Annotated in this window: 43 protein-coding genes and 3 pseudogenes; 14 read left to right on the forward strand and 32 right to left on the reverse strand. The window is 65.5% G+C overall.

Going from position 1 to position 47957, the window contains the following annotated elements:
• The 18 genes and pseudogenes from QOH60_RS25145 to QOH60_RS25230 form a co-directional block, all read right to left on the reverse strand.
• The coding region (locus QOH60_RS25145; protein ID WP_526424603.1) for a glycoside hydrolase family 27 protein at positions 1-1013 on the reverse strand (1013 nt) is incomplete at its 3' end.
• A 120-nt stretch (positions 1014-1133) separates the two neighbouring features.
• Positions 1134-1949: an SDR family NAD(P)-dependent oxidoreductase gene (locus QOH60_RS25150; protein WP_526424604.1), complete on the reverse strand. Its 816-nt coding sequence runs from the start codon at positions 1947-1949 to the stop codon at positions 1134-1136.
• Entirely contained in the window at positions 1946-2761 is an 816-nt protein-coding gene (locus QOH60_RS25155) for an SDR family NAD(P)-dependent oxidoreductase (RefSeq protein WP_526424605.1), read from the reverse strand. Before QOH60_RS25155 ends, QOH60_RS25150 begins: the two co-directional genes overlap by 4 nt.
• Positions 2758-3597: an alpha/beta fold hydrolase gene (locus QOH60_RS25160; RefSeq protein ID WP_526424606.1), complete on the reverse strand. Its 840-nt coding sequence runs from the start codon at positions 3595-3597 to the stop codon at positions 2758-2760. The genes QOH60_RS25155 and QOH60_RS25160 overlap by 4 nt, the downstream gene beginning before the upstream one ends.
• Before the next feature lie 83 nt (positions 3598-3680).
• Positions 3681-4763 (reverse strand): HsdM family class I SAM-dependent methyltransferase, encoded by a 1083-nt coding sequence (locus QOH60_RS25165; RefSeq protein ID WP_526424643.1) that lies wholly within the window; start codon positions 4761-4763, stop codon positions 3681-3683.
• Between the two features lie 125 nt (positions 4764-4888).
• Positions 4889-5296 (reverse strand): annotated as a pseudogene (locus QOH60_RS25170) (type I restriction-modification system subunit M N-terminal domain-containing protein); the annotation flags it as partial.
• A complete protein-coding gene (locus QOH60_RS25175; RefSeq protein ID WP_526424607.1) occupies positions 5178-5600 on the reverse strand; it encodes a PIN domain-containing protein in 423 nt (140 codons plus the stop codon). The pseudogene QOH60_RS25170 and the gene QOH60_RS25175, both read right to left, overlap by 119 nt.
• Positions 5597-5686: pseudogene (locus QOH60_RS25180) on the reverse strand (hypothetical protein); the annotation flags it as partial. The pseudogene QOH60_RS25180 and the gene QOH60_RS25175, both read right to left, overlap by 4 nt.
• A gap of 1009 nt (positions 5687-6695) precedes the next feature.
• The gene (locus QOH60_RS25185) at positions 6696-7940 is read right to left on the reverse strand and encodes a restriction endonuclease subunit S (RefSeq protein ID WP_526424608.1); all 1245 of its coding nucleotides are present in this window, start codon (positions 7938-7940) and stop codon (positions 6696-6698) included.
• On the reverse strand, positions 7937-10660 hold the full coding sequence (locus QOH60_RS25190; RefSeq protein WP_526424609.1) for a type I restriction endonuclease subunit R: 2724 nt from the start codon (positions 10658-10660) through the stop codon (positions 7937-7939). Before QOH60_RS25190 ends, QOH60_RS25185 begins: the two co-directional genes overlap by 4 nt.
• Positions 10661-10742: 82 nt before the next feature.
• The gene (locus QOH60_RS25195; protein WP_526424610.1) at positions 10743-11345 is read right to left on the reverse strand and encodes an NADPH-dependent FMN reductase; all 603 of its coding nucleotides are present in this window, start codon (positions 11343-11345) and stop codon (positions 10743-10745) included.
• Between the two features lie 9 nt (positions 11346-11354).
• Positions 11355-12344, reverse strand: a complete 990-nt coding sequence (locus QOH60_RS25200; RefSeq protein ID WP_526424611.1) for a cyclase family protein — start codon at positions 12342-12344, stop codon at positions 11355-11357.
• Positions 12344-13159: a coniferyl-alcohol dehydrogenase gene (locus QOH60_RS25205; RefSeq protein ID WP_526424612.1), complete on the reverse strand. Its 816-nt coding sequence runs from the start codon at positions 13157-13159 to the stop codon at positions 12344-12346. The genes QOH60_RS25200 and QOH60_RS25205 overlap by 1 nt, the downstream gene beginning before the upstream one ends.
• A gap of 3 nt (positions 13160-13162) precedes the next feature.
• Entirely contained in the window at positions 13163-14494 is a 1332-nt protein-coding gene (locus tag QOH60_RS25210) for an LLM class flavin-dependent oxidoreductase (protein ID WP_526424613.1), read from the reverse strand.
• Entirely contained in the window at positions 14491-16257 is a 1767-nt protein-coding gene (locus tag QOH60_RS25215; protein WP_526424614.1) for an FAD-dependent oxidoreductase, read from the reverse strand. Before QOH60_RS25215 ends, QOH60_RS25210 begins: the two co-directional genes overlap by 4 nt.
• Positions 16257-17180, reverse strand: a complete 924-nt coding sequence (locus QOH60_RS25220; RefSeq protein ID WP_526424644.1) for a 3-carboxyethylcatechol 2,3-dioxygenase — start codon at positions 17178-17180, stop codon at positions 16257-16259. The genes QOH60_RS25215 and QOH60_RS25220 overlap by 1 nt, the downstream gene beginning before the upstream one ends.
• Positions 17128-18813: a bifunctional 3-(3-hydroxy-phenyl)propionate/3-hydroxycinnamic acid hydroxylase gene (locus tag QOH60_RS25225; RefSeq protein WP_526424615.1), complete on the reverse strand. Its 1686-nt coding sequence runs from the start codon at positions 18811-18813 to the stop codon at positions 17128-17130. Before QOH60_RS25225 ends, QOH60_RS25220 begins: the two co-directional genes overlap by 53 nt.
• Before the next feature lie 3 nt (positions 18814-18816).
• Positions 18817-19680 (reverse strand): alpha/beta fold hydrolase, encoded by an 864-nt coding sequence (locus tag QOH60_RS25230; protein ID WP_526424616.1) that lies wholly within the window; start codon positions 19678-19680, stop codon positions 18817-18819.
• Between the two features lie 84 nt (positions 19681-19764).
• Between QOH60_RS25230 and QOH60_RS25235 the strand changes: the two genes are divergently transcribed.
• The 4 genes from QOH60_RS25235 to QOH60_RS25250 all read left to right on the forward strand — a co-directional run bounded on the left by QOH60_RS25235 (position 19765) and on the right by QOH60_RS25250 (position 23265).
• Complete coding sequence (locus QOH60_RS25235; RefSeq protein ID WP_526424617.1) at positions 19765-20469, forward strand: IclR family transcriptional regulator; 705 nt, start codon at positions 19765-19767, stop codon at positions 20467-20469.
• Between the two features lie 9 nt (positions 20470-20478).
• Positions 20479-22101, forward strand: coding sequence for an FAD-dependent oxidoreductase (locus QOH60_RS25240; RefSeq protein WP_526424618.1), 1623 nt, complete (start codon positions 20479-20481; stop codon positions 22099-22101).
• A complete protein-coding gene (locus tag QOH60_RS25245; protein ID WP_526424619.1) occupies positions 22098-22883 on the forward strand; it encodes a DUF2127 domain-containing protein in 786 nt (261 codons plus the stop codon). Before QOH60_RS25240 ends, QOH60_RS25245 begins: the two co-directional genes overlap by 4 nt.
• Positions 22884-22953: 70 nt before the next feature.
• On the forward strand, positions 22954-23265 hold the full coding sequence (locus QOH60_RS25250) for a hypothetical protein (protein ID WP_526424620.1): 312 nt from the start codon (positions 22954-22956) through the stop codon (positions 23263-23265).
• A gap of 525 nt (positions 23266-23790) precedes the next feature.
• On the opposite strand, the gene QOH60_RS25255 is transcribed toward QOH60_RS25250, so the two are convergent.
• From QOH60_RS25255 to meaB, 4 genes and pseudogenes are all read right to left on the reverse strand, one after another.
• On the reverse strand, positions 23791-24102 hold the full coding sequence (locus QOH60_RS25255; protein ID WP_526424621.1) for a hypothetical protein: 312 nt from the start codon (positions 24100-24102) through the stop codon (positions 23791-23793).
• 76 nt (positions 24103-24178) lie between these two features.
• Entirely contained in the window at positions 24179-25264 is a 1086-nt protein-coding gene (locus QOH60_RS25260) for an alpha/beta hydrolase (RefSeq protein WP_526424622.1), read from the reverse strand.
• Positions 25265-25328: 64 nt separating this feature from the next.
• Positions 25329-26855: an AMP-binding protein gene (locus QOH60_RS25265; protein WP_526424645.1), complete on the reverse strand. Its 1527-nt coding sequence runs from the start codon at positions 26853-26855 to the stop codon at positions 25329-25331.
• 168 nt (positions 26856-27023) lie between these two features.
• Positions 27024-27770 (reverse strand): annotated as a pseudogene (meaB, locus tag QOH60_RS25270) (methylmalonyl Co-A mutase-associated GTPase MeaB); the annotation flags it as partial.
• A 108-nt stretch (positions 27771-27878) separates the two neighbouring features.
• On the opposite strand from meaB, the gene QOH60_RS25275 reads away from it, so the two are divergent.
• Positions 27879-28646 (forward strand): SDR family NAD(P)-dependent oxidoreductase, encoded by a 768-nt coding sequence (locus QOH60_RS25275; protein ID WP_526424623.1) that lies wholly within the window; start codon positions 27879-27881, stop codon positions 28644-28646.
• Between the two features lie 7 nt (positions 28647-28653).
• Positions 28654-29397, forward strand: coding sequence for an SDR family NAD(P)-dependent oxidoreductase (locus QOH60_RS25280; RefSeq protein ID WP_526424624.1), 744 nt, complete (start codon positions 28654-28656; stop codon positions 29395-29397).
• Here QOH60_RS25280 and QOH60_RS25285 read toward each other — a convergent pair.
• Genes QOH60_RS25285 through QOH60_RS25300 form a run of 4 tightly spaced genes read right to left on the reverse strand, consistent with a single transcriptional unit; the run spans position 29378 to position 33484 of the window.
• Complete coding sequence (locus tag QOH60_RS25285) at positions 29378-30145, reverse strand: enoyl-CoA hydratase/isomerase family protein (RefSeq protein WP_526424625.1); 768 nt, start codon at positions 30143-30145, stop codon at positions 29378-29380. The genes QOH60_RS25280 and QOH60_RS25285 overlap by 20 nt on opposite strands.
• Position 30146: 1 nt before the next feature.
• A complete protein-coding gene (locus QOH60_RS25290; protein ID WP_526424626.1) occupies positions 30147-31235 on the reverse strand; it encodes an acyl-CoA dehydrogenase family protein in 1089 nt (362 codons plus the stop codon).
• Complete coding sequence (locus QOH60_RS25295) at positions 31222-32124, reverse strand: acyl-CoA dehydrogenase family protein (protein WP_526424627.1); 903 nt, start codon at positions 32122-32124, stop codon at positions 31222-31224. The genes QOH60_RS25290 and QOH60_RS25295 overlap by 14 nt, the downstream gene beginning before the upstream one ends.
• Positions 32102-33484 carry a class I adenylate-forming enzyme family protein gene (locus tag QOH60_RS25300; protein WP_526424628.1) on the reverse strand — a complete coding sequence of 461 codons (1383 nt, stop codon included), beginning with the start codon at positions 33482-33484 and terminating at the stop codon, positions 32102-32104. Before QOH60_RS25300 ends, QOH60_RS25295 begins: the two co-directional genes overlap by 23 nt.
• Positions 33485-33547: 63 nt before the next feature.
• Here QOH60_RS25300 and QOH60_RS25305 point away from each other — a divergent pair, with 63 nt between their 5' ends.
• Positions 33548-33832 (forward strand): 2Fe-2S iron-sulfur cluster-binding protein, encoded by a 285-nt coding sequence (locus QOH60_RS25305; RefSeq protein WP_526424629.1) that lies wholly within the window; start codon positions 33548-33550, stop codon positions 33830-33832.
• Positions 33833-33846: 14 nt separating this feature from the next.
• On the opposite strand, the gene QOH60_RS25310 is transcribed toward QOH60_RS25305, so the two are convergent.
• Genes QOH60_RS25310 through QOH60_RS25325 form a run of 4 tightly spaced genes read right to left on the reverse strand, consistent with a single transcriptional unit; the run spans position 33847 to position 37879 of the window.
• Entirely contained in the window at positions 33847-34893 is a 1047-nt protein-coding gene (locus tag QOH60_RS25310; RefSeq protein ID WP_526424630.1) for a CaiB/BaiF CoA transferase family protein, read from the reverse strand.
• Complete coding sequence (locus QOH60_RS25315) at positions 34890-35846, reverse strand: LLM class F420-dependent oxidoreductase (RefSeq protein WP_526424631.1); 957 nt, start codon at positions 35844-35846, stop codon at positions 34890-34892. The genes QOH60_RS25310 and QOH60_RS25315 overlap by 4 nt, the downstream gene beginning before the upstream one ends.
• Before the next feature lie 28 nt (positions 35847-35874).
• Positions 35875-36276 carry a cobalamin B12-binding domain-containing protein gene (locus tag QOH60_RS25320; protein WP_526424632.1) on the reverse strand — a complete coding sequence of 134 codons (402 nt, stop codon included), beginning with the start codon at positions 36274-36276 and terminating at the stop codon, positions 35875-35877.
• Positions 36277-36301: 25 nt separating this feature from the next.
• On the reverse strand, positions 36302-37879 hold the full coding sequence (locus QOH60_RS25325) for a methylmalonyl-CoA mutase family protein (protein ID WP_526424633.1): 1578 nt from the start codon (positions 37877-37879) through the stop codon (positions 36302-36304).
• An 86-nt stretch (positions 37880-37965) separates the two neighbouring features.
• On the opposite strand from QOH60_RS25325, the gene QOH60_RS25330 reads away from it, so the two are divergent.
• From QOH60_RS25330 to QOH60_RS25345, 4 genes are read left to right on the forward strand one after another with little or no spacing between them, the layout of a single operon-like run.
• Positions 37966-38796, forward strand: coding sequence for an SDR family oxidoreductase (locus tag QOH60_RS25330; protein ID WP_526424634.1), 831 nt, complete (start codon positions 37966-37968; stop codon positions 38794-38796).
• A gap of 9 nt (positions 38797-38805) precedes the next feature.
• Positions 38806-39294, forward strand: coding sequence for a MaoC family dehydratase (locus QOH60_RS25335; RefSeq protein WP_526424635.1), 489 nt, complete (start codon positions 38806-38808; stop codon positions 39292-39294).
• Positions 39291-40097, forward strand: a complete 807-nt coding sequence (locus QOH60_RS25340; protein ID WP_526424636.1) for an HpcH/HpaI aldolase/citrate lyase family protein — start codon at positions 39291-39293, stop codon at positions 40095-40097. The genes QOH60_RS25335 and QOH60_RS25340 overlap by 4 nt, the downstream gene beginning before the upstream one ends.
• Positions 40094-42022 carry an acetoacetate--CoA ligase gene (locus tag QOH60_RS25345; RefSeq protein WP_526424637.1) on the forward strand — a complete coding sequence of 643 codons (1929 nt, stop codon included), beginning with the start codon at positions 40094-40096 and terminating at the stop codon, positions 42020-42022. Before QOH60_RS25340 ends, QOH60_RS25345 begins: the two co-directional genes overlap by 4 nt.
• A 7-nt stretch (positions 42023-42029) precedes the next feature.
• Here the strand turns inward: QOH60_RS25345 and QOH60_RS25350 are convergent, their stop codons facing one another.
• Positions 42030-42734, reverse strand: a complete 705-nt coding sequence (locus QOH60_RS25350; RefSeq protein ID WP_526424638.1) for a dienelactone hydrolase family protein — start codon at positions 42732-42734, stop codon at positions 42030-42032.
• A 29-nt stretch (positions 42735-42763) separates the two neighbouring features.
• Between QOH60_RS25350 and QOH60_RS25355 the strand changes: the two genes are divergently transcribed.
• Both QOH60_RS25355 and QOH60_RS25360 read left to right on the forward strand, forming a co-directional pair.
• Positions 42764-44092 carry a serine/threonine-protein kinase gene (locus tag QOH60_RS25355; RefSeq protein ID WP_526424639.1) on the forward strand — a complete coding sequence of 443 codons (1329 nt, stop codon included), beginning with the start codon at positions 42764-42766 and terminating at the stop codon, positions 44090-44092.
• Positions 44089-44601, forward strand: coding sequence for a hypothetical protein (locus QOH60_RS25360; protein WP_526424640.1), 513 nt, complete (start codon positions 44089-44091; stop codon positions 44599-44601). The genes QOH60_RS25355 and QOH60_RS25360 overlap by 4 nt, the downstream gene beginning before the upstream one ends.
• 111 nt (positions 44602-44712) lie before the next feature.
• On the opposite strand, the gene QOH60_RS25365 is transcribed toward QOH60_RS25360, so the two are convergent.
• The gene (locus QOH60_RS25365) at positions 44713-45531 is read right to left on the reverse strand and encodes a hypothetical protein (RefSeq protein ID WP_526424641.1); all 819 of its coding nucleotides are present in this window, start codon (positions 45529-45531) and stop codon (positions 44713-44715) included.
• Between QOH60_RS25365 and QOH60_RS25370 the strand changes: the two genes are divergently transcribed.
• On the forward strand, positions 45479-47957 hold a 2479-nt coding region (locus QOH60_RS25370; RefSeq protein WP_526424642.1), incomplete at its 3' end, for a VCBS domain-containing protein. The genes QOH60_RS25365 and QOH60_RS25370 overlap by 53 nt on opposite strands.

Here is a 47957-nt window from a genome sequence, read left to right on the forward strand (position 1 = left end):
TCCCCGCCTGTTAGCGGTTTGACGAGCACACGCGGCTCGCCGCCTGTCCGCGTGGCGGGCGCCACCAGAGGGTCCTGATCGACGGCGATGACATCGGCATTGGTCAGGATGGCCCGCGTCGTTTCCGACATCGACCGCACGTCGTTCCCCGCGATCAGTGGTGCCGAGAGCATCGCCCACAGCGAAAAGTGTGTGCGCTCTTCGGTTTCGGTCATCCCTGGCTGCGCTGTTGCGCTCCATTGGAGTTCGGCGTCGGGCAATGCGCCCTTCTCGTGATTGGTCCAGAATTCGCTCCAAGGCAGGCCGACGACGAGCATGTCCGGGTCAGCGAAATAGCCTGGGCGGCTGCCCTTCGTCGCGACCGAGGCCGCGAATGCGTCGGGCACGCCCAGATACGCCCCGGTGACAAACGCGTCCGTGAAGTCGCGTGGCAGTGTGCCTCGCCACACGGGAACCAGATCCGTTGAGGTCCTGGCCATGTCGGCAATGCCCGACCAGTCGTAGGTGACTCCGGCCCGGTAATCGTCGGAGCTGTTCGGGTTGATGCTGTAGAAAATCCGACGCCCGCTGGCGCGCAACGCATCTCGCATTGCGGTGAACAGGCGCACCTGCTCGGCGTGGTCGGCATCGCTGCGACACCAGTCGTACTTCAGATAGTCCACGCCCCAATCCGCGAAGGTGCGCGCGTCGGTGCTTTCGTGACCCTTGCTGCCGACCCGCGGGTCCTGTCCGCAGATCTCGTTGAACGGGCTGGCGTAGATACCGAGCAGCATGCCGCGGTCGTGCGCGTAGGAGGCCAGCGCGGGGATGCCGTCCGGGAACGCCGACGGATCGGCACGCAGCTCGTCGTCCGCACCGCGGGTCGGGGCCGCCCAGCCGGCATCGAGGTTGACGTACCGGTAGCCGGCATCCCGCATTCCGGACGACACCATGGCATCGATGGTCTGCTTGATCATCTGCTCGGTCGGCGGGATGCCCGCGTTCCACGAATTCCATCCCATCGGTGGAGTCATGCGCGTTGGCGGTCCGGAATCCGTTGTCCGGCTTGAGCATCCGACTGTCACGGCACACAGCAAACCCACACAGAGTGCGACGCTCCAGAACCGGGCTGATCCCACTCGCTACTCCTGGACTCAACCTGCTCTGATCGATGCGACGACACCACCGTCCACCAGCAGGTCCGTTCCGGTGATGAACGACGCTTCCGGGCTGAGCAGGAATGCGACGGCATTCGCGATGTCGAACGGCGTGCCTAGTCGCCCGGTTCCGGAGGCCGCGACCATCGATCGCATGACTTTGCCGTTCTCCGAGGCGAGCTCTTCCTGGCCCATCGGTGTGGCGATGATGCCGGGGCTGATGGAGTTCAGTCGCGCTCCTCGCCTACCCCACCGGAGGCTTTCTGCCATCACACGTAATCTGTTGGCGTACTTGGCAATCGAGTACGCATGTCCGCTGTAGGAGACCTGGTCTGGCGCGAGGAACGGCAGGTCGAGGAGTGCGTCGGCCGGTGCTTTGGCGAGCCCGGTCTGCTGGTCCGGCGGCAGTTCGCCCATCATGTGTCCTGCCATGCTCGCGATCACCACCCCGGCCCCGTCGGCAGCGATGACATCACCGAACGCGTCCAGCACCAGCGCCGTTCCATACAGGTCGACCCGCAGCACTGCTTCCGCGCTGGCTTGGACCGGCGACAGTCCCGCAGTGTGCACGACTTGAGTGACGGGTCCGGCCGCGGCGGCAGATTCCGCAAGCGACGCGACCGATTCCGGCGACCCGACGTCGACCCGTTGTGCCACAACGTCGTAACCGTCACCCTCGAGCGTCGCGGCCAGCGAGTCCAGCGTCTGTTCGTTGAAGTCGGCGACGATCAGCTTGCGTCCCGAGCCCTGCCGCCGCGCGACCGCCTCCCCCATGCCACCGACACCGATGACCACGACTACAGGCACTGTCACGATGAGCCTCCCTTGGAGCGCCGGCGAACGGGCTGGCCCACCGACGTGCCGCCGTCGACCGGGAGCACGGTACCAGTGAGGTAGCGCGACCGGTCGGTGGCGAAATAGAGCGCCGCCTCCGCGACGTCCTCAGGCGTGCCGTCGCGGTCGAGTGGCCTGTTGTTCCGCATCGTCTCGCGCGACGATGCCACGAACTTGTCGCGAACCTCAGGTGGGAACTCTTTCGCCGACGATTCGAGGATCGGTGTCGGGATGCTGCCCGGAGCGATGCAGTTGACACGAATGTCGTAGGGCGCCAACTCGATTGCCGCGCACTTGCTGAAGAACAGCACGGCCGCCTTGGACGCGCGGTACGTCAACACACCACCGCCGGGCTGGATCCCGCCGATCGAGGACACGTTGATGATCGATCCCCCGCGGTTGGCCGACATGTGCTTGGCGGCCTCACGCGTGCCGAGCATGACGCCGAGCACGTTGACCGACATCACCTTCTCGAAATCGGCGAAGTCGTCGCGGAGGATGCCCATCGACATCTTGCTGGAGATCCCCGCGTTGTTGACCATCACGTGCAGCCCGCCGAACTCGCTGACCGTCGTCGCGATCAGATCACTCACCTGCCCGGCGTCGGCCACGTCGACACGCTTGAACACGGCGGCTTCACCGCATGTCGCCGCGAGTTCCTCGCCGCGCTCCTCGTCACGGTCGGCGATCACCACCCGCGCGCCCTCGGCGACGAACTTCTCCACGGTGCCGTAGCCGAGCCCTGACGCTCCGCCGGTGACGATGGCAACCTTGCCGTCCAGCTCGTTCATGACGCCGGCACCTCCTTGTGGCTAGCCAAGAAATCCAGCAGCAATTCGTTGACCGCATCGGGTTGCTCGATCTGCGGACAGTGCCCCGACGACTCGACGACGGCCGACCGGGCACCCGCGATCTGACCCGCCATCTGCGCGGCCCAGCCGGGCGGCAGCAGCTTGTCGCATGCACCTTCGACAACAAGCGTGGGCACAGTGATGCGGTCATAGGGCCGCTTGCTTGACGGTGTCGGCGGCGGCTCCAAACCCGGGCGCCGAAACCTCGCTGCCGCCAACGCTTCCCACGCCCCTGGTGCAATGCTCGACTCATAGCGACGCCGCACATAGTCGTCGTCGGCCGGATACGAGGGATCGTGAAAGAGCGCCAGCACGATCTTGCGCATTCCCTCGAAAGTGGCGTCGTAGTCGTAGAGCGCAGCGGTGTGCTCGTTGCGCTGGATGTCGCCGCCGCCGCAGAACGCCACCAGGCTCCGGACGGGCAGCACCGACGCGCCCGACGTCTGGTCGACCAGGAGGTTGATCGCGCCCATCGAGTTGCCGACGAAATGCGCTGACGTGACTCCCAATACAGCGCAGAACCGTGCGATGTGCCGGATCCGCATGCCGCGGCCGTCGTTGAAGTCGACCACTTTCGCGGTCTGCCCGAACCCCAGCATGTCCGGTGCCAGCACGCGGTGGTGCGCAGCAAGCGCGGCGATGTTGTGCTCCCACCCCGCCTCCGCGTCTACACCGAACTCGCCGCCGTGAAGCAGCACGACGGGATCGCCCTCGCCGGCTTCCAGGTAACTGGTGGCGAGGCCGTCGACGTCTATGGTCTTCCTCTCAAACGGCACGCGCCCACGATACTGGCACTTGCGCAATTGGAGAACAGCATTCTCCACATGGCGAATTGACCAGACTGCTTAATCGCTCCGGATCAGAGCTTGGGATTCGCTGCCGCTTCCAGTGCTGTGGCCACTGCCTCGAACTCGGCGAGTGCGGCGCTGAGATCCTCGACGATCTCGCGGGCGATGATCTCCGGAGCGGGAAGGTTGTCGGGATCTTCGAGGGACTCGTCGCGCAGCCAGGTGATGTCGAGGTTCACTTTGTCGCGCGCGATGAGATCGTCGTAAGCAAAAGACTTCCATCGCTCCGACTCGACGCGCTCGTCGCGCGGCTTGGCGGTGAGGTAGGAGTCGACGAACTCGTCGAGGTGATGACGGCGCAGGGGGTTCTGTTTGAGGGTGAAGTGCTGGTTGGTGCGCAGGTCGTACACCCAGAGCTTGGTGGTCCATGGCTGTTCGGATGCAGGCTTCTTGTCAAAGAACAGCACGTTGGCCTTTACGCCCTGGGCGTAGAAGATGCCCGTGGGAAGCCGTAGCATCGTATGAAGGTCGAAGTCGGCCAAGAGTTTTCGCCGCAGTGTTTCACCGGCACCCCCCTCGAAAAGCACGTTGTCCGGAAGAACGACGGCGGCTCGGCCGTTGATGTCGAGAATCGTCATGATGTGCTGCAGGAAGTTCAGCTGCTTGTTGCTGGTCGTGACGACGAAGTCTTGGCGCTCGATCTCGACGTCCTCGCGCGCCTCGCGGCCATCGGCACCGACCATCGTCAGCGACGACTTGCGGCCGAACGGCGGGTTCGAGAGCACAACCGACCATCGCGGCCCAGGGTCGGCGATCAGGGCGTCGCGAACTTCGATGAGGGAATCACCGTCAGCCATGCCAATTCCGTGGAGCAACAGGTTCATCGCGGCCAGCCGGGCCGTTCCGTCGACGAGCTCGTACCCGGTGACGAAGGTGTCGCGAAGGTGGGCGCGCTGCGTGGGGGTTAGTTTCTCAGCGTTTTGAGCGACGTGTTCATGGGCAACGAGCAGGAATCCCCCAGTGCCACAAGCGGGGTCGACGACGGAGTCGACGGGGCGAGGATCGATGACATCGACGATCGCCCGTATGAGGTCACGCGGGGTGAAGTACTGGCCCGCACCCGAACCCTTGTCAGAGGCACCCTTGGCGAGCAGTCTTCGTAGGCGTCGCCCTTGATGTCAGTCCCCGAGGCTGACCAGTTTTCCTTATCGATCAGGTCAACGATCAACCGTTTGAGCTTCGCAGGATCCTGAATTCTGTTCTGCGCCTTGCGGTAAATGGTGCCGAGTGTGCCGGGCTGCTGCGCGAGACCGACAAGGATCTGGGTGTATTCGACTTCGAGGTCGGTGCCTTCAGCGTCGAGGAGCTTCTGCCACGAGAACTCGTTGGGAACGATCTTCTGTGGATTGAGCTTTCGCGTCGCACGCTCGTGCGCCATCTTCAGGAAAAGCAGGTAGGTGAGCTGCTCGGTGTACTCGATGACGCCGACGCCGTCGTCACGCAGCACGTTGCAGTACGACCAGAGTTTGTCGACCAGGCGGCGAGATTCAGACATCGTGTCCTTGAGTTTAGTTGCGGATAGCGAGGTTTGGAGCGCCCTGGTAGATCGTGTCACCGGCGAGCAGGTCGAACTGTTTGGCGATCGCGCAGGCAGCGATCCAGCGATCTCCTGTGTGTGGCCTGTCATGAAGTGCATGTCCAGACCGTCGACATTCCGCGGTGAGGATGGCGTACGCCTCAACGACCTCCGCGTCGGAGTGAATTGTCGGTGTCCGGTCCAAGACACCTAACACCTGCGCTACCCGCTGCTTACCCCAGCCCGCACTGCGCACGCCCGCGAGCACTTCAGCCCTGGTCTGAAACGCGATGAGAACACGTCTGTCGGCCAAGGCTTCTCGCCAACCGGGGATGCGGACGTCGCCCGTTGGCTTACGTATGTACAGCGAACTGAACACATCGGTGTCGACGACCGTGCCAGCGAGCTCACTCACGAGCGGATTGCCTTCATGAACTCTGCGAACTCGTCATCAGTCAGGTCGATCCCGCCGTGAGGGTCTGGGCCGGGCGCACTGGCCAAGATCTCTTCCCTCGACACGATCTTGTTGCTGGCGAACTCAGCTGCGGGATCGACCACCGAGGAGACGCGCGCCTCTCCAAGAGCAACCAGGCGCCCAGACTCGTTCAGCACCCCGGTCCCCTCAGCCACCACCCACCGTCCTACTAGCTGCGCTACGTCAGCGTCGTTCTGGACCTGCCTGAGCTCCACGGTGTGGCCGACGTCGTCCCTCAAACGAAACTCGTGCGATCGCAGATCGACCTTCTCCAGCCGTCCCGCAGTGGTCATGAGGTCATTCGTAACGTGCACGGCCGTCCACGTGTCGAGGTGGATGCTCTGGGAATCGATGTGCACTTGTCCGCGAGATGGCGCCGCGACGATCGCTGTCCGTGCCGCACCCCGGAGGGCACTCACCAATTTGCCCGCAGATTCGGCGATGAGTTCGGTGGCCCAGTCCGGTCGATGGTCCGCGCTGATCGCGCCAAGGATCTCCCAGAACCGGTCGTCCGCTTCGGCGAGCAAAGCCAAATCGAGGTCGAGCTTGTCGATCGGCCCCTTGCTGAAGCGGAGGACAGTGCTCCCATCTTCTAACGAGCTCAGCCTGAGCTGGGAGAACTCCTCAACGTAGTGCTTCGAGCGGCCCGGTCCGGGCGTGTTCACCACCTCGCGGCCGATCCTCAGTACAAGCTCCTGGAGTGCCGTCGCAACGTTAGCGAGGTCCTTGACGGCGATCTCGCCGCTGGGAGCAGTTGCGCCGATGAGGCGCAGCTCGATCTCGTTGATCATCGCGGCTACCCCCTCAATGACTTTCCATGCGCGCCGCCTTAACGATTCTGATTCTGCCCGGTGCGTTAAGGGGCTCACTCAATCGTTGCAGCCCGCTACGACAAACTGCCGCATATCACCGTCCCGGCGCCACTCGACACCACTACTATCCCACTCACCGAAGGTGAGGCTGCCGTTCGTGGTCTCCGTCCTCATCGATCCACTGGGCTGCCTACGCCTGAGATCACTTTGACGTGATTGTTGCTCATACGGATTCCAGCACAACTTCTACGTCGGAAGCACCGTGAGTGAGCCGGCCAGAAAATGCGGCATCGAGCAGTGCGGTCCGGAGCCCCTCAGCACGTATCCTCGCTCTGGCGATTTGCAAACTGAGTCGGGTGAGATCCGATTTGATTTTTGTAAGACGTTCGAGTCCAGCGTCTTGGACCGCGAACGACGGTACAGGCAGTTCCAATGAATTGAGTTTGCCAAGACTCAGATTGTGCTGTCCGGCACTTGAAGCGGCCATCGACTCGATTCGGGCACGCACTTGTGGAGTGCCGAGCATGGTATGTACCCATTTCGCCCGCACCTGATCAGCCCGCAGCTGATACCGAATCAAGTACGAGGCAAAGGCAGCTTCGACCCCGGACTGCACCACGGCGGAACGTCCGATGAGGTCGACAGAACCGTTGGTGCGGATGATCAAGACGTCACCCGGGCTCAGCATGTACTTCAACAGATCCACATCAGCATCGTAGGCTCGCTTTTCATCGGTGAGGTCGATTCGACCGTCGACTAGATTTGGGATACGCACGACCGGTGGACCGTGCCCCTCGGCCACGCACTTCACAGAAGTCCCGTATCCAGCGACAGCCGTCAATGTCTCCAGCGCGACAGGTCGGCCAGTGTGCAGTTCAGCCAGAACGGCATTATTCAGCAGACTGGCTCGGCGCATCGCACTGGTCAACGACGACTCTCCCGTCTCCAGACGAGAGAGGTGGTCTTCGAGGATGTCAACGATGCGGCATTGGTCGTCGAGAGGGGGCAAGACAAGAGGCACCGAGCGGACGTCGGCACCAGCGATCCCGGATTGGCCGGCGGTGGTCCGAATTCTTGGCTCTAGGTGCGCACGGACTTGCGGTGACTGAAATTGATAATTCACGAATCGGGGTTCCGCCCGACTGCGGTCGATCACGACACGAATGAGCTTGTCTGGGTGGATTACCGGTTCGTCGTGAGGCGGCACAATCCCCGCGATGCCCACAAGTGGTCGGCTGCCGTTGTAGCGCGTAATCAACAGATCCCCCGACTTGACCGAGAATCGATTGACCTGTGCAGGATCCAGCCCGGTGACGTACTTGGCGTCAGCAAGGTTGACTCGACCGTCACGGACTGCCGATATCCGCAGGATTCGCGAACCGCCAGGTTCGTCAGTGGGGCGCTTCGCAAAGATCCCGTTCCGAACGCTGCGCGCGATCTCACCCAAAGTGACCACCGCCCAACTCACGCGGTCAACTCCGCATTCAACTCGTCAATCAGAACCGCTGCCCGGTCCCCCAAATCCCTTATCGCACCGTCTGTTCCGCCACGCTCGACGAACGGTGCATCATCGAGATCCTCGACTCGAAGGCCTGCTGAGTTCGCGATCACCGACATCATCCGATCCAGCCACCACCGTTCCGTCTCGTTGAACACGACGCCCGTCTGCTCCTGCTGCGCCAGCCACGCCGCATACTTCTCGCGGACCCGCTCAGCGTAGGGAACCAGTTCGTCGTCGACACCGGTCGAGTACCGGATCAGCGAGACAAGGTCGGTCAGCGTATGCGTCGCGCTCTTACGCACTTTCGGCGCATCGATCGCCGCATACGCATTCCAGATCACTTCCGGCGTCCAATTGTGCGGTGGCCGAGCGATTCTCGCCGCCAGCCCCTGGATGAAGCCGAAGTCTATTCGCCGCTCGCCAGCCTCGTAACCCATCTGGATCGCGGTGATCTCGTCTCGGTAGTCGTCCAGATACGCCTGCCACGACTCCACGATCGACTGTGCTCGACCCACGTCGACCACTCCCACAGCTTCGACCAGCTCATCGCTGCTCACCTCGTCGATGACGCGATCATGGGCGGCGCGCAGTTCGAGAATGCGGTTGCGTAGTTCCGGATTAGCCGCGATCGGCTCAATGGCCTTCTCGACCGCCTCCGCCGAGGTGGTCGACGGTTCCACCGCATCCACCAATTGGTTCACGATCTCGCGAACCGATCGGCCCGCAACGTCATCCAGCTCCTGGCGTTCGTCGTCCGTCAAGTCGAGTTCCAGCTTCGCCAAACGCGAAGCCAGCGTGGCAGCTTCGTCCTCGGTCAGCGTCAACGCGGCGGCCTTGTCGAGCAACTTCTTCAGCCCCACCGACTTCTGCCGATTCAGAGGCGGTTCGACGAACTCGTGCTCGGTAACGCCCACAGCGTCGACGATGACGAACCTCGTCTTGTTCTCCGCGTCGGGCGTGACCGCACGAAAGTCGGCCGGTGGGATCGTGCGTGCACCTCGGCCCTTCATCTGCTCGAAGTACTGCGCGGAACGCACGTCACGCATGAAGAAGACGCACTCCAGCGGCTTCACATCGGTGCCCGTCGCGATCATGTCTACCGTCACCGCGACGCGCAAGTTCGGGCTTGTCCGTAGCGCCTGCAGCTGCTCCTTGGCATTGCGCGCACTGTAGGTGATCTTCGCCGCGAAATCGTTGCCTTTCCCGAACACCTCGCGGACCTGTTGGACGATCTCCTCCGCGTGGCTGTCGTCCTTGGCGAAGATCAATGTTTTCGGAACCGTTGTGCGTCCAGGGAATATCTCTGTGAAGAGCCGGTGCCGGAACGTCTCCAATACGGTGCGTATTTGGTCGGTCGCCGTCACGGCTCGGTCGAGCTGACCCGAGCTGTACTCCAGGTCGTCGTCGAGCGCTTCGAGCCGCTGCTGACGCGTGCGACGATCCACCTTCGGCACGATCGTGCCCGCCTCGATGCGGGAGCCCTGCTCACTGATCCTCGTGCGGATGCGGTAGATGTCGAAGTCGACGTTCACGAGGTCGGCGACGGATTCGGGATAGGTGTACTCCGAGACGAGGTTCTGCCGGAAGAACCCGAACGTCTGCTTGCCTGGGGTGGCAGTCAAGCCGACAACGTGCGCGTCGAAGTACTCGAGCACCCCACGCCATACCCCATAAATGCTTCGATGCGCTTCGTCGACGATCACCAGATCGAACGTCTCCGGCGGCAGTACATCGCTGTAGGACACGGTCACTGGCGCGTCGGGAGTGTAGCCGTCAAGGTTGGGATCGTCGACGTCGATGACCTCGCCCTCGTTGAGGAACTTGTACACCCGCTGGATCGTCGAGATCGTCACCTTCGTCGAGCCGAGCAATCCGGCGCTGGAAAGCTTTGCGACGTTGTACAGCTCGGTGAAGCGGCGGCCGTCATCGGGCGCGCGATAGTTCTGGAACTCTGCCAACGTCTGATCCGCAAGATTGTTGCGGTCCACGAGGAACAGGATTCGTTGAAAACCACCAAATTTCAGTAGGCGATACGCTTCCGTGACCGCGGTGTAAGTCTTGCCCGCACCCGTGGCCATCTGTACCAGCGACCTGTCGAACTGCTGGCTAATCAGACTTTTCTCGATGCCGTTGACTGCATCGATCTGCGCCGGACGTAGCGGATCGGTATCGAGCGCCGGGAGATCGCGGACTTTCACCCGCCACGTCGGGTGCTCTGGCGACGAGTCCGCCTCGCGCAGGAAGCGTGCAAGTGTCTCCGGTTGCGGAAAGTTGAATATCAATCTTGCCCGCGGATCGGGGTCGAAGCCATTGGTGAAGTGGGTCTCCACCCCGGAGGCCTCGAATACGAAAGGCAGCCGACCGTCCCGGGTCTTGGCCGCAATCCGCACGTCGGCGGGCAGCCCGTCGGCATACATCGCCGATTGCCACTCGACACCCGACAACGGCGTCCCCATCGGCTTGGCCTCGATGACGCCCACCACAGCCTTATCGACATACAGCAGATAGTCGACCCGGCCGTGTCCGGGTTTCATTACGACCTCGCGGACAGCCACACCCTGACCTGCGAAGAGGTTCAGATCCTTCTTGTCCTGGACCTTCCATCCGGCCCGCAGAAGCTGCTGATCGATGAGTGCCCGCGCGCGTGCCTCCGCCGGCAGGCGGTCCCCCGGTTCCGCGTCAGTCATCTCCACAGAGGTTAGCCACATCCGGCGCCGGCGGATCGAGGTTCACATATTTCGAACGTGTTTTTGCCGACAACCAACTAAGTCAGGTGGACACGCTGGGCGAACACGTGAACGTGAGCACCTGCGTGGCCAGGAGATCGAGTTGGGTCTTGGTGGTCTCGTCGATCAATTCGCCTGCCTCGTCCCAGATCTGGTCCGCGGAGTTGATCGCCACACCGAGCGGCGTAGGCCAGGCCCGCAGCGCGTGCCCGATGGATCGCAGGTGGGTCAGCGTGCCGACCGCCGCCTGCCAGCCGTAGGCGCACGTGATGCAGCCGAACGGCGTGTTGTCCAGGTAGACCCGCGGATCCTCGCGAAGATCCTCGAAGTAGTCCAGCGCGTTCTTGATCAACCCGGAGACACTGCCGTGGTACCCGGGCGACGCAACGACAACAGCGTCGGCCTCCCTCAGCGCCCCGATGAGCTCAGCTGCTTTCGGCGTCCGCTCCAGCTCGTGCGGTGCGTACATCGGCAGGTCGATGTCTGTGCCGCAGAACAGCTTTGTGCGTCCGCCCTGTCGTTCCACCGAGGCCAGGCAGTACCGCAGCGCGCGTTCTGTCGAGGAGTTCGCCCGAAGCGTCCCTCCGAGACCGACAATCAGCGGCCCATCCGCCGTCTCCTCTTCGCGCAAGCGCTCATCGGCCAAAGCCATCACCTACTTGATCGCAATCGGATTCAGCGGCGACCCTACGCCTCCGGTCACGCGCAGCGGAGGCGCGACGAGCTGGAACTCGTACACGCCGTCGGCGGCGCAGTCGGCGGCAAGCGCGGTCAGGTCCCAATATTCGCCGAGCATCAGTCCCATGTCGCGCAGACACAGCATGTGCATCGGCAGGAAGACGCCGTCGATACCGGACTGCGGATTCTCGACCATCAGGTTGTCGGCGGCGACGGCAGCCACCTCGTGCTCATGCAGCCATGACGCGCATCGCCACTGCAGCCCGGCGCCCGGTTCCGCCCCGTTACCGGTCTCGAGAAACCGTGCCCACCAACCGGTCCGGACCAGCACGATGTCGCCACGCTCAATCGTCACCCCCTGCGTGCGGGCCGCCTCGTCGAGCTCGTCAGGCGTGATCGGCTCACCGAGCTCGCAGAACGTGGTCACCCCGCGCAGCTTGCAGATGTCGAGCAGCACACCGCGCGACGTGATGCCCTTGCTGTCGACTTTGTCGATGCCGCAGTAGAAAGCGCCGAGGCTGGACACCGAACTGGCGGGAAATCCGTTGTAGAGCTTCTCGTCGTAGTAGACGTGAGACAGCGCATCCCATTGGGTGGCCGCCTGCAGCGGCATGATGATGACGTCGTCGTTGAACCGCATCGGCCCAGTCGTCCAGTACTCGCTCAGCTGTTCCGCCGTCGGGTTCTTCGACCACCCCGGGCCGTACTCGCCGAGGCTGCTCGCGTCGCCGCCGTCAATGGTCATCACGTGCAGCGGGTTCTGCCGGAAGCCAAACGCACCTTGCGGTCCCGACGACCCGAAGTCGACACCGAGCGGAAACACCTTGCCGTGCTTGACAAGACCAGCAGCCTGCCGAACCTTCTCGGCGGTGATGAAGTTCAGTGTCCCGAGCTCATCCGCATCGCCCCATCTTCCCCAGTTACGGACGCCCTCGGCGACGCGCAGGAATTCGCTCTGGGTTGCCACTATCCACCTCCTTGCAGAGCATCTGCGATTCGGCTCGCGACGTTCCCGCCGTCCACCCATAACACCTGGCCCGTGACGAAGCTTGCGGCCTGGCTGTTGAGGAACACCAGCACCGCCGCCTGTTCGGCAGGTTCGGACACGCGCCCCAACGGCTTTGGGATGCTGTCGAGGTACTCCTGACCGTACGCGGTACGGAGTTGATCGAGAATCGGCGTCTCGGTCACCCCGGGCGCGGTGCAATTGATCCGGATGCCGCGCGCCCCCAGCGGCACGGCGTTGACCATGCAGTAGAGGATGATCGCTTCCTTGGACAGCCGGTAGCCGCCGTCAGCCAGCTCGTCGGGATTGTTCTGACACCACTCGATGCCCTCGCCGAACGACCGGGTCGCCAACAGGCCGGCGACGTTGCGCTGGTGTTCGAGGTAACCGGCCGCGGCCAGCGACGAAACGCATGCGATCGACGATCCGTGCGGCATCGACGGCGCGAGAGCCTCGGTGAGGTAGCGCGTGCCCAGGAAGTTGATCGTGGTGACCAGCAACGGGTTTCCGATGCCCGACGAGACGCCTGCGACGTTGAACAGCGAATCGATCGGACCACCGATCGCCGAGACGGCCCGCTCGATGGACGCCGGGTCGGCGAGATCTACCTCGTGAAACTCCTTGAGCTGCAACGCCGGAGCGTTGCGATCCAGGCCGACGACCTCGGCGCCGAGCTCACCCAGCTGACGGGCGACCTGCTCACCGATTCCTGACGAGCATCCGGTGACCACCGCGCGGCGACCGGCGTAGCGCCACAGGTCGTCAATGCGTCCCATTGCTCAATGCTTGTCCGCAGAAGGATTGCGGCTATCCCATCCCTGTCCTGACTTCAGTTTCGCGGCCGCCGCCTCGATGCCTGCGTTCATCTCGTCCATCGCCAACGACACCTCGTTCGCGGTGTAGTTCTCGCGACCGGTCGGAAGACCGCCGAACGCGTAGCTTTCGTCGAACGCCGGAGCCGTGCTCGCCGCTCGGCGCGCCTCGACCTTCTCGATGACGGACTCGAGGCGCTTTGCTTTCTCGGCGACCGCCTTCTCGTCGCGCTCGATGAACTCCGGCAGGACGTCCTTGCCCATCAGCTCGATGGACTCCATCGTCTCCTCGTGTCGGCGCGGTGTCAGCAGCAGGATCAGTTCGTCGACGCCGCTTTCCTCGTAGCCGCGCAGGAACTCGCGCACGGTGGCCGGACTGCCGATCGGTCCGCGGTCGGGGCCGTAGACGATCGACGAATCCTTCTCGATCTCTTCGAGATGACGCTTCCACACCCCGGTCCGTCCCGGCGTGTGCATGCCGGTCATGTAGTAGTGCATGATCCCGAACGCGAAGAACCCGCCACCCTTGCCGAGCCGTTCGATCGCCTGCTCGTCGGTGGGGGCCACCATCATGGACAGGTCTCCGCCGATGGCAAGGATGTTGGGGTTCATCTTGGGCGTCACGGGGGCGCCGTTCTCCTCGAACTCCTTGTAGTAGCCGTTGACGCGCTCGGTCAGCGGGCCGGGCCCGGTGTAGGCAAAGCTCAACGCGCCGAGGCCCTTTTGGGCGGCCATCGCCACCGAGGCCGGCCGGGTACATGCGACCCACACCGGCGGGTGGGGCTTCTGAAGCGGCTTGGGCACCACGTTGCGCGGCGGCATCTGGATGTGCTCACCGGCAAAGCCGGTGAACGGCTCCTCGATCATGCAGCGGATCGAGACTTCCAACGCCTCCTCCCACATCTTGCGCTTGTCGGCCGGATCGATGCCGAACCCGCCGAGCTCACCGACCGACGACGACTCCCCCGTGCCGAACTCGACGCGGCCGTTCGAGATCAAGTCGAGTGTGGAGACCCGCTCGGCGACGCGAGCCGGATGATTCACCTGCGGCGGGAGATGCATGATTCCGAAGCCAAGCCGAATGTTCTTGGTGCGCTGGCTCGCCGCCGACAAGAAGATCTCTGGGGCGGTCGAGTGGCAGTACTCCTCGAGGAAGTGGTGCTCGGTCAGCCACACCGTGGAGAAGCCCGCCTTGTCCGCGAGCTCGACCTCGTCGAGGCCGTCTTGAAACAGCTTGTGCTCGTCGTCGTCGCTCCACGGCCGCGGCAGTGGGAACTCATAGAAGAGCGAGATTTTCATTTACTTACCTTCCGATGTGAATCATTCGAACGATCGAGTGCCGCGATGTGCCTTGCCGCCACATAGCCGAATGTCATCGCCGGACCGATGGTCGCTCCAGCACCTGCATAACTGCGGCCCATCACCGCTGCGGACGTATTGCCCACGGCATAAAGGCCTTTCACCACGCTGTCGTCGGAACGCAGTACCCGAGCATGCTCGTCGGTGCGCAAACCGCCCGACGTGCCCAGGTCACCGAGGATGATCTGGAACGCGTAGTAAGGCGGCTTCGACAGCGGGTGAAGATTGGGGTTCGGCAGCGTCGGGTCGCCGTAGTAGTTGTCGTAGGCGCTGTCCCCGCGGTTGAAATCGTCGTCGTGCCTCTTGCGCGCCAGTTCGTTGAAGCGGTCGGCAGTGCGGCGCAGCGCGTCGGGCGGGACACCGATTTTGGTTGCGAGCTCCTCGAAGGTCCGGCCCTCGTGGACAACTCCCGAATCCAGCCATGCTGCAGGCACTTTCCACCCGGTCGGCACCGGCGCGAAAGGCACCTTCGGGATCGGCAGATGCCCAGCGACCACGTAGCGGTGGAACGAGCGGATGTCGGTGACGAGCCAGCACGGAATATGGGTGACCCCGGACCGCTGCCCCTCGAGCATCGCGTGCGCGAAGTCCATGTACGGCGCCGCCTCGTTGATGAAACGCACGCCGTCGCCGTTGACGATGAATTGCGACGGCATCATGCGTTCGTTGAGCATGAACTGCAGCCGGCCGTCGGGCCATTGGATCGCGGGGAACCACCATGCCTCGTCGAGCAACTCGGACGAGCCTCCGGCCTTTTCGCCCGCGCGGATGCCGTCGCCCATGGACAGCGGGTTGCCGAAACTCCAGTCCTTCGTCAGCTCGGGCAGATACTGCCTGCGCCATTCCATGTCGTGGTCGAACCCGCCCGTCGCGAGGATGACCCCGCCGCGCGCCCGGATCCGCTGCGCGGTGCCGTCACGTTCGACCACCGCGCCGACGACCACGCCGTCGACGTCGGTAATCAGCTCGGTCATCGGCGAATCGAGCCACAGCGGAATCCCCCGCTCCTTCATCGCCAGCCGCAGCCGGGCGGCCAACGACTGCCCGATCGCGGCCATCCGCTCACCGAACACGCGCGCCCGAAACATCCGCCAGATCAGCTTGACCAGGACAGCCTTGCCCCGCCACGATTGCCGCACCTGGTAGAACAGCCGAAGATCTTTGGGGCCCAGCCAGATTCCCTTGGGCGCCAGCGCGAGTGGCGCGAGAAGCTTCTGTTCTTCCTCGCCGAGTTCGCGCAGGTCGATGGCGGGCACGTTGATCGTGCTGCCCCGCTCCGAGCCGCCGGGCGCTTCGGGGTAGTAATCGGCGTACCCAGGCTTCCAGACGAACTCGAACCACGGGCTGGCCTTCTCCAGAAACGCCATCATCTCCGGTGCGGTGTCGACGTACTGTCGCAGCCGTACATCGCTGACGAGACCTTCGGTGATGTGTTTCAAGTAGGCGAAAGTCTCGTCGGGAGAGGGCGAATAGCCGGCGCGGCGCTGCGAGGGCGCACCCGGCACCCAGATTCCCCCGCCGGACAGCGCGGTGGATCCGCCGAAGTGGGAACCCTTTTCGATGACGAGCGTGTCCAGTCCCGATGCAGCTGCCGCAAGCGCCGCGGTCATACCGCCGCCGCCCGAGCCGACGACGAGCACGTCGACCTCATAGTCTGCTCTTCGCGCAAGCGGCTCATCGACCCGATCAAAGGACGCGCTCATCACGCCACCACCGGTTCGGCCGTGCGGACGGCGAAGCCTGCGATCAGTTCGGGGGCGGCCCGGTAGTAGCGCGCCCGCGTCTGGTACGGACCCTGGCTGGCGAGGCCCGCGAAAGCCGCCACCCAGGTGCGGATTTCGTGCGCGGAGTTGCCGGCTTCCGCGGCGATCCACTCGTTGGACCAGCCGTCGACGGCGCCGAGGTCGCCGCTGTCGAGAATGTCGAGAAGCGCCTGGTCCCAATCTGGATTGAGCGGATGCATCGGGCCGCTGCCCTGCGCGAAGGCCTCTGCGAGGCCGATCACCTGTGTTTGCCGGGCCAGCCGCTGCTCTGGCGAGATCGGCGCGCCGTGGACGATTCGGTCGCGCGCCGCCGCGGGCATGGTCGCCAAAGTGGGAACGGGCGGATCATGCGACAGACCACCGGATCCCAGCAGCAACACCCGCTTGCCCAGCGTCGCGGCGAACGCGCCGACTGCAGCGCCCAGCGCCCTGGCCCGCTTCAAGGGACCGAGCGGCGTGGCGACCGAATTGATGAAGATCGGCACCACGGGTACAGAGGCCGCATCGCCAAAGAGGATCTGCAGCGGTTGGACGGTGCCGTGATCGACGTCCATGCTCGCCGAGAACGCGACGTCCACGCCCGCATTCAGCACCGCCGTCGCGCAGTCGGTGGCGATCTCCGCCGGCACGTCGAGGGGACCTGCCTGGGTGCCGAAATCGCCGACGCCGACGGCGCTGGTGCCGATGCAGAAGGGCGGCATCGTGCGGTAGAAGAAGCCGTTGTAGTGGTCCGGCGAGAAGATGATGACGAGTTCGGGGTTGTACGCGCGCACGAAGTCTCGCGCGTCGGCGAGCGCACCGCCGATGTCGTCAAGAAGATCCTGCGACGGTCCCGGAAGGTTCAGCAGCGGGCTGTGAGACATGCAGCACAGAGCCAGTGGCACGGTTGCCTCCTCCCTGAGTCGCGTAGAGAACTTTGAACAACGATGCGCTGACGTCGGTCGCGCGCTGGGCGATGCACGCGCCCGCGATGCAGCGATCGGGGCGCAGGAACAACACCGACTCCGCGTGCGCGTCGAACCACGGCTTGAGACCGCCCGAGCTGTCGCCGACGACGACGACGTCGGGATCGTCGTGGCCTTTCCAGTGCAGCTGTGTGAACGGGCGCACCTCGACGAACGTCGCCCCCAGTGCTTTCCAGCGCGCGAATGCCTCGGGCGACAGCAGCGCGCGGAGATTGTTGCTCCAGCACAGCACCGCGAATCCGGGACCGAGCACATCATCGAGCAGAACGTTGGCGTGGTCGCGGGTGGCCACGCGCGGTTGGATGAACAACGTGCCCACCGGCGACGTCGGTGTGGGTGGGTGCGCATGGAAGACCGCGCCCTGTTCGTAGCGTGGCATCGGCTTGAACCGCATCTCAAGGACGTACCGCTTGAGGGTTGGCACCACTGATCCGGCCCGAATCACGCCGTCCCGCAACGATGCAACGCGACGGCTCGTCGGTGAGATCACCCGGCCGACCATCGTCGAGAGGTCGATCATCGCCCTGGCGTGCTTGCGGCGTTCGAGATCGTAGGTGTCCAGCAGGGTGTCCTCGGCATGCCCGTTGACCACCGCTGCGAGCTTCCATCCGAGATTGGCGGCGTCGCGGATCCCGCTGTTATAACCCTGGCCCTGCCAGACCGGCATCAGATGTGCGGCGTCCCCGGCGAGAAACATCCGGCCACTGCGGAAGTTGCCCGCGATCCGCGAGTGGTGGGTGTACACCCGATGCCGGATGATGTCGACGCGTTCGGGGCGCGGCACCAGCCGGCCCAGCATGCGCGCGATGAACTCGGGCTGCTCTGCCTGCTCGTCGGTCTCGTCACCGTGAATCATGAACTCGAACCGCCGGATTCCGTGCGCGATCGAGATCGACACATACGGCCTCGCAGGATCGGCACCGACCTCGCTGTTCGGGTGTCCCAGTGGGTCGTTGGCGACATCGACGACGAGCCAGCGTGTCGGCGACGTGGTCCCGTCGAAGGACACTCCCATCACCCGCCGGGTGGCACTACGTCCGCCGTCACAACCGATCACGTACCGCGCCTTGACCGTCGACGTCGTCCCGCCCGACGCCAGCTGCACTGCGACCCCGTCAGCAGATTCGGTGCAGCCCTCCATGCGATGGCCCCACCGCACCGTGACATGGTCGAAACGGCTGACACCAGTGAGTAATTCGGCGTCGACCATCGGTTGCACGAACCCATTGCGCTTCGGCCAGCCGAACCGGGCGTCCGGCGGCGCCATCTCAGCCAGGAGGCGTCGCTTGGCGTCGAAGAATCGCAGGATCTGGTTGGGCACCGTGTGCGGCAGAATGCGGTCGACGAGGCCGATCGACTGGAAGGTGCGCAACGCCTCGTCGTCGAGCCCGACGCCGCGGGGATAGTCGATCAGGGTATCGCGCTCATCTGCAACGAGCGTCTGGACACCTTGCAGGCCAAGGATGTTCGCGAGCGTGAGGCCCACCGGACCCGCGCCGACGATGACGACGTCCACGTCATGGCCTGCCATCGATCACCGCCCCAGCAGGAAGTCGACGTGCAGGCGGTTGAACGTCTTTGCGTCTTCGTACTGCGGCCAGTGACCGCATCCGGGCATCAGCTCGAAACGCGCTCCCGGGATCATCGATGCAATCCGGCGGCCCTCGGTGACGTCGGCGGTCGGATCGTCGCTCGTCCACACCACGAGCGTCGGAGCGGTAATCGAGCCATACTCACTGGGTCCCAAAAGGTTTCGCGCCCGGATCTCGGGGTCCTGCAACGCCATGATGTCGCGCATGGCGTCGACGAATCCTGGCTGCCGGTACACCCTTTGCCTGCTCGCGACGAGGTCGTCGTAATCCTTGCTCTTGTCCGCCATCAGCCATTTGATCCGGGCCGCCACGGTGTCCCACGCCGGGTTCTCCACCGCCGCCATGGAAAGCGTGATGATCCGCTTCATCACCTCCGGGTCGGCCTGCGACCCGCCCGCGGTGTTGAGCACCAGGCGGTCGACGCGGTCCGGATGGTCGACGGCGGCGCGGGCGGCCACCCATCCGCCGAGCGATTCGCCGCTGATATGGGCACGATCGGCGCCGATCGCATCGAGGAAGGCCGTCAGATGTTCGAGGTAATGCGCGATTTCGAGCGGATGGCCCGGCTTGTCGGTGTATCCGTGTCCGAGCATGTCGATCGACCACGTCGAGAAGTGCTCGGCGTGCGCCTCCAGGTTGCGGACATACGCTTCGGCATGGCCACCGGAGCCGTGCAGGAACACCAGGGCGGGCTTGCTCGCGTCGCCGGCATGCAGAAAGCGGGTGCGAACTCCGCCTGCATCGAGGTAGCCCTGCGAGAACGCGACGCCCTGGAGATCGCTCCAGATGCTCTCGTGCTCCGGCACGTGTGCCACCTCTTCCCGTCGCTGGAATGCGTGCTAATATCGCACACTGATGTGCACTATGTATAGAGCATCACTCTCAGGCTGATGTCTGTCAAGGCAGCAGGCGCTGACCAACCGACCCCGCCACCAGGCTCGCAAACGCTGGCCCGCGGGTTGTCCGTGTTGGAGGCGGTCGCCAGTTCAGGCACCGGACTCACGGTGCAACAGGTCGCCGAACACGCCGGTGTGCACCGCACGATCGCCTACCGCCTGCTCAGCACGCTGGCGCAGTTTCGCCTCGTCGCCAAGGGCGAAGACGGCCGGTATCGGTCGGCGGCCGGTCTCGCCGTGCTCGGCGCGTCCTTCGACAACAACGTCCGCCAACTGAGCATGCCGACGCTGCGCGCCCTGGCCGACGACCTCGGCACCACCGTGTCGCTGCTGATCGCCGAGGGCGACCAACAGGTGGCGGTTGCCGTCATCGTGCCCAGCCGGGTGTCCTACCAGTTGTCTTTCCATGAGGGCAGCCGATATCCGCTCGATCGCGGAGCCGCGGGTATCGCACTGCTCGCCACGATGCCGCCGCGTCCCGGCGAACGCGAGCTCGTCGGCCAGACCCGGCACCACGGCTGGGTGATCACGCACGGCGAGATCGAACCCAACACCTATGGTCTTGCGGTTCCCGTGCACCGGCGGCCGCCGGCGCCTCCGACGTGCATCAACCTCATCTCGCACCGCGAGGATGTGGTGATGCGCGGAAGGGAGACGGTCGTCGCCGCAGCAGAGCAACTGTCCACCATCCTCAGCTGACGGAGAAAGATGGAACTGGAACACGCCACGAAGTGGGATCACGAGACCGACGTCGTCGTATTAGGCAGTGGCGCAGCAGGTCTCACCGCCGCACTCGCCGCGGCCGCAAACGGGGCCGCGGTGGAGGTCTATGAGAAGGCCGCCACTGTGGGCGGCACGAGCGCGGTGTCGGGCGGCATCGTGTGGATCCCCGCGCACAACCGGATGCCGGGCGAGGAACTGACGGTGGCCGACGCGATGAGCTATCTGCGGGCGCAGTCGTTCGGTTCGATGGACGAGGGTCTGGTCGAGACGTTCGTGCGGACCGGTCCGTTGATGCTCGACTTCGTCGAGACGCACAGCGACATCAGGTTCGAGATCGCCGAGGGCTTCCCCGACTACAAGCCCGAGCTGCCAGGCGGTCGTCCGGGCGGAGGCCGTTCGCTCAACGCCGTCCCGTTCGATCTCGCGAGGCTGGGCGAGTGGGCCGACCGGATCACCTCGTTTCCGGCAGACTTCAGCAACGTCGGCATCGACGCGGAGACCCGCGCCCGCATTCATGCATCGGTCGACGACGCGTCGGGCGATTACTGCGTCGCCGGGACGGCGCTGATCGCCGGGCTCTTGAAGGGGCTGCTCGATGCCGGGGTGGTTCCTCATACACGCATGCGCGCAACGGAACTCATTGCCGGAGCGGGGACGATCTGCGGCGTGCGGTTCGAAGGGGGCTTCTCCGTCGGCGCGCGACGCGGAGTGATTCTTGCGGCAGGCGGCTTCGAGTGGGACGAGGCGTTGGTGGGAGCGTTCCTGCGCGGGCCGATGCACGGAGCGGTGTCGCCGCCCCACAACACCGGTGACGGCTTGCGGATGGCAATGGCCCATGGCGCGGACCTGGCCAACATGGGCGAGGCGTGGTGGGTACCGATCATCCGGATACCCGGGGACACGATCGACGGCAAGCCGCGAAGCCGCAGTGTGCGGCTCGAGCGCACGCGCCCGCGGAGCATCATCGTGAACCGGGCAGGCAAGCGATTCGTCAACGAGGCAGGCGAATACAACTCGATGTCGGGCGCGTTCCAATACCTCGATCCTCGGCACGGGTACGTCAACGATCCGGCGTGGATCGTGTTCGACGACCAGCACCTCAAACGCTACGGATTCCTCGGCGTTCTTCCGGGCGACGAAGTGCCGGACTGGTTTTCGCCGTCGGCCGACCTTGTCGAGCTGGGCGAGAAAACGGGCATTGACGCCGACGGACTGGCGGTCACCCTGGCAGCGTGGAACGAGAACGTAAGCCGCGACGTGGATCCGGACTTCGGACGCGGGTCAAGCGCCTACGACGGCTATTGGGGCGACGATCAGGCGACCACCCCTGCAGGCAAGACGCTGGGCCCGATCGACACTGCGCCGTATTACGCGGTGCCGGTGGCCGTGGGTGCCATGGGCACCAAGGGCGGTCCGCGCACCGACCGCGACGGCCGCGTGCTTCACGTCAGCGGCCAGGCGATACCGGGGTTGTGGGCTGCGGGCAACGCGATGGGCGGGGTGACGGGGCGAGCATACGGCGGCGCAGGCGGAACATTAGGTCCTGCAATGGTTTTCGGATATCGCTCCGGGTATGCCGCGGCCACCGGGGAGTCCGCGCCAGCGTGACCAAACGCTCGCGCGGTTCGCGCCGGGGTGACCGATGGGGGCTGTGGACGTGCGCGGTGGCCGGCCATGTGACCTACGCGCCGAGCGAGGACGCACTGGCGTCCCGGCTGCGCGGCGACACCCAGCTGGGTGAGGTGTGGCGGTGCCTGCGCTGCGGGGAGTTCACGCTGGGCGCCCCGCTGGCGTCGGGACCGGCCGATCAGGCGCCGTTGGTATTGCGCGGCAAGGCATTACGTCAGGCCATCATCGTTCGGGCGCTGGCGGTGGAGCGTTGGTTGCGTGCGGTGATCATCGGATTGGCGGCATGGGCAGTGTGGGAGTTCCGCGGCGCGCGCGGGTCGATTCAGGCGGCGCTGGAAAAGGATCTGCCGCTGTTGCGCGCGAGCGGGTTCAAGGTCGACCAGATGGGTGCGGTGCACGAGCTGGAGAAGGCGTTGGCGACCAAGCCTTCGACCTTGACGCTGCTGGCGTGTCTGCTGGCGGCCTATGCAGTGCTGGAACTCGTCGAGGGGGTGGGGTTGTGGCTGTTGAAACGATGGGGCGAGTACTTCGCTGTGGTGGCGACGTCGGTGTTTTTACCGTTGGAGATCCACGACTTGGCCAAGGGGATCACGATCACCCGGGTGGTGACCTTCGCGATCAACGTGGCCGCGGTGGTGTATCTGCTGATCTCCAAGCGGCTCTTCGGGTTACGCGGGGGACGGCGTGCCTATGACGCGGAGCGGCGCGGCGAGCAGCTGATCGAGGTGCAGCGTGCCGCCGGCGATGCAGCTGACGAATGAACTCCTGAGAACTCGGCGATCTTGGCAAACTGAGCAAACTCTCGGACGAGCGACGGTACGCTCTGCAGCTATGTCTACGAAGTCAGGTGCGCCCAAATACGCAGGCCTGATCGGATACGGGCCGCCGACCGTCGGCAAACGGGGCACTGTCTGGTACTCGCGTCCAGTGCGCGATATCGATGGCAACATCACTGGGATTCATTGGTATAAAGACAAAGTCGCCTACAAGGGCGGCCTGGAGGCGCGTGTCACCGCGAAGGCGACCATCGCCCATCCTGACTGGTCGGCAAAGCTCGTCGCGCAGATCCTTGAAGGCGTCATCCAAGACGGCGGCGGCACAGAGGTGCTGGGCGGTCACCTCGTTCGGGTACCTCCGCGCTAGCCCGTCGAGGCGATACTGGCCGGCCTCCCACCCCAACTCGTGCAGCGGCTGACGCCGGTGCTGGAGAGGCCGCCACAGGGCGAGCACCCTGAACAGGCACTGCGTCAGCAGCTGTCACATGCCGTCGCCCAGTATCAGAAGGAGTCTCGGGCCTGAAGGCCCGTGCCAAGTGGTGTCATTACATACTTCTGCGGTCGGGCGCCTCAGGGCCACCCTTTTCCGCCAGCCAAGCGAAGAAACCGAAAATCGCCAGGACGCCGCCCACTGCCGACATGAGGTGTGGAGCAAAGATCGCTAGTAGAACCCCCGTGCTGACTGCAAGAGTGACTACCCCAACAGCAAGGCAAATGCGCATTTTTCGAGAACGAGGCCTGGCCATTTGTGAGTCCTTTGTCGCGGATGTGCGCCATCATGCTCCGAGGTCGCCGTGGTGGCAGACAATCTGTCAGGTACACAGGAATCTCGAAGCATCGGTGGATCGAGCCGCGGCCCGCGATTAGACGTCGCGAAACGCCGTCAGCCGTTTTACTCGGCGTCGTCCTTGGCGGTTTGCGAAGAAGGCTCGGACTCGTCGCCCTCGTCATACACATCCGGCTCGAACTCGTCGGCATCCATCGTCGAACCGGCGTCGTGCTCTTCGGTACCGTCGGGCGATTCGGGGACAGGCGCTGCGGCTTCCGTTTGCCCCCGATCGGTCAGCCAGTCCCTGAGGAGCAGCACCAGCCCGACGGCCGCGATCGCGATGACGACGAGGGCGAGGATCGTGTTTCCGGTCAGCACAGCCGCTGCGAGCACAGCGATGCCCAGCACAGCCACCCCGAACACGACTGACAGCAACTGATCATCCCTCCCCGTTGAGGGCGGCCTCAGTCGGCGGCCGCGCTACCCCAGGGTTACCCCCGGATAACCGATACTAAGCCGCGCGCATTCTGGCATACCGGCAGTACACAATCCCGAGGAACGTCGCGACCGCGTCCGCGACAACCCGAGATCGCACGCTGGTGGCGGTGTCGAAAGCGTGGGCGGCGTTGGGAAGCTCGGCGCGACAGACGGTTTCAGCGCCGCGGTCCCTCAGGGCCCCGCAGAACAGCTGGGCCTGCACACTTGGCACGATCGGATCCCGGTCGCCATGAAGAACGAAAAACGGTGGCGCACAAGCACTCACGTAATGAATCGGCGATGCCGCCTCGAAGCGGCCTGGATCCTCGGCGAACAGCGACTTGAACACGACTCTTTCTAGGTACGGCAACATCATTGGGTGCATGTTCTCGGCCCTGGTCAGGTCGTACACCCCGTAGTACGGCACTGCGGCCTGCACCGGCTCAATCGCCGTCAATGCCGCCAGCGCGCACAGGTGCCCGCCCGCCGAACCTCCGGTCAGAGCGATAAAACCGGGATCGCCGCCGTAATCGCCGATGTTGCGACGCACCCACGCCAGTGCCCGTGTGACGTCCTCGATGTGCGCTGGCCAGGTATGGCTCGGACTCCGCCGATAGTTGACCGCGACGCAGATCCATCCGAGGTCGACCATCCTCGCCATCTGCGCATACGCCTGCCCACGCTTGTCGTTCATCATCCACGCGCCACCCGGGATCTGGAACAACACGGGTGCAGGCGTGCCGGTGGGCGATTCGGGCAGCCAGATGTCCAGTTGGTGCGCGAGCCCGCCCGGGCCGTACGAGACGTCGCTGATGGACGGGGTCCGGCGACGACGGCGCCGCGGCGGTCTGTCGACCGGCTCACTCGGATGGTGGACCCATTCCATGTAATCGCCGCCGAACGTCTCTTTCAGCGCCTGGTCGAGCACCACGTCGGCACCCTGCGCACCGAGCGTGCGCGCATATTGGTTGACGCGCTCATCCCGCAGTGACGACAGGGCGCGCGCGGTCACCGCCTGCGGCGGAAATTCTGACGCCAGCCAACCGGCGGCCATCGAGGCCAGCATCGGCGAGCCCTTGAGCACCTGAATACTGGTGCGATAGGCGCTGGTGACGCTCATCGCGACGGCACTCCTTTGGATCCGGTTGGCAGGGAAGACGAGTGTTGTTCACCTGCATGTTAGATCACTGGGCGGGCCAATACCGCTCTCGCACGAGTCGCTTGTAGAGCTTGCCGTTCGGATCGCGGGGTAGCGCGTCGATGAAGTCGACGCTCTTCGGGCACTTGTACGTCGCCAATTCGCCCCGGCAGTACGCGATCAGCTCCTCGGCGAGCTCGTCGCCCGCTGAGGCCGGGTCGGCAGGTTCGACGACCGCTTTGACGGCCTCGCCCATCTCGTCGTCGGGGATGCCGAACACCGCCACATCGGCGACGGCTGGGTGGCCGGCCAACACGTTCTCCGCCTCTTGCGGGTAGATGTTGACGCCCCCCGAGATGATCATGTTGGCCTGGCGGTCCGTGAGATAGAGGTAGCCGTCGCCATCGAGGTAGCCGATGTCGCCGATCGTTTTCCAGCCTTTCTCGTTCGTCACCGACGCGGTCTTGCCCGGATCGTTGTGATACTCGAATCCGCGGCCGCCAGCGAAGTACACGACGCCCACTTCGCCGGCAGGCAATTCCTCACCGTCGGAGCCCACGATGTGGCATTCCTCGCGCGGCCGCCCCACCGACCCGGGATGCGCGAGCCACTCCCTCGCCGAGATGAAGGTGGAGCCGATATCCTCTGTGCCCGAGTAGTATTCGTCGATGATCGGCCCCCACCAATCGATCATCTGCTGTTTCACCGGGACCGGACAGGGCGCGGCCGCATGGGTGACGCTGCGCAGGCTGCTCAGGTCGTAGCTCAGCCGCTCGTCCTCCGGCAGCCGCAGCATCCGGATGAACATCGTCGGCACGAACTGCGCGTGAGTCACCCGGTGGCGCTGGATCAACTCCAGGCACTCGCGGGCGTCGAATCGCTCCATCACCACCACCGTCGCGCCGAAGCGCTGCCACGACATCGAGCACACCAGCGGTGCGGAGTGATACAGCGGCGCAGGCGACAGGTACACCACGTCCGGCCCGGCATCGGCGCCGGCCAGACCTCGCGCGATCTGCACTGGCGGGGCGTCGGGATCGCCGAAAGGATTGCCCGGCAACGGCTTACGGACTCCCTTCGGCCGCCCCGTCGTCCCCGACGAGTACAGCATCTCCCTGCCCTCGCGCTCGTCGTCAAGCTGCGCCGCCGATTCGGCCGCCAGCACGTCCTCGTAGCGCTCGAAGCCGGACACCGCCCCGCCAGCCGATACTCGAATCGCTATCCGCGAGAGGTCCAAGTCGGCGACGACGTCGGCCATCGCCGGGCTCGTCACGAGTGCCTTTGCGCCGCAGTCGTCCAGCACGTACTGCACCTCACCGGCGCGCAAGTGGGAGTTGACGGCGGTGTAGTACAGACCGGAACGCTGTGCCGCCCAAGCGACTTCGAGGAACGCCGGGCTGTTCTCCATCAGGATGGCGATGTGATCGCCGACCGCCAGCCCACGTGAGCGCAGCGCACGTGCGAACCGAGTCGACCGCTCGTCGAGCTCGGCGTACGTGACCACTTCACCGCTTGTTCCCATGATGATCGCCGGCGCCTTCGGCGAATGGCCGGCATGCCAACTCGGCGTCATCCCGGCGGGGGCCGGGGCGAGCGAAGCGACGGGGAAAATCTCGGCGCCCTCGCCGAGCAACAATCCCGAAGCCGTATACGCGTCGTGCTCTCCGGCAGCGACCGCTGCCGCCAGCCGCTCGAGGTCGGGATGAGTGCGCAATTTGCTCTGCGCCAGAGACAGGATCTGGGCACGCGCCCGCGCGGTGCGTCGAGCCGGGGTGTCGTCGCGGTAGTGGGCGTCGATGACATCGACCAGCTCGGGCACGCCCTCGCCGTGCGCGGCGACCAGCAACAGGATGGGCGCGGACGTCTCCGCACGCAGATCCCGGACAGTCTGGTCGGCGCCTTCACGATCGGCCTTGTTCACCACCACGATGTCGGCGACCTCCAGCAGCCCCGCCTTGGCGGCCTGCACGGCGTCGCCCGCGCCCGGGTTGAGGATCACCACGGTCGGGTCGGCGACGGCGGCGATCTCGATCTCCGACTGCCCCACTCCCACGGTCTCGAGTAGCACGACGTCGTAGCCGAGCTCGGCGAGAACGCGGATGGCCGCGGGCACCGCCGCGGACAGGCCGCCGAGATGGCCGCGGCTGGCCACGGACCGGATCAGCACTCCGGGATCGTTGATGTGCGCGGCCATCCGGATCCGGTCGCCGAGCAGTGCTCCCCCGCTGTACGGCGACGACGGGTCGACCGCGAGCACCGCCACCCGCAGGCCCTGCTTGCGGTATGCGCCGACGAGGGCAGCGATCGTCGTCGACTTCCCCGCCCCGGGCGGTCCGGTGATCCCGACGACACGGGCGGTCGAGGAGCCGAGCGCCTCGAGGACCTCGTCGCGACGGGCGCTCTCGACCAGGCTCAGCAACCGGCCAGCGGCGCGGGTGGATCCGTCTCGCGCCGCTGCGATGAGCCCCTCGATATCGCGCATCAACATGAATTTAAGGCGACGACGCTCCAATCTCGGTCAAGGCGCTCCCATCGGGCCAAAGTGAGAATGCTATTCTCTCAGCCGAAGAGTCCGAGTTGCAAGAAGGGGAATCACATGCAGATCAGCGGTAGCTCCGCGATCGTCGTCGGAGGAACGGGCGGCCTCGGTGAGGCGACCGTCCGCCGGCTGCACGCCGCGGGCGCAAAGGTCGTGATCGCCGACGTCGCCGACGACAAGGGCAAGGCGCTGGCCAGCGAGCTCGGCGTCCGCTACGTGCATACCGATGCCACCAGCACCGACGACATCAACGCCGCCATCGCCGAGGCGGAATCCCTTGGCCCGCTGCGTATCTCGGTGGACTGCCACGGCGGGCCCGCAAGCGGCGGACGCACGGTCGGCAAGGACGGTTCGCCCGTGGATCTCGAAGGCTTCAAGACCACGATCGAGTTTTATCTGACCGCGGTGTTCAACGTGCTGCGGCTCTCGGCCGCGGCCATCGCCCGGTCGGAACCGCTCGACACCGGCGCCCGCGGCGTGATCGTCAACACCGCATCCATCGCCGGCTACGAGGGCCAGATCGGCCAGATTTGCTACTCGGCCGCCAAGGGCGGCGTCATCGGCATGACGCTGGTTGCCGCGCGTGACCTCTCGCCGCTCGGCATCCGCGTCGTCACGATCGCGCCCGGCATGATCGCGACGGGCGCGTACGGAGCAATTCCGGTCGAGCAGCTCGATGCGCACTGGGGCCCGACGATCCCGTACCCGAAACGCCTTGGGCGCCCTGACGAGTACGCGGGACTGGTGTCCAGCATCGTCGAAAACGACTACCTCAACGGCGAAGTCATTCGCCTGGACGGAGCGTTGCGGTTCGCGCCGAAGTGATTCCGTGATGGGTTCGCTCGACGGCAAGGTTGCCTTTGTCGCGGGTGCAAGCCGGGGCATCGGCGCGACGATCGCGGAGGCGCTTGCGAGGCAAGGCGCTGCGGTGGCGGTGGCCGCGCGGACCGAATCCGAGGGCCGCATGCCCGGGACGATCCACTCGGTCGCGGACCGGATCCTCGCGGCGGGCGGCCGCGCGCGAGCGGTCAAATGCAATGTTGCCGACGAGGATTCCGTCACAGCTGCGGTCGACGAGACGGTTGCGGAGTTCGGAGGCATCGACATCCTGATCGCGAACGCCGGGGTCCTGTGGCTCGGGCCCGTCGAGTCGACGCCCCTGAAGCGGTGGCAACTGTGTCTGGACGTCAACCTGACCGGCGTCTTCCTGGTCACCAAGGCCGTTATCCCGCATGTCCGGTCGCGCGGCGGCGGCTCGCTGGTGGCAATCACCACCACCGGCGTGACCATGGCCGGCGCCAATGCCTACTGGGTGTCCAAAGCAGGTGTGGAGCGGCTCTACCTTGGGCTCGCTCACGACCTCAAGCCGGACAACATCGCGGTCAACTGCCTCAGCCCGTCGCGAGTGGTGCTGACAGAGGGGTGGCGGGCAGGCGGTGGCGGGCAAGAGATTCCGCTCGAGATGGTCGAGCCGCCAGAAGCGATGGCCAACGCCGCCGTGTTGCTCGCCCGTCAGGACGCTGGAGGCATCACCGGCACGATTCAACGCTCGGAATCTATTTCTTCGGCGCGTTGAGCTTTTCGACGATCTGCCGGAAGTCCTCGGTCTGGAACGACTGGTCCTCCGCGGCGTTCGCGTAGTCGAGCGTGTTGAGAACGGCGCGCTCGATGTGCATGTTGATCATCCGCTTGGTGCTCTCGACAGCTTGCCTCGGCAGTTCCATGATCTTCTTAGCGCACGCGATCGCCTCCGAAACAGGATCGGCGACAACGTGATTGGCCAGTCCCATTGCCACCGCACGCTCCGCTGAGATGCGCGCGCCAGTGAGCGCGAACTCCTTGGCCTGCAACACGCTGATCTGAAGCGGCCAGGTGATCGGCCCGCCGTCGGCCGCGACGAGGCCCACCTGCACATGCGGATCGGCGAGATAGGCGGTCTCGGCCATGTAGACGATGTCGGAGAGCGCGACGAGGCTGCAACCCAGCCCGACCGCCGGACCGTTGACCGCGGCGATGACGGGAATTCGAGTGCGCACCATGCCGAGCACGATCTCACGGCCGTGCAGGATCGTCTTCCGGCGCAGCTCTGGATCATTCATGATTTCCTTCAGGTAAGCGAAGTCGCCGCCCGCCGAGAATGCCCGCCCGTTGCCGGTGATCACCGCGGCCCTCGCGGTGCTGTCTTCGTTCAGACGCGCCCACAACAACGCCAGCCCGACGTGCAGATCGTCGTTGACGGCATTCAGCGCATCCGGCCGGTTGAGCCGGATGATGCGTAAGTCGCCGTCGGCTTCGACGTCGATTTCCTTCGGCATGTCGTACACGTCAGACTCCTAACCCGAGTATGCGAGAGGCGATGATGTTCTTCTGGATCTGCGAGGTGCCGCCCATGACGCTCTGGGCGCGGCTGTAGAGGTAGGCAGAGAGCAGGTCGGCATCCTCGGTGCCGCCCACGGTAAGCGCGGCGTGTCCGACGGCTTGCTCGACCCATGTCATCAGCAGCTTGTCCAGGGAACCGTCGGGGCCGTGCGAGAGGCCGTCCAGCTGCTCGGAGAGCCGCCGCCGCACGTGCAGCCGCAGCATCTCGGATTCGACTGCTGCCCAAGCTAACTCGTCGGGCAGCTCACCGCCGGCCCGGCGCGCCATCTGCCGGACGAGTTTTCCGTACCTGGCGGTGTATCCGAGGGTCGACGGCTCGCGCTCGTGGCTTACCACGGTCATCGCCAGCTTCCAGCCCTCCCCCGGCTCGCCGACCATCTGATCGGCGGGGACCACGGCGCCGTCGAACTCGACCTGGCCAAACTCCGTCGTCACGCCGTTGATCATCTTCAGCGGGCGCTGCACGATGCCAGCTTGGTGCATCGAGATGATGAACGCCGAAATTCCCTTGTGCCGTGGCGCATCCGGATCCGTTCTGGCCAGCAGCAGACACCAGTCGGCGACGTCGGAGTAGCTGGTCCAGATCTTGTGACCCTCCACGACGTAGTTGTCGCCGTCACGGGTTGCCTTGGTACGCAACGACGCAAGGTCGGAGCCGGCACCGGGCTCCGAAAAGCCCTGGCACCAGCGCTCGGTGCCGTTGATCATGCCGGGCAGGAAGCGCTGTTGGAGTTCCTTGCTGCCATGGTGGCCCAGCCCGACCACGAGATAGCCGAGGCTCGGCCGCGGCGGGGCGCCCGCGCGTGCGAGCTCTTCGTCGACGATCACGTCGTAGACCGGTGGCAGTTCCTGGCCGCCGAACTCGCGCGGCCACGACAGGCCGAAGAACCCCGCCGAGTACAGCGCCTGGTGCCACTCGCCCTGTCGGGCCCAGTAGTCGTCACCGCTCGTCGCAAACGAGCCGGCCTTTTCCGCGAGCCATTCCCTCAGCCGAGCGCGGAAGGCCGCTTCTTGCTGGGAGTCACGAAAGTCCAAAATCTATCTCCTTCAATCGGATTCCGAAGAGTTCGGTCGACGTCAGCGCGCGCCGGAGGTACACGTGCGCGAGGCACTCCCAGGTGTTGCCGATTCCGCCGTGTACCTGGATCGCGGTTTCGCACACCGTTCGCGTCGCACGCGAACAGTAGACCTTGGCGATCGACGCCGCGCGCAGCGCCTCGGCCGGGTCCAGTTCATCGACGGCCCAGGCCGCATGCCGCAGCACGCTGATCGATCCTTCGATGAGCGCCAGGCCTTCGGCGAGCAGGTGCGCGACGGCCTGGTACGAGCCGATCGGCTTGCCGTACTGCTCACGGATTTTGGCGTACTCGGAGGCCAGTGCGTGCGCGCCGCGTGCGGTGCCGAGGATGTCGGCCGTGGTGGTCACAACCGCCAGCGCGTGGAAACGCTCGCGGTCGTCCTCAGAGATTTCGCCGAGGGGTTGCGCCGGTCCCGAAAGTCTCGCCGCCGTTCTCGTGAGATCTGCTGTCGCACACGGCTCGCCGAGGGCGGCGACGAAAACCTCTGTGTCACCCAGCAATATCGCACGTGCGAAACCGCGGCTCTCGAAGGCTTGACCGTCGTGTCCAAGCGTCGCGGGCTCGTCGCCGCCGACCTGCCTGCAAAGATCGTCGGCCAGCGCCGGACCGGCGAACGGGACGTCGACCAGTCCGCGCCCGAACTCCTCGGCGACGATCGCGACCTCCACGCCGGACGCCCCGTCCGCGCGCAGCGTCCGCCATCCCGTCGCGTCGACGGCTTTCTCCAGCCGCGATAGCCGGCTCTCGTCGGTGAGGTCCTGCACGGACCCGGGTCCGAGATCGTCGGCGAGTTTCGCCGCGGCGTCGCGTAGTTGGCGTTGTTCACTTGTCAGACGCGCATCCATGGCTCTCCTTTAGGACCCTGCGCAGCACCTTGCCGGAGGGTAGGCGGGGAATGTAGGAAACGAACACCACCTCGGCAAGGCGCTTGTACGACGCCAGCCGCTCGCTCACCAGGCCGGTGAGTTCTCCGGGGGTGACATCGGCTCGGGTGGCGACGGCTGCGACGATGGCCTCGCCGTTCTCGGCGTCCGGAATCCCGTACACCGCACAGTCTTTGACCGCGGGATGCCCATGCAGCACCGCTTCGATCTCGGCGGGTGCGACCTGGAATCCGCGGACCTTGATCATCTCCTTGGTTCGGTCGGTGATACGCAGGAAGCCGTCGGCGTCGACGTCGCCGATGTCACCGGTGCGGTACCAGCCGTCGCACAACACGTCTGCGTTGGCGTCGTCGGGAAGGTATCCGGCCATCAGCGATTCCGACCGCGCCTGTATCTCACCGTCGTTGCTCACCCGAACGCTCACACCGGACACCGGCCGGCCGACCGTGTCGAGTCGCACGTCGTCGAGCGGGCAACATGCGATGACCGGTAATTCGGTTGTGCCGTAGGCGGTGAGCCACGTGACCCCCGTTCGGCCGGTCACGGCTTCGGCGATGCTGGCCGTCACGGGCGTCGCGCACCACATGATGTAGCGCAAGGAGGTCAGGTCGAAATCTTCCAGCCGGGGATGGGCGGCCAACGCCAATGCGATGGGGGCCACTGCCATTTCGATCGTGATGGCATCGGACTGGATGTGGCGCAGCATCTGGTCGATGTCGAACCGTGGATGCATCCGGACCCAGGCGCCGGCGTCGACTGCCGTCATGATGTTGAGCAGGCCGAGGATGTGCGATGCGGGCGTGACGATCTGGATCCGGTCAGACGAGGTCATCTGCAGCGCCGCGCGCCAGTGCCGGATCGCGGCGCCGAACGATCGATGAGTGTGACGCACGGCCTTGGGCAACCCGGTGGTGCCGGAACTGAACACCAGAAGCGCGTCGGCGTCCGCGGGGGGCGCGGCAAACCCGCCGCGGCCCGCGGAGATCGGTTCGTCCAGGTGCAGCATCGGCATCAGCCCGGCGAGGACGGGGTGGTCTCCGACGGCGAATGCGGGTCCCGTCAGCGCGAGGGCATGGTCCACCTCGTTGCGCTTCCACGCCGGGCTGAGCACGACCGCGGCGGCGCCGACGCGCCAGATGGCGCGCACCGCGATCACGAACTCCGGACGGTTCGACGACATCAGCGCGACCCGCTGGCCGCTGCCTACCCCGTGCTGTTGCAGCTTCGCGGCCATCCCGTCGGCCAGCTCATCCAGGCTCGACAGGCTCTCGTTGCGCTCGCCGAACGCAAGCGCGGCGCTGTGAGTCGACATCGAGAGCATCCTATCGTGGATTGAGAACCTGATTCTCTTATTGTTAGAATCGTACTACCAGAGGGAGGCGAGATGAACCAGGCAGGTGGCACGATCACGATCCACCTCGACCGCCAAAAGGTCGAGGTCGCGCGCGTGCCTGGTGAGACGCTGCTGGAGAGCGCCAGGCGCGCAGGGCTCTCGCCGCCGTTCTCCTGCGAGGCGGGCAACTGCGGAACCTGCATCGCGACGCTGAAAGAGGGCAAGGTGACCATGCGAGCCAACGATGTGCTGGAGGACGACGAGATCGCCGACGGGTACATCCTGACCTGTCAGAGCGTGCCCGACACCGACGACGTCACCGTCGTCTACGAGTGACCCCGTAAAAATATTCAGTTTGGCGGGGGCCGCGGCAGGGGCGGCGGCGGCCGGTAGTCAGGCGTGTAGCCGACGATCCGGACCGGGCTGCCGACGAGCTTGTAGTCGCCTGCGGTCACGACGATTCCGGGATCAGCGGCCAGAGCATCCGGCAGTGAGCGCACCGCCGCGGCCGGGATCCCGAGAGGGCGCAGCCGTGCTTCCCAGCCCTTCGCGGTGTCTTTCGCCAGCGCATCGGTGACGACGGCCAGCACCTCGCCGCGGCGCGACACCCGCTCGGCCATCGTCACGAAACCGTCGACCTGGGCTTCGGCCGCGAACGACTTCCAGAACGCGTCGTGTGTGATGAACAACGCCAGGTAGCCGTCGGCCGTCGGAAACAGCTGCGCGGGAACATAATATGAATGTGCGCCATTGGGGTAGCGGCGCGGTTCGATGCCGTCGTTGAGGTACGCCGACGCGCGATAGTTCAGCTGGGAGAGCATGACGTCCTGCAAGCAGACGTCGACCTGCCCGCCGCGCCCGGAGATGATCTGGGCGAGAAGCCCCAGGGCGGCGGTCAGGCCCGTGGAGTTGTCCGCCGAGGAGTATCCGGGCAGCGTCGGCGGCCCGTCGGGATCGCCTGTCAAGGCAGCGATCCCGGTGGCGGCCTGTACCACGTAGTCGAAGGCGGGCTCGTCGCCTCCGTCCAGCCCGTAGCCGGTCAGCGCGACGCAGACGATCTTGTCGTTGTACTTGCGCAACGCGTCGTACGTCAGGCCGAGCCGGCGGATCGCCGACGGCTTCAGGTTGACCAGAAGCGCGTGCGCCTGGGCGACCAGCTCCCCGAGTTTCTGTTGTCCCGCTTCGGTATTCAGCTCAAGGCAGACGCTGCGCTTGCCCCGGTTCAGGCTGGCGAAGTAGCTATCCCCCACTTGGCGGGAGATCTCGCCGCCCGGCGGCTCGATCTTGGTCACCTCCGCGCCGAGGTCCGCCAGCATCATCGTGGCGTACGGGCCGGCCAGCATGGTGCCGACCTCGAGGATGCGGATACCAGCCAGCGGCCCGGCCGACGCAGTCACCTGACGGCCTTGGCCAATTCCGCGATCACTTCCCGGGTGCGGTATTTGGATGCGATCAGCTCGTCGCGGTCGGCGCCGATCGGGAGCAGACGCACCGACAGGTCGGTCACGCCGGCGTCGGCGAACTTCTTGAACCGGGCCAAAATCGCGTCCTCGTCGCCCGCCGCGCAGAGGTCTCCGACGTCGCGTGCGTCGCCGCGATCCAGCAACCGCTGGTAGTTCGGTGACGTCTCCGCCTCCGCCAGGATCCGGTTGGCGCGTTCCTTCGCGGCGTCGATTTCCGAGTTCGCGCACAGGCATACGGGTATGCCCGCGACGATCCGCGGCGCCGCGCGGCCCGCGTCGGCGGCGGCTTTGGTGATCTTCGGTGCGATGTGGTCGCCGATGGCGCGCTCGTCGGCCATCCACAGCACGGTGCCGTCGGCGAGTTCGCCCGCAATCTGCAGCATCACCGGACCCAGTGCGGCAACCAGCACCGGCATCGGCGAATCAGCGCCCAGCACAGTCGGATTGTGCACGGTGAAGGAGTCGTTCTCGACGTCCACGGGCCCGGGACCGGCGAGTGCGGCGTTGAGCACCTCGAGGTAGTCGCGGGTGTAGGCGGCGGGCTTTTCGTAAGGTACGCCGAGCATGTCACGCACGATCCAGTGGTGTGACGGACCCACACCGAGTGCAGTCCGGCCGGCCGCCATCGCGTGCACCGACAACGCTTGGCGTGCAAGGGCGATCGGATGCTGAGCTTGCAACGGCACCACGGCGGTGCCCAGCTCGATGCGCGACGTGTGCGCGGCCATCACCGCCACCATGGTCAGCGCGTCGAAGTCGTTGGGTACCTGCGGCATCCAGGCAGTGTCCATGCCTGCGGACTCGGCCCATTCGATGTCGGACACCAGCTTGGAGACCTTGCGCGCCATGTCGCCGCGCTCGGCCCCAATCATCACGCCCAGTCTCATTGCCCGCCCCGCTTCGCCCGCCCGAGTCTCATTGCTCCGCCACCTTTTCCGTGAGCGCGCGCACGTCACGCACCAGATCGTCCAGTGGAGTGCCGGTGGGAAACACGGCGGCAGCCCCTGCCGCAAGCAGTTTCGGCACGTCGGCATGCGGGATCGTGCCGCCCACCACAACGGCGATGTCCCCGGCGTCGGCCGCGCGCAACGCTTCAATCACCCGGGTGGTCAGCGCGACGTGCGCGCCCGACAGAATGGACAGCCCCACCAGCGCGACGTCTTCCTGCAGGGCGATCGACACAATGTCCTCGATGCGCTGCCGGATACCGGTGTAGATCACCTCGAAGCCTGCATCGCGCAGAGTCCGGGCGACGATCTTCGCGCCGCGGTCGTGCCCGTCGAGACCGGGCTTGGCCACCAGGACCCGAGCGCTCACTGAATTGCTCCTCGCGTCCGCAGCATCAGAACACCACCGGCTGCTGGAACTCGCCCCACACCGCTTTGAGCGCCGAAACCATCTCTCCGACAGTGCAATACACGTTGGCGCAGTCGATCAACCGGTGCATCAGGTTGTCGCTGCCTGCCGCGGAACGCGACAGAGCCGCCAGCGCCTCGGCGACAGCCGCAGCGTCTCGCTCCGCCTTGACCTGGCTCAGCCGCTTCAGCTGCGTGTCACGCCCCTCGGCGTCCAGCTCGTACATCGTGACGTCGGGCGGCGGCTCGTCGGAGACGAACTTGTTCACGCCGACGACCGGGCGGACCCCCGACTCGACATCATGGTGCAGCCGGAACGCCTCGTCGGCGATCAGGCCCTGCAGGTAGCCGTCTTCGATCGCTCTCACCATGCCGCCATGCTGCTCGAGATCGTGCATGACCTCGATGATCTTCTCCTCGGTGGCGTCGGTGAGCGCCTCGACGAAGTAGGAGCCGCCGAGCGGATCGGCGACCCGGGTGACACCGGTTTCGTAAGCGAGGATCTGCTGGGTGCGCAGCGCCAGCGTCGCCGACTCCTCGCTGGGCAGGGCGAACGGCTCGTCCCACGCAGCGGTGAACTGAGATTGCACGCCGCCGAGCACCGAAGCCATTGCCTCGTACGCGATCCGCACCAGGTTGTTCTGTGCCTGCGGCGCGTACAGCGACGCGCCGCCGGACACGCAGCCGAACCGGAACATCGACGCTTTGTCGGACTTCGCGCCGTACCGCTCGCGGACGATGGTCGCCCAGCGACGCCTGCCCGCGCGGTACTTGGCGATCTCCTCGAAGAAGTCGCCGTGCGTGTAGAAGAAGAACGAGATCTGCGGGGCGAACTCGTCGATCGTCATCCGCCCGCGCTCGACCACGGTGTCGCAATACGTGACGCCGTCGGCCAGGGTGAACGCCATCTCCTGCACGGCGTTGGCGCCGGCGTCGCGGAAGTGGGCGCCCGCCACGGAGATCGCGTTGAACTTCGGCACTTCGGCGGCGCAGAACTCGATGGTGTCGGCGATCAGGCGCAGCGACGGTTCAGGCGGCCAGATCCATGTCCCTCGCGACGCGTACTCCTTGAGGATGTCGTTCTGGATGGTCCCCGTGAGCTTGGCGCGAGGAACGCCTTTCTTCTCTGCGGCCGCGACGTAGAAGGCCAGAAGGATCGCGGCGGTGCCGTTGATCGTGAAGCTGGTGCTGATCTTGTCCAGCGGGATCCCGTCGAACAGGATCTCGGCGTCGGCCAGTGTGTCCACCGCGACGCCGACGCGGCCGACCTCCTCGGCCACCTCGGCGTCATCGGAGTCGTAGCCGCACTGGGTCGGCAAGTCCAGCGCGACCGACAGGCCCGTACCGCCTTGGTCGAGCAGGTACCGATACCGCCGATTCGACTCTTCGGCCGTTCCGAAGCCCGAGTACTGGCGAAACGTCCACAACCGGCCTCGGTAGCCTTTGGCGAAATTGCCGCGCGTGAAGGGGTAGGCGCCGGGCGCGGGAGGCTCCTCGCGCAGGTCAGCAGGTCCGTACACCGGCTCGAGAGGGATCCCCGAAGAGGTTTGCACCTGGTCGTTCATCAATGGATACCGTACTTGCAAAAAATGAGAATGCCAATACCATCATGCGGTAACGACCAGCCCCAACGGCTGCACGGAAGGGAAACATGCCCGCAGATCCGACTGCTTTGGCCGGCCGCACCCTGGTGATTTCCGGCGCGACCCGCGGGATCGGGCTCGCGATCGGCCTCGGCGCCGCCCGTCACGGCGCCAACGTCGTCCTGCTCGCCAAGACCGACCAGCCGCACCCCAAGCTTGCCGGCACCGTCCACACCGCGGCAGCCGAGATCGAGGCGGCCGGCGGCAAGGCGGCCGCGGTGGTGGGCGACGTCCGCAACGACGACGACGTGCGCCGCGCGGTGAAGGTCGCGGTCGAGACGTTCGGCGGTGTCGACATCTGCGTGAACAACGCCAGCGCCATCTCGACTGAGCCCACCGAGACGCTCGCGGTCAAGAAGTTCGACCTGATGGCCGACATCAACATCAAGGGCACCTTCCTGCTGACCCAGGCCTGCCTGCCGGACCTTCGCGAGTCCGCGAACCCGCACGTCCTGACGATCGCGCCGCCGCTGAACATGAACCCCCGGTGGCTCGGCGCGCACCCGGTGTACACGCTATCCAAGTATGGGATGTCGCTGTTGTCGTTGGGCTGGGCGGCCGAATTCGCCGACGCCGGAATCGCATTCAACTGTTTGTGGCCGCAGACCTACATCGCCACCGCCGCCGTCGCCAACTCCCCCGATGGCGAGAAGCAGCTGGCGGCGTCGCGCAGCCCGGAGATCATGGCCGACGCGGCCGTCGAAATTCTGTCGCGGCCCTCCCGCGAGGCCACCGGTGGGTGTTATATCGACGAGGACGTGCTCGTCGCGGCCGGCGGGTACGACCTGTCGCGCTACGGCGGCGGGCCGCACCCTATCGTCGACCTGTTCATCGGATAGGGAGCAGAAGTGAGCGAGGAGCGCACCGTCGAACAGCGCGGTCTGTGGTTCGAGGAGTTCGAGATCGGGGTGCGGTACCTGCACCGGCCTGGCCGAACGATCACCGAGGCCGACAACGTGCTGTTCACCACGCTGACGATGAACACCCAGGCGCTGCACCTCGACGCCGCGTTCGCCGACGCGCTCCCGCCGTTCCACCAGCGGTTGGTCAATTCGATGTTCACGCTGTCCACGCTCGTCGGGCTGTCCGTCGCGCAGCTCACCCAAGGCACGATCGTGGCGAATCTCGGATTCAGCGAGATCGCGTTCCCCAAGCCCCTCTTCCACGGTGACACCCTGTACGCCGAGACTGTGGTGACCGACAAGCGGCTGTCGAAGAGCAGGGAGGGCGAGGGAATCGTGACGCTGGACCACATTGGGCGCAATCAGGGCGGCGACGTCGTCGCGACGGCCACCCGCAAGACCCTGGTGCGCACCAAACCCGTTGCACCATCATGACCCTGCAGACGGGACCGGCGTGGTTGTTCTGCCCCGCCGATCGCCCCGAACGCTTCGCGAAGGCAGCCGCCGCGGCAGACGTCGTCATTCTCGATCTCGAGGACGGAGTGGCGGCCGCCGACCGGGGCGACGCTCGAAAAGCGTTGGTGGACAATCCCCTTGACCCGGACCGAACCGTGGTGCGGCTGAATCCCGTGGACACGCCCGACCATGAACTGGATCGCGACGCCCTGACCCGCACCCCCTACTCGACGGTGATGCTCGCGAAAACCGAGTCGGCGCAACAGGTCAGTTCGCTGCGCCCGCTTGACGTTATCGTGCTCGTCGAGACACCGTTGGGCGCGCTGGCGGTCAGCCAGACTGCTCGCGTCGATAACACCGTCGCGGTGATGTGGGGTGCCGAGGACCTTTTCGCGGCGACCGGCGGCACCATGAACCGAACTCCCGACGGCTCCTACCGCGACGTCGCGCAGCATGTGCGGTCGCAGTCGCTGCTCGCGGCGAAGGCATACGGACGGCTGGCGCTGGATTCGGTGTTCCTCGACATCAAGGATCTCGACGGGCTGCGCGACGAGGTCGACGACGCGGTCGCGGTCGGGTTCGATGCCAAGGTCGCGATCCACCCCAGCCAGGTTCCGGTGATCCGGGCGGCCTACACCCCCGAACCCGCGCAGGTCGAGTGGGCACAGCGGGTGGTGGCCGCCGCGCGGGACAACCGCGGCGTGTTCCAGCTGGACGGCATGATGGTCGACATGCCCGTGCTTCGCCGCGCCCAGCACATCGTCCGGCTCAATTCCAAATGACGCGCTGGCAGCGCTTCGCGGAAGCGGCGGCCGACCGTCACGGGGCTCCGACGGGTGACTATGCGCAGCTGTGGCAGTGGTCGGTCGACAACCCGGCCCGGTTCTGGCGGGCACTATGGGAATACTTCGACGTGCACGGCCGGGGCGAATTGAGACACGGCGACGCGGCCGTGCTCGCCGATGCGTCGATGCCTGGGGCGCAATGGTTTCCGGGCATCCAGCTGAACTACGTCGACCGGATCCTGTCGCACGCGGACAAAGACGGCGCGGCGATCGTCGGCATCGACGAGTCGGGCGCGCGCACCGAGATCGGCTGGCGCGACCTGCCTGGACAGATCGGCGCGCTCGCCGCCGAACTACGCCGGCTCGGAGTCGGTCGCGGCGACGCCGTCGCCGCCTATCTGCCCGACGTCGCCGAGGCGATGGTCGCGTCGCTGGCCGTGGCGTCGCTCGGCGCGATCTGGTCGTCGTGTGGCCAGGACTACGCGCCGGAGGGCGCGGCGGCGCGGCTGGCTCAGCTGAACCCGAAGGTGTTGTTCAGCGCCGACGGCTATCACCTCAACGGGCGCTTCATCGACAAGCGGGAACACACCGCCCAACTTCGCGCGTTGCTTCCCGGCGCGCCGCCCGTGATCGGCGTCGACGGTGGCCAGTATCGCGATCTGGCTTCGGAGCCGGTCGCACCCGAGGTGGTTTCGGTGCCGTTCGACCATCCGCTGTGGGTGTTGTTCAGTTCGGGGACGACGGGCAGGCCCAAGGGCATCGTTCACGGCCACGGCGGGATCGTGCTCGAACACCTGAAAGCGATTGGGCTGCACGGCGATCTGGGATCAGACGATGTGTTCTTCTGGCAGACTGCATTGTCCTGGATGATGTGGAATTTTCGGATCTCCGGGCTGCTCGTCGGTGCGACAGTGGTGTGTTACAGCGGTCATCCGCTGTGCCCCGATGCCGACCGGCTCTGGCAACTGGTCGCAGACGAACGGGTGAACTATTTCGGCACCAGCCCCGGCCATCTGCTGGCGTCGCGCAAGGCAGGGCTGCGGCCCGGCTCCGCACACGACCTGAGCAGGCTGCGCACCGTTGGCAGCACCGGCTCTCCACTGGCCGCCGACTTGTTCGAATGGGTGGGCTCACATGTCGGCAGCGACGTGTCGTCGATCAGCGGCGGAACCGACGTGTGCACGGCCTTCGCGGGCGGAACACCGTCAGTGCCCGCGCGCCCGGGAGAACTCGCGTGCCGTTATCTCGGGGTCGCGCTCGAGTGCTGGTCGCCGGATCGCCGGCCGCTCGTCAACGAGGTCGGCGAGCTGGTGATCACCAAGCCCATGCCGTCCATGCCGGTCGGGTTCTGGCACGACGACGACGGATCACGTTACCGGGCAGCCTATTTCGAACATCACTGGGCTGACGGGCTGGCAGCGCGGACGCGAGGAGCAGAAAAGGACGGTGTGGTGTGGCGGCACGGCGACTGGGTCACGCTGACCGAACGCGGTTCACTGGTGATCCAGGGCCGCAGTGACGCGACTTTGAATCGGCACGGCATCCGAATGGGTTCGGCCGACATCTACGAGGTGGTCGAAGGCATCGACGACGTCGGCGAGGCCTTTGTCGTGGGCATCGACGGACCCGATGGCGCGTACTGGATGCCACTTTTCGTCGCGCTTGTGCCGGGGTGCGATTTCGACGAGGCCCTTGCGGACAAGATTCGCAACGAGATTCGCTCGAAACTGTCACCGCGGCATGTGCCGGACGAGATCATCGAAGCCCCGGGGATCCCCCACACGCGCACCGGCAAGAAGCTCGAGGTGCCCGTCACCGGAATTCTGGCCGGACGCACCGATGTCGCCGTCGACCCGCGCTCGATCGACAATCCGGATCTCCTGGACTGGTACCGCGAGCGAGGCCGCGAACACCAGTGGTGACAGACAGTTATGCCAGGTGTGTCTTGAAGAACGTCAGAATGCGCTCCCAGGCGTCCTCCGCGTCGGGCTCTGAATAGGCCAGCCCGGCAACGCGTTCGACGAACTGCAAGGCCGGTGGTGCACTGAAGTCGTTCATGAAGCCATGCCCCACGTCAGGGTATTCCTTGACATCCCGCAGCACGTCAGCCTCCGACAGCAGCGCCTCGAGCTTGGCTGCTGCATTGGGCAACATGAAGTCCTTCGCGCCGTAGCTGGCGACCATCGGGCACGAGCGGCGCAGCGCGTCAATGTCTTTCGGCCACGGGTTCGGGTAATTCGGTGCCGCGGCGTCGAACACACCCCGGCCGGCAAGCACCAGACAGAATCCGCCGCCCATACAGAATCCGGCGACTCCCACCTTTCCGGTGCAGCGATCGTCGGCCGCGAGATGGTCGCGGGCCGCGACCAGGTCGTCGACCGCGGCACCGCTGCCCCGATGCAGTGATCGAAAGGTCTGCACGATGCACGGCAGCTTCTGGCCGCGCTGAAACAGCGCTGGCGCCAGCGCGAGGTAGCCGTTGGCCGCGAAGCGGTCCGTGATGCGGCGGAGATCCTCGGTCATGCCGAGAGCGTCGTGGATGACGACCACGCCGGTAAACGGGCCGTGGCCTGAAGGAACCGCCTGGTAGGCCGGGAGTGGTCCGGCCGGACAGTCGTAGGAAATGGTGGGCACCGGGCAAGTCTCGCATTAGGCTGCCCGGCATGTCGTTAACCGGCGATGACGTTTTCGCTGGGTACACGATCCAGCGGCTGCTGGGCTCAGGGGGCATGGGCGAGGTATACTTGGCGCTTCACCCTCGTTTGCCTCGCCCCTACGCGCTGAAGGTCCTCGCACCGGAGCTCACTGACGACGCCGAATTCCGTGAACGATTCAACGCAGACGCCGAAATCGCCGCGACGCTATCCCATCCGCACATCGTCGGCGTGCACGACCGTGGCGAGGACGGCGGCCGGCTGTGGATCGCGATGGAGTACGTGGACGGCATTGACGCCTCTCGGTTGATCCGGGACCGGTTCGGGGCCGAGATGCCGATTGGCGATGTAGTTGCCGTCATCATTGCCGTCGCCGACGCTCTGGACTATGCGCACGAACGCGGGCTCATGCACGGCGACGTCAAACCTGCCAAAATCCTGTTGAGCGAATTCGACTCACCGCGCCGCCGCATCCTGCTCACGGAATTGGGCATCCCCCGGCGAACCGGCCAGCCCGACCAATATGCGTTGGCCGCCACTGCGTTTCATCTCCTGACCGGATCCCCGCCCCAGCAGGGCGCGCCCGCTGGGCGACTGTCCGAGTTCCGTCCCGAACTCGCGCGGGTCGATCCGGTCATGTCGGCCGCGCTTGCCGCAGACCCGGCGCAGCGTTATCCCCGGTGCCTTGACTTCGCGCACGCGCTGCGTCGCGCAGTAGCCGGCGAGCCCGAGACGGGCACGGTGTCGGCGCAGGTCCAGATGCCGATCAACGCGCTCGTTCCTCCGCCTTTTCAGCCGCCCGCGGGCCCGCCACCCCTGCTGCTTGCCCCTGGCTGGGAACCGCCTGCCCGACGACCACGTTCGCGGTGGCTCATCCCGCTGATCCTGGCGATCTTGCTTGCGGGCGTATCCGCCTTCGCGGCAACGCAGTTCCTTCGCCCCACGCCCAAGCCGTCGCCGGTCGCAGCGGAATGGCAACCGTACGTCGATGCAGCGAGGACTTTCAGCGGGTACCTGTTCAATATCGGTGCCGACTCTTCAGAGGTGGATGTCCAGCGCATACTTGACGGTTCGACCGGCAGCTTCCATGACGACTTCGTCAAGCAGCGCGAGAATTTCATACAGGTGCTCAAGGCCACCAAGTCGACGACAAAGGCCACCGCGAAGGGAGCCGGACTGGAGTCGATCGATGAATCCACAGCTCACGTTTTGGTGGTCGAGGAAGCACAGGTCACCAATTCGGGTGGCGCGCAACCGCCCCGGATATTCCGGTTGAAGCTCGACGTCGTCAGGATCGAGGGCGCGTACAAGATCTCGAAACTCGAGTTCGCCCGATGACGCGCCGCCAGCCGGGCGCCCTGTGGTGGATGCTCGTCGTTCTACTGGGCGCTGCAATCGTGGCGGCGGCCTCCCTCGGCGCATGGCAATTCGTGGTGAAGGATGCGAAACCACTTGACACGACAGTGAATAACGCTGGCGCCCGCCAGCTGGTGGTAGACGCCGCGAAGGCGAACATCTCGAAGGTGTACAGCTACAAGCCTGACACCTTCGATCAGGACATAGCAGCCGCCGAGGCTGTACTTACCGGTGATTTCCTGAAGGACTACAGGCAATCCGTCGAAAAAAGCAGGGACGCTGCGACGCAAGCCGGCGTCGCACAGACCGCAGCCGCCTCGGATGGCGCGATCGAATCAATGAGTGGTCACCGGGCTGCGATCATCGTCCTTGGTAGTACCAGCCGAACGACGCGCGATTCGCCGACACCACAAGTCACGGCGTTCTCATTCCGCGTCAGCATGGTCAAGCACAGCGGCACGTGGTTGATCGACAAACTTGATCCGCTGTAGCCGGTCCCCGCAGTAGCGTCAAAGGCGACTAAGTAGTTGCCGTCCGCCGGCGCGCGGAAAGCAGTACTGCACTACTGAGCTCGCCATCCGCGATCCGAGTGACGATTCCGATCACAGAACTCGGTGTCCCCAACCTTTGCAGACACGCGATTGACCTCTGGAGGCTGTCATGAGCGCTGCATGTTTTGTAGGCCGCGTGGGTGGATTGGCGGTGGCGCTCGGCGTGGGCGCTGCGTTGTCGCTGGGCACACCGGCGGCGTGGGCCGATGACACCTCGACGGGCAGCTCGTCGGGATCCTCATCGCCCGGGACAAGCTCATCGCCGGGGGGCTCGTCATCCGCGTCGGTTCCAGACCCAACGTCGGCGGATTCGCCGTCACCGGCCAAGCCGACAGTGACGGTGACGCCTCCGACCGCCCCATCGAGTTCGACGTCGGCATCGGGGTCGGTGTCCCCGGGTGCGTCGGTGACGAGTGATCCGCGTAGTGGTGTGGTGCAGAGCAGTGGTGGCCCGCGTACGAGTTCGTCGCCCTCATCCGGCCCCAAATTGGAAGTCCCACCGAATCCGTTGCCGTCGAAAAACAGTGAGCAGCAGGAGCCGAAACTGTCGAGCAGTGCGTCGTCGATGGCGTTGGGCTCGTCGACGAACGCCGCCGCGAAGTCCCCGCCGGTGTCAAAGATGCAGGTATCGGCGCAGAGCTTCTCGACTACGCGCGAAAGCCCTTTGGCTGCCTCCTCCGTCACCGCACTGTCGGACACCCAGGCGCGGCAGCCAACGCTGGCAACCACCACCGCGGCGCAGGCCAATCCGGTTGGGGTGCAAGCTGTTCCGGATATATCCAGCGAGCCGATGGCGCCGCCGAAAATGGTGTCGGCGGTGATCTCGAACGTGTTGTCGCTCGTCGGACTCAACTCGACGGCCGGCACCACGCCTACTCCCCCCTTTGACTCGCCGCTGCTGTGGGGGGTCTTGGCATGGACGCGCCGCCCGTTCGGCGGCGCCGATGTCGCCGACGGATCGCTGGCCAACACCGCGACCACGACCACCGGCCAGACACCGAGCCGGGCCATCTCCGCGAGTTACAGCCTGGCCAGCGACGAGATCTCGGCCCACGACCCGCAGAACCCGCCCGACCAGACCACCGGTGTGGTGACCGGCACGATCGATCCCACCGGCCAGGGTCCGTTCACGTACACGCTGACGGGCGCCGGCCCGACCAGCGGCACCGCCACGGTGGTTGCGAGCACCGGGGCGTTCACGTACACCCCCACCCAGGCCGCCCGATTGGCCGCCGCCGCGACTCCCGCCGCCGACCTGGACGGCTTCACCGTGATGGTGTCCAACGGCCAGGCATCCACCCCTGTGGTGATCAACGTGCCGGTACTGCCTGCAGTGATCTCGGGTGCCAGCACCACTTCGGTGGGGCCTGGTCCGATCGGGGTGGCCGTGTCGGCCACCAAGACCTACGTGGCCAACTCAAGCAATAACACGGTGTCGGTCATCGACCGCGTCACCGGGGCGAAAGTCACCATCAACGTGGTAGGTGCGCCGACGTCGGTGGTGATGAACGCCGACGCCACCCGCGCGTACGTGGCGGGCAACAACGCCGTGTCGGTGATCAACACCGCCAACAACACCGTGATCAGCACCGTGACAACCACTGTCGGCCAGTCGTACGGGATGGCCATCTCCCCCAACGGGCAGCGCCTGTATGTGACCGGCACTGCCAACAACAGGGTTGCGGTGATCAACACCACCACCACCACGCCGACCGTCGTCACCACGATCGCGGTGGGCTTCACCCCGGGAGGCATAGCGGTGTCTCCCGATGGGACACGGGTGTACGTCGCCAACTACAACAGTCAGAGCGTGTCGGTGATCAACACCGCCACCAACGCCGTGGTAGGCAATGCGATCACCGTGGGCGCCAACCCCTTCGGCGTGGCCGTGTCGACCGACGGCAGTCGCGTCTATGTGGCCAACTCCGGCGCCAACACCGTGTCGGTGATCAACACCGCCACCTCCGCGGTCGTTTCCACCGTGACCGTGGGCGCCAACCCGTTCGGACTGGCGCTCAGCCCCGACAGCAGCCTGCTCTACGTCGGCAACGGTCCGGACACCGTCTCGGTGATCAACACCAAAACGAACACCGTGACCAACACGCTCACCATCGACTCAACGCCGGAGAACGACTGGCACACCATCGCCATCTCCCCCGACGGGCGTCAGCTTTACATCTCCGACAAGGCCGACTCCGCGGTGCGCGTTCTGACCGTTAACCGCGGCAACACCGCACCCATCGCCGGCACCCCTACAGTCGGCACCCCTGACCCCGTCACCGCAGCCGTCACCGGCAAGCTCAACTTCACCACCGGCGCCGTCGTTGACGCACTCGCCAACACCGACGTCGACGGCGACACACTCACCTACACCGTCACCCAACCCACCACCGGCACTGTCACCGTCGACGCCGCCGGCACCTATTCGTACATCCCGTCCGCTGCCGCCCGCGCCGCCGCCATCGACGGGCCCACTACGACCACGTTCACCGTCACCGCCAGCGACGGGCAAGCCAGCAAGACCGTCACCGTGCAGAACGTCCCGATCTTGCCGACGCCGCAGGGCAATCGGCCCCCGCTAGCCGGCACGCCGAGCTTAGGTACACCAGACCGAGTCACCGGACAGGTCACCGGGTCGCTGAATTTCACCGACCCCGACAAGAACTCGTTGACCTACGCCGTTCCGGTTCAACCCTCGACCGGCACGGTTACGGTGTCCAGCGCCGGCGTCTTTACGTTTGCCCCGACGGTGGCAGCGCGCGATGCCGCGTTGGCGTCACCGGGCCCCGACGCCGCCTCGCTCACGGTGGTGGCCTCCGATGGGCAATCGTCGACACCGGTCACGTTCAGCGTGCCGATCGCCGAAACCAATGTGGCGCCGACCGCGGGAACACCGACGGTGGGCATGCCAGTCACTGCGACCGGAACCGTCACGGGGAGTTTGAATTTCACCGACCCCAACAGCGATGCACTGACCTACAGCGTTCCGGCCCAGCCGTCGGTAGGTCTAGTCGCAGTCAACGCCAACGGCACTTACACCTTCACGCCCAACACGACCGCCCGCGACGCGGCCGCCAACAACGGACCCACCGCCACCAACATCACTGTGGCCGCCAGTGACGGACTGTCATCGACGGTGGTCACGTTCGCTGTGCCGATCTCACCCACCCCACCGGTGAACCATCCGCCAACGGCGACGCCGACGATGAGCACACCGGATCAAACAACGGGGACGGTCAGCGGATCCGTCAACGGCTCGGATGCAGACGGAAACACGTTGAGCTACACCGTGTCCG

Origin of the sequence: Mycobacterium sp., assembly GCF_032159765.1 — a bacterium.
In the GTDB taxonomy this organism is placed as follows: domain Bacteria; phylum Actinomycetota; class Actinomycetes; order Mycobacteriales; family Mycobacteriaceae; genus Mycobacterium.

Coding starts and splice junctions, on each gene's coding strand:
- QOH60_RS25155 (WP_526424605.1), bottom strand. CDS start 2,761: ATGAACGAGCTGGACGGCAAGGTTGCCATCGTCACCGGCGGAGCGTCA.
- QOH60_RS25190 (WP_526424609.1), bottom strand. CDS start 10,660: ATGACTGACGCGGAACCGGGGGACCGCCTGCCGGCGGAGGCACGCGCG.
- QOH60_RS25205 (WP_526424612.1), bottom strand. CDS start 13,159: ATGGGACGCATTGACGACCTGTGGCGCTACGCCGGTCGCCGCGCGGTG.
- QOH60_RS25210 (WP_526424613.1), bottom strand. CDS start 14,494: ATGAAAATCTCGCTCTTCTATGAGTTCCCACTGCCGCGGCCGTGGAGC.
- QOH60_RS25215 (WP_526424614.1), bottom strand. CDS start 16,257: ATGAGCGCGTCCTTTGATCGGGTCGATGAGCCGCTTGCGCGAAGAGCA.
- QOH60_RS25220 (WP_526424644.1), bottom strand. CDS start 17,180: ATGTCTCACAGCCCGCTGCTGAACCTTCCGGGACCGTCGCAGGATCTT.
- QOH60_RS25225 (WP_526424615.1), bottom strand. CDS start 18,813: ATGGCAGGCCATGACGTGGACGTCGTCATCGTCGGCGCGGGTCCGGTG.
- QOH60_RS25235 (WP_526424617.1), top strand. CDS start 19,765: ATGTCTGTCAAGGCAGCAGGCGCTGACCAACCGACCCCGCCACCAGGC.
- QOH60_RS25240 (WP_526424618.1), top strand. CDS start 20,479: ATGGAACTGGAACACGCCACGAAGTGGGATCACGAGACCGACGTCGTC.
- QOH60_RS25250 (WP_526424620.1), top strand. CDS start 22,954: ATGTCTACGAAGTCAGGTGCGCCCAAATACGCAGGCCTGATCGGATAC.
- QOH60_RS25260 (WP_526424622.1), bottom strand. CDS start 25,264: ATGAGCGTCACCAGCGCCTATCGCACCAGTATTCAGGTGCTCAAGGGC.
- QOH60_RS25265 (WP_526424645.1), bottom strand. CDS start 26,855: ATGACGCCGAGTTGGCATGCCGGCCATTCGCCGAAGGCGCCGGCGATC.
- QOH60_RS25275 (WP_526424623.1), top strand. CDS start 27,879: ATGCAGATCAGCGGTAGCTCCGCGATCGTCGTCGGAGGAACGGGCGGC.
- QOH60_RS25280 (WP_526424624.1), top strand. CDS start 28,654: ATGGGTTCGCTCGACGGCAAGGTTGCCTTTGTCGCGGGTGCAAGCCGG.
- QOH60_RS25295 (WP_526424627.1), bottom strand. CDS start 32,124: ATGGATGCGCGTCTGACAAGTGAACAACGCCAACTACGCGACGCCGCG.
- QOH60_RS25300 (WP_526424628.1), bottom strand. CDS start 33,484: ATGCTCTCGATGTCGACTCACAGCGCCGCGCTTGCGTTCGGCGAGCGC.
- QOH60_RS25305 (WP_526424629.1), top strand. CDS start 33,548: ATGAACCAGGCAGGTGGCACGATCACGATCCACCTCGACCGCCAAAAG.
- QOH60_RS25315 (WP_526424631.1), bottom strand. CDS start 35,846: ATGAGACTGGGCGTGATGATTGGGGCCGAGCGCGGCGACATGGCGCGC.
- QOH60_RS25325 (WP_526424633.1), bottom strand. CDS start 37,879: ATGAACGACCAGGTGCAAACCTCTTCGGGGATCCCTCTCGAGCCGGTG.
- QOH60_RS25330 (WP_526424634.1), top strand. CDS start 37,966: ATGCCCGCAGATCCGACTGCTTTGGCCGGCCGCACCCTGGTGATTTCC.
- QOH60_RS25340 (WP_526424636.1), top strand. CDS start 39,291: ATGACCCTGCAGACGGGACCGGCGTGGTTGTTCTGCCCCGCCGATCGC.
- QOH60_RS25345 (WP_526424637.1), top strand. CDS start 40,094: ATGACGCGCTGGCAGCGCTTCGCGGAAGCGGCGGCCGACCGTCACGGG.
- QOH60_RS25355 (WP_526424639.1), top strand. CDS start 42,764: ATGTCGTTAACCGGCGATGACGTTTTCGCTGGGTACACGATCCAGCGG.
- QOH60_RS25360 (WP_526424640.1), top strand. CDS start 44,089: ATGACGCGCCGCCAGCCGGGCGCCCTGTGGTGGATGCTCGTCGTTCTA.